This window comes from Inquilinus limosus (assembly GCF_051487185.1).
In the GTDB taxonomy this organism is placed as follows: Bacteria; Pseudomonadota; Alphaproteobacteria; order DSM-16000; family Inquilinaceae; genus Inquilinus; species Inquilinus limosus_F.
In genome coordinates this window covers 107,853-162,710 of sequence record NZ_JAHVDK010000015.1, presented here as the reverse complement: position 1 = coordinate 162,710, position 54,858 = coordinate 107,853, and the positions used below count along the sequence as shown (strand labels likewise).

Genomic DNA, 54,858 nt, shown 5'->3' with positions numbered 1-54,858 from the left:
CCGCCGCGGCCCCGGCCGGTCCCGGCACCCGGCCGCAATCGGCGGGCAGCCAGACCATCGCCGTCGCCGACCCGGCGCAGGACCCGGGCGCCGCGATCTACGCCGCCACCTGCGCCAGCTGTCATGAGAGCGGTCGGGCCTCCCCCTTCGGCGGCCTCGATCTCAGGCTCAGCTCCGCCATCACCGCCGACAGCCCGGCCAACCTGATCCGCATCATCCGCAATGGCGTGCCGGCAAGGAACGGCACGCAGGCCCCGATCATGCCGGGCTTCGCCGCCGCCCTGTCGGACCGGCAGTTGGCGACGCTGGTCGGTTATCTGCGCGGCCGCTTCAGCGGCAAGCCGGCCTGGACCGGTGCGGAGGCCACCATCCGGGCCGCGAAGGACAGCGAGGTCGCCGCTGGGGCGGCCGCCAACCGGTAGGGAGAGGTCATGATCGAGCTCAAGGTCAACGGCCGCACGCACGCCGTCTCCGCCGATCCCGACACGCCGCTGCTCTACGTGCTGCGCGGCGAGCTGCAGCTCAACGCCGCGAAATACGGCTGCGGCCTGGGCCAGTGCGGATCCTGCACCGTGCTGGTCAACGGCGAGGCCGTGTTCTCCTGCGTCGTCCCGATCCTGCTGGTGGAGAACAAGGAGATCACGACGCTGGAGGGGCTGGGCACCGAGGACGCCCCCGGCCCGCTGCAGCGCGCCTTCATCGAGGAGCAGGCGGCGCAGTGCGGCTACTGCATCCCGGGCATGATGATGCAGGCGCATGCCCTGCTGCGGAAGACCCTGACCCCCTCGGACGCCGAGATCCGCCGCCATCTGGAGGGGCATCTCTGCCGCTGCGGCACCCATATGCGCGTGCTGCGGGCCATCCGCCGCGCCGCCGCGACGATGCGCAGCGCGGCGGCCGAGCCCCAGGGCCCGGCCGACCGGGAGACGGTGCTGTGAGCGCCGGCCCATCCCTCGCCCTGTCGCGGCGCGGCCTGCTGCAGGGCGCCGGCGGCGTGATCGTCAGCTTCGCCCTGGGCCCCGCCGCCCGCGCCCAGCAGGCGGCCGAGACGCCGCAGCTTGCCGGCGAACTGCCCGGCAGCCTGGCGGACGCGCCCTTCCTCGATTCCTGGATCCAGGTCGACCCCAGAGGCGCGGTCAGCGTCTTCACTGGCAAGGCCGAGCTGGGCCAGGGCATCGCCACCGCGCTGCAGCAGATCGCGGCCGAGGAGCTGGGCCTGCCCTTCAACGCGCTGACTGTGGTCGCCGCCGATACCGGCCGGACCGCCAATGAGGGCTACACCGCCGGCAGCCATTCGATGCAGGACAGCGGCACCGCCATCCGCAACGCCGCCGCCCAGGTTCGCGAGATCCTGCTGGGCGAGGCGGCGCGGCAGATGGGCGTGCCGGCCGACCAGCTGCGGATCGAGGGCGGCCAGGTGCTGGCGCCCGGCGGCAACCGCCGCTCTTTCGGCGGCCTCGTCGCGTCCGGCCTGTCGCTGCATGTCGAGGCCCGGCCCGAGTCGAAGCTGACCGATCCCGCCGCCTTCCGGGTGATGGGCCAACCGGTGCCGCGGATCGACATCCCGGCCAAGGTGACCGGCGGCGGCGCCTACGTCCAGGATCTGCGCCTGCCCGGCATGCTGCACGCCCGGGTGGTGCGGCCGCCCGGCTATGGCGCCCGCCTGGCCGCGGTGGACAGCGGCGCGGTCGAGGCCCTGCCCGGGGTGGTGAAGGTGGTGCGGGACGGCGATTTCCTGGCGGTGGTGGCGGAGCAGGAGTTCCAGGCGATCAAGGCGATGCGGATGCTGGCCGCGGCCGCGCAGTGGCAGGAGCAGGCGGCGCTGCCCGACCAGGCCCGGCTGCCGGAGGCGCTGCTGGCGCTGCCGGCCCGGGATTTCCCGATCCTCGACCGGCACGACGCCGTGGCCCCGACCTCCGACAAGGTGCTCGAGGCCAGCTATTCCCGGCCCTATCTGCTGCACGGCTCGATCGGCCCGTCCTGCGCCGTGGCGCAGCAGGAGGCGGACGGCCTGCTGACGGTCTGGACCCACACCCAGGGCGTCTATCCCGACCGCAGGGCGATCGCCGAGATGCTGGGCCGGCCGCCGGAGACGGTGCGCTGCATCCATGTCGAGGGGTCCGGCTGCTACGGCCACAACGGCGCCGATGACGCCGCGGCCGATGCCGCCCTGCTGGCCGTCGCCCTGCCCGGTCGCCCGGTGCGGGTGCAGTGGATGCGCGAGCAGGAGCACGCCTGGGAGCCTTTCGGCCCGGCGATGGTGGCCAAGACCCGCGCCACGCTGGACACTGCCGGCCGCATCGCCGACTGGAGCTACGAGGTCTGGAGCAACACCCATTCCACCCGCCCCGGGCCGGCCGGCAGCCTGCTGGCCGCCCGGCAGCTGGCCAAGCCCTTCCCGGCGCCGGCGCCGAGGCCGCTGCCGCAGCCGGAGGGCGGCGGCGACCGCAACGCCATCCCGCTCTACGCCCTCGCCAATGCGCGGGTGGTGCATCATTTCCTGCCGGACATGCCGCTCCGGATCTCCGCCCTGCGCTCGCTGGGCGCGCAGATGAACGTGTTCGCGATCGAGAGCTTCATGGACGAGCTGGCGCTGGCCGCCGGCGCCGACCCGGTCGCCTTCCGGCTGCAGCACCTGGAGGACCCGCGCGCCCGCGACGTGATTGCCGCTGCCGCCGAGGCCTTCGGCTGGGACCGCGGCCGTCCTGTCGGCGCCGGCCATGGCCGCGGCTTCGGCTTCGCCCGCTACAAGAACCTGGCCGCCTATTGCGCGGTGGCCGCCGAGGTCGCGGTCGAGCGCGAGACCGGGGCGGTGCGCGTGCCGCGCGTCGTCGCCGCGGTCGACACCGGCCAGGTGGTCAACCCGGACGGCGTGCGCAACCAGATCGAGGGCGCCGTGCTGCAGTCGATGAGCTGGACGCTGTATGAGAGCGTCGGCTTCGACCGCAGACGGATCACCTCGGTCGACTGGTCGACCTACCCGATCCTGCGCTTCAGCGCCGTGCCGGACAGCGTCGAGGTCCGCATCATCGATCGGCCGGGCGAGCCCTTCCTGGGCTGCGGCGAGACCGGCCAGGGCCCGGCCAGCGCCGCGCTGGCCAATGCGATCGCCGACGCCACGGGCCGACGGCTGCGCGACCTGCCGCTGACCGCCGCCAAGGTGAAAGCCGCGATCGGGGTGTGAGGAAGCCCGCCGACCATCAACCCCGGCCGGAAAATTATTCCCGCGTTTTGCGTAACCCCGCCCCCTGCCCGCTGCCGCCGTGAATGGGAACGGCCTAGCGATCCGCACCGTTTCCGACTCTGAGGTGCGATACAGGTACGGAGATGGCCATGTTGAAACCAGCTATGCTCATCCTGGCAGCGGCGCTGTCCTTGGCGGCGTGCGGCCGAGACCCTGGCACCCGGGCGCTCTCGGGCGGGGCGATCGGCGCCGGCGCCGGCGCCGGCACGGCCGCGATCACCGGCGGTAATGTCGGGACCGGCGCGATCATCGGCGGGCTCGGCGGGGCTGCCGTCGGCGGTCTGACGGATTGCCGGCAACTCGGGCGCTGCTGATCCACAAGGTCCGCCGTAGGTTTCCGGGGAGCGGCCCTCAACGGTCCGCTCCCCGACCGACGCTCTAGAGAAATATCCTGTCAGCGAGTGCCGAGCAGCTTGCGCGCGGCCTCGACCTGCGCCATGCATCCGCTCTCATCTCCGCTCTGCGCCAGCTGGCGCGCATTCTGGAGATGGATCGCGAATTGCTCCTGCGGGGATTCCTGGGCGGCGCCTTTGAGCGCCTCTCGCTGATGCTCGCTCGAGGCGGCGCTAGGTGCGCTCCCGGTACTCGGCATGGTGCCTGAGGTCCCCTCCTGGGGCTGCGTGCCCTGGAGCGTCTGGGTCTGATGGGGGCTCGCCTGTGGCTGTCCGCTCTGGGCCTCCATCTGCTTGAACTGCGCCTCGAGCTGATTGACGTCCTGGGCGCAGTCGGCCAAGGCGGGCGGGCTAAACGCCAAACACGCCGCAGCCGAGACGATAAAGGTCCACCTCATGGTGTGTCCTCCGGCTAAACCATTGTTTCCAGATGAATAGACACGACTGATCGCCCGGAAGCTGCCGGGCCCGCTTCCCGCCAGCTTCGCTGACAGCGAGGTTATTGCCGTACCTTCGCCTTCAATGAAGCGAGCCGATCGGCTGGAACGGCCGCGTCGAAGGCGGCCATTCGAAGAGCTTCGCGCTCATACTCCTCATCCGGCGCGTCGCTCGAACCGACCAGGGAGACGGTGTAGCTCGTCACAAAGACACCGTTCTCGTCGAACACATCGACGACCCGTTCGGGCATGGCGGCCTCCGGAATCAGCCGCGTCGTCAGCGCGGCAGCGAACCCGTCCAGTAGGGGCTGATGCCGTAGTAGTCGTGGATGTCCCGCTCGTACTCGCGGTTCCAGCGAGGCGGGGCCTCTTCACCATAGGTCGGCGCCCCTTCGAGCTGTTCGCGCGACAGGTTCACGACGTAGCCGCCCTTGTCGGTGTCGTAGTCCAGCGCCGACCAGGGCAGCGGGTGATATTTCTCGCCGATGCCGAGAAAGCCGCCGAACGACATCACGGCATAGGCGACCTGCCCGGACACCTTGTCGATCATCACGTCGTGGATCTCGCCGAGGCGCTCGCCCGCGGCGTTGTAGACATCCGTCCCGGCGACCTTGTCGCCGGAGATGAGCGTGGTCGTCTCCTCACGATGTTCCATAGCCCGTCTCCTTGCCTCCCGATTGCACGTGCAACGGGAAGAGAGGGCTGCACGGTTCCTTCCCAAATTGTGCGATTTTGGGGGTCGCGGGACCGCTTTCGAAAGTAGCTCGGCCCTCGCGCTCGCGGTTTATTCCGGCTGGAAGTCCAGCGCCACGCCGTTGATGCAGTAGCGCAGCCCGCTGGGCGGCGGGCCGTCCTCGAAGACATGGCCGAGATGGCTGCCGCAGGTGGCGCAATGCACCTCGATGCGGACCATGCCCCAGCTGCGGTCGACCGTGGTCTCGACCGCGCCCGGCACCGGGTCGTTGAAGCTGGGCCAGCCGGTGCCGCTCTCGAACTTCAACTTCGACTCGAACAGTTTGCTGCCGCAGCCGGCGCAGCAGAAGGCGCCGGGCCGGTGCTCGGTCAGCAGGCTGCAGCTCCCCGGCGGCTCGGTGCCGTGCTGCCGCATGATCCGGTACTGCTCCGGCGTGAGGATGCGGCGCCATTCCTCGTCGTTGCGGGTCACGGGATAGGGTTCGGGCATTATCGATCTCCTCGGCCGGCGTCACGGGGAGGCGCCGGCGTCCCGACCCTGATATAGGGTGGCGACACCATTCGAGGATAGGGAGGACGGCATGGACGGGCGGGATTTCGCCGGGCGGCGGGTGCTGGTGACCGGCGCCGGTAAGGGCATCGGCCGCGCGACGGCAGTGATGCTGCACCGGCGCGGCGCTGAGGTGATCGCCGCCACCCGCAGCCCCGAGGACCTGGCCAGCCTGGAGCGGGAGATCGGCTGCCGCACCATCGCGGTCGACCTGGGCGACGCCGAGGCCACGCGGCGGGCGGCGGCCGAGGCGCTGCCGGTGGACGCCCTGGTGAACTGCGCCGGCACGACCACGCTGGAATCCTTCCTCGACACCACGGTCGAGACTTTCGATCAGATCATGGCGGTGAACGCCCGGGCGCCGATGATCGTGGCCCAGGTGGTGGCGCGCGACCTGATCCGCCGCGGCGCGAAGGGCGCCATCGTCAACGTGTCGAGCGTGTCCTCCATGATCGGCCTGACGGACCACACCGCCTATTGCGCCTCCAAGGGCGCGCTCGACGAGATCACCCGGGTGATGGCGGTGGAGCTGGGGCCGCACGGCATCCGCACCAACAGCGTCAACCCGGTGGTGACGCTGACGCCGATGGCGGTGAAGGCCTGGAGCGACCCAGCCAAGTCCGGCCCGATGCTGGGCCGCATCCCGCTCGGCCGCTTCGCCCAGCCGGACGACGTCGCCGAGGTGATCCTGTACCTGCTGAGCGACGCCTCGGCGATGATGAACGGCGCCATCGTGCCGGTCGACGGCGGCTTCCTGGCGACCTGAGCCAGCCCGTCAGGGCGCCTCGCGGCAGACCGCCTCGACGTTGTGGCCGTCGGGGTCGAGGATGAAGGCGCCGTAGTAGTCCGGATGATAGTGCGGCCGCAGCCCCGGCACACCGTTGTCGCGGCCGCCGGCGGCCAGCCCGGCCGCGTGGAAGCGGTCCACCGTCGCCCGGTCCGGCGCCGCGAAGGCGACATGGGTGCCGGTGACGGCGCCGTGATGCAGGCCGATCCAGAAGAAGGCCCTGCGGCCGACGCCGTAGCCGGCGAAGGTCTCGCCATCGGCATAGAGGCGGGCGATGCCGAGCGCCGCCAGCAGCTGGTCGTAGAAGGCCTTCGACCGGTCGAGATCGCCGACCCTGATCGTCACATGGTCCAGCATCCGAGCCTCCTTCCCTTCGATCCGATCACAATCCCCACAGACCCGGCTCGAACCGCCAGGCCGCGATGCCGACGCCGGCGGCCGGGACGGCCAGCGCCGCCGCCGCCCCGTCGAGCGGCGGCAGGTCGTGCAGATGCCAGTCCGCCGCGTCTGCCAGGTCCGGCGGCAGCGCCGGGCGGCTGATCCGCTCCGCCGGGTCGGCGCTGACGCTGAAGCCGGTGAAATCGAAGGAGAAGCCGCGGCCGAGCCCCTTGGACAATGCCTCCTTGCGGGTCCAGACCGCGTAGAAGGCGGCGGTCAGGGCCTGGTCGGAGAGCGCGGCGAGGGCCGCCCGCTCCGCCGCCGAATAGGCTATGCCGGCGACCTCCAGCGGCGGCGGGTGCCGCACCGCCTCGACATCGACGCCGACCTCGATGTCAGGGGCCAGCGCCACCAGCGCCCAGGGGCCGCTGTGCGAGAGGTTGAAGCGGAGCCCGCCTTCCGCCAGCTCGGGCTTGCCCCAGGCGTTCTGGCCGAAGCGCAGCGTCCGCGCCGGCCTGCCGAGGGCGCGGCCGAGCAGCAGCCGCAGCGCCGCATGGGTGGCGACATAGCGGGCCCGCAGCAGATCGGTCCGGAACCGGTCGGCGCGCGCCCGCTCCTCCGCCGACAGCACGGCGAGTCCGGCCCGCGGGTCGCGCTCGGTCGGGAGCCGCCAGACATGGACCTCACCCGGCAGGAGGTCGGGAAAGCCCGATGGCATGGCCCAGATGTCGGACATCGCCCCTCCTCGCCCTTAGTGCCGGCAGGACGTCAGCCACCCCTCACTGTCATGCCCGGGCTTGCCCTGGGCATCCAGAGGGTCTCGACATCTTCTGGATTGCCGGGTCAAGCCCGGCAATGACAGAAAAAGGGGTAGCGCGTCCCGATATCGGCGTCAGCCCTACTCCCCGTAAGGCAACCAGATGTTCTTCACCTGGGTGGCGCGGCGCAGGTATTCGCGGCCCTGCCCTTCGGTGTCGGACAGCCAGTCGCGGCGACGGCCCTGGTTGGTCCAGGTGGCCTTGAGGTTGCCGGCGCTGGCCTTCTCCACCGCCGCCCCACCTTCGGCCGGGCCGACATACCAGAGGGCGGCGACGTCGTCATGCTCGGCCAGGGTCTTCGCCAGCGCATCGCGCTCGCCGGTGACGATGTTGACCACCCCGTCCGGCACGTCGGAGGTGTCGAGCACCTGGTAAAGGTCGGTCGCGGCCAGCGGGTGGCGCGGCGAGGGCACGGCGACCACGCGGTTGCCCATGGCGATCGCCGGCACCACCAGCGAGACGAAGCCGAGCAGCGGCGCCTCGTCCGGGCACAGGATGCCCATCACGCCCCAGGGCTCGTTCATCGCCAGAGTCACCTGGCGGGCCCGGGCGTCGTGCACCTGGCCGTCATATTTGTCGGCGAAGCCGGCATAGAAGAAGATCCGCCGCACCGCGGCCTCGACCTCCGCCGCAGCGGCCTTGGCCGAGGCGCCGGTCATGGCGGCGATCCGGCGGGTGAACTCCTCGGACCGCGCGGCCAGGTTCTCGGCCAGGTAGTACAGCACCTGGGCGCGGTTGTGCCCGGCCAGGCCGCCCCAGCCGGTAGCCTTGTGCGCCGCCTCGACCGCGTTGCGGATGTCCTTGCGGTTGCCGAGGCCGGCCTGGCCCAGCACCCGGCCCTTCGGATCCAGGATGCTGTAGCTGTAGCCGCCATCCGGCCGCGCCTGCTTGCCGCCGACATAGAGCTTGGCGGTGCGGTCGATCGAGGGCAGGTCGTGATCGCCGCCCAGCGGCACCGCCGCCAGAGGCGCCGCGGCCGAGGGCTTCAGCGCCGGCGCATCCTTCTCCCAGCCCGGCACCAGGTATTCGTACATCCCTTCCCGGCCGCCCTCGCGGCCGAAGCCGCTCTCACGATAGCCGCCGAAGCCGACCGCGGCGTCGAAGGAATTGGCGCAGTTGATCCAGACCACGCCGGCCTTCAGCCGGGCCGCGACGTGCAGCGCCTGGTTCACTGTCTCCGACCAAACCGAGGACGCCAGGCCGTAGCGCGAGTTGTTGGCCAGCGCCACCGCCTCGTCCGGGGTGCGGAAGGTCGAGGCCGACAGCACCGGGCCGAAGATCTCCTCCTGCGCCATGGTCGCCGCGGGCTCAACCTCGGTAAAGAGAGTCGGCGGGAAGTAGAGCCCGCCCTTCGGCAGGGTCGCCGCATCCTGCCAGCAGGCACCGCCCTCCTTCTTGCCCAGCTCGACGTAGTGCTTGACGCGCTCGAGCTGCACCTGGGCCACGAGCGGCCCCATGTCGGTCGACTTGTCGAGCGGGTCGCCCACCCGCAGCGTCGCCATCCGGCGCTTCAGCTTGTCGTACAGGCGGTCGGCCACGCTCTCTTGCACCAAGAGGCGCGAGCCGGCGCAACAGACCTGGCCCTGGTTGAACCAGATCGAATCCACCACACCCTCGACCGCGGCGTCGAGATCGGCGTCGTCGAACACGATGAAGGGCGACTTGCCGCCCAGCTCCAGCGACAGCTTCTTGCCCGAGCCGGCGGTCGCCTCGCGGATCTTGCGGCCGACCTCGGTCGAGCCGGTGAAGGCGATCTTGTCGACGTCCGGATGCTCGACAAGCAGGGCGCCGGTGTCGCCGTCGCCGGTGACGATGTTCAGCACGCCCGGCGGCAGCCCCGCCTCCTGCGCGATCTCGGCGAAGAGCAGCGCGGTCAGCGGGGTGAACTCGGCCGGCTTCAGCACCACCGTGTTCCCGGCGGCGAGCGCCGGCGCCACTTTCCAGGCCAGCATCAGGAGGGGGAAGTTCCAGGGGATGATCTGGCCGCAGACGCCGACCGGGCGATAGCCGGGGAACTCGGTCTCGATCAGCGAGGCCCAGCCGGCATGGTGGTAGAAGTGCCTCGCCACCAGCGGGATGTCGATGTCCCGGCTCTCGCGGATCGGCTTGCCGTTGTCCATGGTCTCGATCACGGAGAGCAGCCGCTCTCGGCGCTGGACGTGGCGGGCCAGGGCGTAGAGGTGGCGGGCGCGCTCATGGCCCGGCAGCGCCGCCCAGCCCTTCTGCGCCCGGCGCGCGGCCTTGACCGCGGCGTCGACATCCTTGGCCGTGCCCTGCGCCACCTGCGCCAGCGGCTTGCCTGTGGCCGGGTTCAGCACCTCGAACCGGCCGCCCTCGGCCGGGGCGACGAACCTGCCGTCGATGAAATGGCCGAAGCCCGCCTCGTGCCGCGCCAGCCAATCGCGGGCGATGCCGCTGTCCTCCGGCGCCGGGCCGTAATCCATGGTGTCGAGAATCTCCGCGATCCGGGGCATGGCAGCGCTCCTCAAGCGGCGGCGTGGCGGTGGCCGGCCGAGTAGCGGCCGGTGACGAAATGCTCGATCTGGCGCTCGACATCGGCGAGCAGCGAGGAGGCGCCGATCCGGAACAGATCCGGCTCCAGCCAGGGCCGGCCCAGCTCCTCCTTCATCAGGATCAGCCAGGCGATCGCGTCCTTGGCGGTGCGCAGGCCACCGGCCGGCTTGAAGCCGACGCGCATGCCGGTGCGGGCCTCGTAGTCGCGGATGGCGCGGACCATCACCAGGCTGACCGGCAGGGTGGCGTTGAGGTCCTCCTTGCCGGTCGAGGTCTTGATGAAGTCCGCCCCCGCCATCATGCAGACCAGGCTGGCGGCCTCGACATTGCGCAGGGTCTTCAGGTCGCCGGTCGCCAGGATGGTCTTCAGATGCGCATCGCCGCAGGCCTCGCGCATCGCCCGCACCTCGTCGTAGAGGGCGGACCACTCCCGGTTCAGCACCTGGGCGCGGTGGATGACGATGTCGATCTCGGCCGCCCCCTCCTCCACCGCATAGCGGATCTCGGCCAGACGCTGCGGCAGCGGCGTCAGCCCGGCCGGGAAGCCGGTGGCGACGGAGGCGACCGGGATGCCGCTGCCGGCCAGCGCCTTCACCGCGGTGCCGACCATGGTCGGGTAGACGCAGACGGCGCCGACGGTGGGCGGCCGGTCGGCCAGGCCCAGCGCCTCGGCCAGGTCGTCGCGCAGCGGGTGCCGGGCCTTGGCGCAGAGGCGCTGCACCCGGCCCGGCGTGTCGTCGCCGGCCAGTGTGGTCAGGTCCATGCAGGTGATCGCCTTCACCAGCCAGGCGGCCTGGTATTCCTTCTTCACCGTGCGGCGAGTGGTCAGGGTGGCGGCCCGGCGCTCGGCGGCGCTGAGATTGACCCGCGCCGCCTCGACCCAGTCCAGCTCCAGCGCCGTGCCCGGGTTGCGGTGGATGTTCCTGGCGGCCGTGTCGGCAACGGCTCGAAGGTCAGGCATGGGCGTCTCCCTTGGGCTCTGCGCGGGAACAGAGCGCCGCCGACACCGGGCTGTCAAGGCGGTGCGCGGAGCGATACGCTGGCCGAACCAATACCGTCGGAGGGAAGGCTCATGACCGAGAGTGCGCGCGTGCTTACCGGCAAATGCTATTGCGGCGCCGTCCACTACGCCGTGGCCGATGCCTTCCTCTATGCCCAGAACTGCCATTGCTCGAACTGCCGGCGGACGACGGGATCGGCCTTCAAGCCCTTCGCCGGGATCGAGCGCGGCAAGCTGGCCGTCACGGAGGGCGCGGACAAGCTGATGATCTACGGCGACGAGACCGCCAACAACACGCATTGCCGGGTCTGCGGCTCGCTGCTCTATTCGGTCGTGCGCGACGGCGCCTATGTCCATGTCGCCATGGGCACCTTGGTCGACGATCCGTCCATCCGCCCGACCGCGCATATCTTCGTTGGCTCCAAGGCGCCGTGGTTCACCATCGCCGACGACCTGCCGCAATATCAGGAGTTCGCGAAATAGGCCGGTCTTGAAAGCCCGGCTCATGTGACCGTTTCGCCACACCCTCCGCCTCTCCCGCGCGACAGATCCGGCAGCTCACATCGAGGCGCTTGAGCGGGCGAGTCCTTGTCGCTATATCGGCGCCACCAGGCCGGGCCCCTCTGGCAGCTCCTTCGGATCTGCGATGTCGGACTGGAGACTCCCACGGAGTGGCCCGACTGCCGATCCCCTGACCCGCTCCTCCGGGATGGCATGCAGGCCGCTCTTCGCGACGAAGAGGACGGTTTTCGCATGGAAGAATTGCTGACGGGCGAGGCGCTGGCGGCCTTCCTCCAGGTCATCATGATCGATCTGGTGCTGGCCGGCGACAACGCCATTGTCATCGGCCTGGCCGCGGCCGGGCTGCCCAAGGAACAGCGCGGCAAGGCCATTCTGATCGGCATCGGCGCCGCCACCCTGCTGCGCATCATGTTCGCCCTGGTGACGACGCAGCTGCTGGCCATCGTCGGCCTGCTGCTGGCCGGCGGCGTGCTGCTGCTCTGGGTGTGCTGGAAGATGTGGCGCGAGCTGCGCCATTCGGCCAAGGAAGAGCATCAGGCCGAGGAGGCGCTGGCCGGCCACGACGAGAACGGCAACGGCGCGCCGCGCAAGACCTTCGCCCAGGCCGCTTGGCAGATCGTGATCGCCGACGTCTCGATGTCGCTGGACAACGTGCTGGCGGTGGCCGGTGCGGCGCGCGAGCACCCGGCCATCCTGGTGTTCGGCCTGGCGCTGTCGATCGCGCTGATGGGCTTCGCCGCCTCCTTCATCGCCCGGCTGCTGAACCGGCACCGGTGGATCGCCTATGTCGGCCTGGCGATCATCCTCTATGTCGCGCTCGACATGATCTGGCGCGGCGCGCTGGAGGTCTGGCCGCATCTGCCGGCGATGTAAGGCACTGTTTTCCCACTGTCATTGCCGGGCCTGACCCGGCAGTCCAGAAGATGTCGACGCCCTCTGGATGCCCGGGTCAAGCCCGGGCATGACAGTTTGAGGGGGGCGGGGTTCGCCCCTTATGCCAGCGGCCTTTGAGATCGACGCTTCTGCCTTTTCCCGTCATGGCGAGGCGCGCAGCGCCGTGGCCATCCAGGGCCGGTGCGAGCCGCCCTGGATGGCCACGCCCCTTCGGGGCTCGCCATGACGGTGTAGGGGCCAGGAGTCGATCTCAAAGACCACCGATGCAAGGCACAAGGGCCGGGCGATCGCCCGGCCCTTTTTGACTCAGCCCTCCACCAGCAGATCCCGCACCGCCAGGGCGACGATCTCGGTCGCCTTGTACAGGTCGTCCAGCTTCAGCCGTTCGTTGGCGCGGTGGGCGTTGGCGTCCTCGATGGTGCGAGGGCCGGCGCCGTAGAGGGCGATCGGCACGCCGGCCGCGGCGTAGTGTCGGGCGTCGGTGTAGAGCGGCACGCCCTTGACCGGGACCTCCTCCCCCAACACCGCGGCGGCACGGCGGCGGATCGCCCCGGCCAGCCGGTCGGTGCCCGGCGGCGGCGACAGCGGCTCGGCCAGGAGGATGCGGCGGACGGTGACGGTGGCCTTCGGGAAGGCCTTGGCCGCATCCTCGATCACGCCGCGCAGCTCCGCCTCCACCGCGGCGCCGTTCTCCTCCGGGATCAGCCGGCGGTCGAGGCGGAACGCCACCCGGTCGGGCACGACATTGGTGTTGATGCCGCCCTCGATCAGCCCGATCGTCAGCTGCGGCGAGCCGATGCCGGTCACCTTCGACACCGTCGTGGGATAGATCCTGCGGTGCTCGTAGAGCCTCGCCAGGATCGGCGTCGCCGCCTCCAGCGCGTCGATGCCGGTGGATGGCAGCGCGGCATGGGCCGACTTGCCGCGGACCTCGACCTCGAGGTGCAGGCAGCCATTGTGCGCCGTCACCACCGCATAGCTGAAGGCAGCGGCGATGGCGTAGTCCGGCTTCGACAGCCCCTGCTCCAGGATCAGCTTCGGCCCGATCTCGCCGCCCGACTCCTCGTCATAGGTCACGTGCAGCTCGACCGTGCCGCGGGTCAGCTGCCCCGCCTGCTCCAGCGCCTTCAGGGCGAAGGCGTAGCTGGCGATATCGGATTTGGAGACGGCGACGCCGCGGCCATACATCCAGCCGTCGACCACCTCCGCGCCGTAGGGGTCGTGGGTCCAGCCCTCGCCGGGCGCGACCACGTCGCCATGGGCGTTCAGGGCAATCACCGGCCCGTCGCCGAAGCGGCGGCGGACGATCAGGTTGCTGGCGCTGATCATGCCATGCGCCCGCGCCAGCTCCGCCGCCACCGGATGCACCTCGACCTCGAAGCCCAGCTCGCGCAGCAGCTCCGCCGTCCGCTTCGCATGCGGCTCGCAGTCGCCTGGCGGGTTGTCGGACGGGACCTTGACCAGCTCCGCCAGGAACCGGGCCTGCTGCTCGCGGGCACCATGGAGGTAGCTGCGGATGGCGGTATCGATGCTGTCGGTCATCCCAAAGGCTTTCGTGTCAGGCAGGATCGTACTGGTGGAGAAAATCGAGCAGGACGCGGACGGCGAGGTCCGCATCCTCGACGGTGATGGATTCGGCCGGGTTGTGGCTGATGCCGCCGCGGCAGCGCAGGAACAGCATGCCGACCGGGGTCAGCGACGCCATGGCCATGGCGTCGTGGCCGGCACCGCTGGGCAGGCGCCGGGCCGGCAGGCCGTGCCGGCGGATCGCCGTCTCCAGCCGCTCCATCAGCGCCGGGTCGCAGCGCACGGCATCGGCGTCGTAGTAGCGGTCCAGCGTCAGCTCGACGCCGCGGCCGCGGGCGATGCCCTCCAGCGCCGCCGTCATCTCGGCCATCGCGGCCAGGCGGTCGGCGTCGTCCGGCGCCCGGATGTCGATGGTGAAGCGCACCGCGCCCGGGATGACGTTGACCGCGTCGGGCTGCACCTCCAGCCGGCCGACCGTCGCCACCACCTCACGCCGGCCCTGGGCGCAGCGCTCGATCGCCAGGACCATGGAGGCGGCGGCGGCCAGCGCGTCGCGGCGCAGGTCCATCGGCACCGTGCCGGCATGGCCGGCCATGCCGCGGACCGTGGCGTTGTAGCGGGCGGCGCCGTTGATCGCGGTGACGACACCGAGCGGCAACCCTTCGGCCTCCAGCACCGGCCCCTGCTCGATATGCAGTTCGACATAACCGAGCACGTCCTCGGGCCGCCGGGCCTCGGCCTTGAGCCTGTCCGGGTCGCCGCCGAACTCGCGCAGCAGGTCACCCAGACGCAGGCCGTCATCGTCCAGCGCGTCGGCCACCGCAGGGTCGACCGTGCCGGCGACGGTGTTGCTGCCGGTCAGGGTGACTGGGAAGCGCACGCCTTCCTCGTCGCCGAAGCCCAGCACCTCGATGGCGAAGGGCAGCCGCTCGCCGCGCCGGTGCAGTTCGTCAACCACGGCCACAGCCGCGAGCACGCCGAGATTGCCGTCGTATTTCCCGGCGTCGCGCACCGTGTCGATGTGCGAGCCGAGCAGCAGCGCCGGCAGGCCCGGCCGGTCGCCCTCATAGCGGCCGACGACATTGCCGGCGGCGTCGGTCCGCGCGGCCATGCCGGCTTCGCGCATCCAGGCCAGGACCTGGTCCGCCGCCTGCCGGTGCGCCGGCGACAGGAAGGTGCGGGTCAGCCGGTCCGGCTCCTCGCTGAAGCGGGCCAGCGCGTCCAGCCGTTCCATCAGCGCGGGGCCGTAGGCGAGGGTGTTCTTGGTCGGAGCTGTCCCGAGGCTCACGGCAGCAAATCCTTCAGTCGCAGGAGGGCGATCTTCTCCACCTCGGCCATGGCCGTGGCGAATTCGATGTCGCGCGGGTTGTCGATCCGGCGCTCGAAGGCGGCCAGGATCTCGGCCCGGCTGCGGCCCTTCACCGCCATGATGAAGGGGAAGCCGAAGCGCTCGACATAGCGGGCGTTGAGCTCCTGGAACCGGGCGAACTCCTCCGGCGTGCAGCGATCGAGCCCGGCGCTGGCCTGCTCGGCGCTGGAGCTGGCGGTGAGCTCGCCGGCCACGGCCAGCCGGCCGGCCAGGTCGGGATGGGCGCACAGCACCTGAAGCTGCCGGTCGTGGTCGGCGGCGCGGAACACCGCGCAGAGCGCGGCATGCAGCCCTTCGGCGGTGTCCTGCTCATGGCTCAGCCCGGCCTCCCAGGCTGCCTCGGCGATCCAGGGCGAATGCTCGAACACGCCGCCGAAGCGGACGGTGAACAGGTCGCGGTCCATGGTGCTGGGGCGCGGGGAGGTCATGATCCGCCCCCGCCATACGGATGCTTCTCCCTCCAGTGGCGGGCGATCTCGATACGGCGGCAGAACCACACGCCGTCATGCTGCTTCGCGTAATCGAGGAACCGCTCCAGCGCCATGATCCGGCCCGGCCGGCCGACCAGGCGGCAATGCAGGCCGACCGACATCATCCGCGGCGTCTCCGCCCCCTCCTGGTACAGCGCGTCGAAGCTGTCCTTGAGATAGGCGTAGAACTGGTCGCCGGAGTTGAAGCCCTGCACCGCGGCGAAGCGCATGTCGTTGGCATCCAGCGTATAAGGCACGATCAGCTGCGGCCTGCCCTCGACCAGCTCCCAGTACGGCAGGTCGTCGTCATAGGCGTCGGCATCGTAGAGGAAGCCGCCATGCTCGGCCACCAGCCGCCGGGTGTTCGGGCTGGTGCGGCCGGTGTACCAGCCCAGCGGCCTCTGGCCCGACACCTGCTCCAGGATCTCGACCGCCTTGCGGATATGCTCGCGCTCGGTGTCCTCGCCGACATACTGATAGTTGATCCAGCGATAGCCGTGGCTGGCGATCTCGTGCCCGGCCTCGACCATGGCGCGGATCACCTGCGGGTTCCGCTCCGCCGCCATGGCGACGGCGTAGATGGTCAGCGGGATCTGCTTGCGGTCGAACAGCCTGAGAATCCGCCAGACGCCGACCCGGGCGCCGTAGTCGTAGAGGGATTCCATCGAGATGTGGCGCACGCCCGGCAGCGGCTGGGCGTTGACGATCTCGGACAGGAAGCTCTCGGAAGCCGCGTCGCCATGCAGGATGCAGTTCTCGCCGCCCTCCTCGTAGTTGAGGACGAACTGCAGCGCCAGCCGCGCCCCGCCCGGCCAGTCGGCCTTCGGCGGGTTCGGGCCGTAGCCGACGAGATTTCTCGGATAGACGGACACCGGCTCTCGCCTCCCCTCGCACGCGTGATCCCGGACATAGGATACCGGCCCGGCCGGCATCCACTTTTGCGATTGCGTTGAAAGTCTTTCCGCCGAACACCCGTTGAGCCCGGCGGGTCCCGGCGTGAAACATTATGCAAACAACAAGCGCGCCACGACCGAAACAGGGCGATAATGCCCGGTGGCGCGCCGGACCGCCAGGGACCGCCAAGGCGCCGGCAACACGGAGAGGCAGGATGGCCGAGAACACGGCATCCCATCATGGGGCATCCCACCGGGGGCGACTGACCACGCATGTGCTCGACACCGCGCATGGCCGGCCGGGCATGGGCATCGGCGTGGCGCTCTACCGCCTCGACGGCGACCGCCGGACGCTGCTGACCGAGACCCGCACCAATGCCGACGGCCGCTGCGAGGCGCCGCTTCTGGCCGGCGACGAGTTCCGGCCCGGCACCTATGAGCTGGTCTTCGCCGTCGGCGCCTATTTCCGCGTCCTGTCCGGGGGTGGCGGCGCCACCCCGGCCGACCCGCCCTTCCTGGACCAGGTGCCGATCCGCTTCGGCATCGCCCATGCCGACCAGCACTACCACGTGCCGCTGTTGATCTCGCCCTGGTCCTACTCCACCTATCGCGGCAGCTGAGGCCATCATGCGGGACACCGTCCGTTTCCTCTTCGGCGACGAGCTGCGCGAGATCCGCACGGTCGACCCGACCCTGACCGTGCTGGACTGGCTGCGGGTCGAGGAGCGCAAGACCGGCACCAAGGAGGGCTGCGCCGAGGGCGATTGCGGCGCCTGCACCATGGTGGTCGGCCGCCGCGACGGCGACCGCATGCGTTACGAGCCGGTCAATGCCTGCATCCGCTTCCTGGCGACGCTGGACGGCTGCCAGCTGCTGACCGTGGAGCATCTGAAGGGCGCCGACGGGGCGCTGCACCCGGTGCAGCAGGCGATGGTCGACTGCCACGGCTCGCAATGCGGCTTCTGCACCCCCGGCTTCGTCATGGCGCTGTTCGCCCTGTACCGCAACGATCCGGCGCCGACCGAGGACCGGATCGACGACGCCCTGGCCGGCAATCTGTGCCGCTGCACCGGCTATGCCCCGATCGTCGCCGCCGGCCGGCGGATGTACGAGCTGGGCGCCCCCGAGGCCGACCGCTTCGCCGCGGCCGAGGCGGAGATCGCGAAGCGCCTCGCAGCGCTGGAGGATGACGAAACGGTCGGGGTCGGCGACGGCACGCGCCGCTTCTACGCCCCGGCCTCGAAAGCCGCGCTCGCCTCGCTCCTGCTGGAGCATCCGGACGCCTGCATCGTCTCGGGCGCGACGGATGTCGGACTCTGGGTCACCAAGCAGCTGCGGGTGCTGCCCGCCGTCATCTACACCGGCCGGGTGCGCGACCTGCGTGGCATCCGCGAGACCGCGGACGGCTTCGAGATCGGCGCCGCCACCACCTATGCCGAGGCGATCGGGCCGCTCGGCGCCGCCTACCCCGATTTCGGCGAGCTGATCCGCCGCCTCGGGGCGGAGCAGGTGCGCGCCGTCGGCACGATCGGCGGCAACATCGCCAACGGCTCTCCGATCGGCGACACGCCGCCCGCCCTGATCGCCGCCGGTGCCACCCTGGTGCTGCGCCGTGGCGAGGAGCGCCGGTTGCTGCCGCTGGAGGAGTTCTTCATCGCCTATGGCAAGCAGGACCGACGGCCGGGCGAATTCGTCGAGAGCATCCTGCTGCCGAAGCTGCGGCCCGGCGACCGGTTCCGCGCCTACAAGATCAGCAAGCGCTTCGACCAGGACATATCCGCCGTCTGCGGCGCCTTCCGGCTGCGGGTGGAGGACGGTAAAGTCGCCGAGATCCGCATCGCCTATGGCGGCATGGCCGGCATCCCGAAGCGAGCGGCGGAGACCGAGGCGGCGCTGACCGGCAAACCGTGGACCGAGGCGACGGTGCGCGCCGCCATGTCGGCGCTCGCTCGCGACTTCACGCCCCTGACCGACTGGCGCGCCAGCGCCGGCTACCGCGCGCGGGTCGCCGCCAACCTGCTCTTGAAGCTGCACGCCGAAACCGCCGATCCCACAGCGGAAACCCGCCTGGTCGGCGAGCGGAGCCTGGCCCATGCCTGACACCACCCTCTCCCAGGCCCAAGCTCAGACCGCGGCCGACCGCATCGAGGGCTCGGTGCACGACCCGCGCCGGCACGACAGCGCCCACAAGCATGTCAGCGGCGAAGCCGTCTATATCGACGATATCCCGGAGCCGGCGGGCCTTCTTCATGTCTGCCTGGGGCTGAGCGAGAAGGCCCATGCCCGGATCCGGTCGATCGACCTGGGTCCGGTCCGCGCCGTGCCCGGCGTGGTGCGCGTCTTCACCGCCGCGGATGTTCCCGGCGAGAACGACATCGGCTGCAGCCATCTGGGCGACGAGCCCCTGTTCGCGACCGACCTAGTGCAGCATGTCGGCCAGCCGATCTTCGCCGTGGCCGCCGAGACCCGCGACCAGGCCCGCCGCGCCGCCCGCCTGGCCGTGATCGATTATGAGGAGCTGGCGCCGGTCCTGGATTACGAGGTCGCCCGCGGCGCCGGTACGCTGGTGACCACGCCGATGACGCTGAAGCGCGGCGACGCGAAGGCCGCGATCGCGGCGGCGCCGCGGCGCATCGACGGCCGGATGCGGATCGGCGGGCAGGAGCATTTCTATCTGGAGAGCCAGGCGGCGCTGGCCCTGCCGGGCGAGGACGGCGACGTCACCGTCCATTCCTCGACCCAGCATCCGAGCGAGGTGCAGCACATCGTCGCCAGCGTCCTTGGCGTGCCCGACGGCGCGGTGACGGTCGAGGTGCGGCGCATGGGCGGCGGCTTCGGCGGCAAGGAGACCCAGGCCAACCTGTTCGCCGCCGCGGCCGCCCTGGTGGCCAAGGCCACCGGCCGCGCCGCCAAGCTGCGGCCGGACCGCGACGACGACATGGTCATCACCGGCAAGCGCCACGATTTCGAGGTCGACTATTCGGTCGGCTTCGACGCGGAGGGCCGGATCGAGGGGGTCGAGATGCTGCTGGCGGCGCGCTGCGGCTGGTCGGCCGACCTGTCCGGGCCGGTCACCGACCGCGCCCTGTTTCACGCCGACAACGCCTATTACTACCCGGCGGTGCAGCTGTCCTCGCTGCCGCTGAAGACCAACACCCAGTCGAACACCGCCTTCCGCGGCTTCGGCGGGCCGCAGGGGCTGGTTGCGGGTGAGCGCCTGATCGAGGAGATCGCCTTCGCCGTCGGCAAGGATCCGCTCGAGATCCGCAAGCTGAACTTCTACGGCACCGAGGACCGCAACGTCACGCCGTACCACCAGACGGTCGAGGACAACATCGTCCACGAGCTGGTGGCGGAGCTGGAGCGCGACAGCGACTACTGGGCCCGGCGGCAGGAGATCCGCGCCTGGAACAAGACCAGCCGCTTCCTCAAGCGCGGCCTGGCGCTGACGCCGGTGAAGTTCGGCATCTCCTTCACCTTGACGGCCTACAACCAGGCCGGCGCGCTGGTGCATGTCTACAAGGACGGGTCGATCCATCTGAACCACGGCGGCACCGAGATGGGCCAGGGCCTGTATGTCAAAGTTGCTCAGGTCGTGGCCGAGGAATTCCAGGTCGATATCGGCCGCATCCACATCACCGCCACCACCACTGGCAAGGTGCCGAACACCTCGGCCACCGCCGCCTCCTCTGGCGCCGACCTGAACGGCATGGCGGCGCAGGCCGCAGTACGCACGATCAAGGAGCGGCTGATCGCCTTCGCCGCCGAGCGCTGGCAGGTGAAGCCGGATCAGGTCATGTTCCGCCGCAACGCGGTGCGGATCGGCGACCAGGAGGTGCCGTTCGCGGAGCTGGTGCGCGCCGCCTATTTCGGCCGGGTGCAGCTTTCGGCCGCCGGCTTCTACAAGACCCCGAAGATCCACTGGGACCGCGCCGCCGGCCGCGGCCGGCCCTTCTACTACTTCGCCTATGGCGCCGCGGTCAGCGAGGTCACGGTCGACACGCTGACCGGCGAATACCGCCTCGACCGCGTCGACATCCTGCACGACGCCGGCCGGTCCCTGAACCCGGCGATCGACCGCGGCCAGGTCGAGGGCGGCTTCGTCCAGGGCGCCGGCTGGCTGACGATGGAGGAGCTGTGGTGGGACGACAAGGGCCGCCTCAGGACCCATGCGCCCTCCACCTACAAGATCCCGGTGGCCAGCGACCGGCCGAAGATCTTCAACGTCCGGCTGGCCGACACGCGGAACCATGAGGAGACGATCTACCGCTCCAAGGCGGTGGGCGAGCCGCCGTTGATGCTCGGCGTCTCAGTGCTGCACGCCATCTCCGACGCCGTCGCCAGCGTCGCCGACCACAGGATCTGCCCGCGCCTCGACCCGCCGGCGACGCCGGAGAAGGTGCTGGACGCGGTGGAGCGCCTACGGGCTGTGGTGACGGGAGACGCCCCATGACCCCCCTCGCCCCCACCCTGCGGCTGTGGCTCGGCGACGGCGAGCCGACGGTGCTGGTGACGCTGACGGAGGCCCGCGGCTCCACCCCGCGCGAGGCCGGGGTGCACATGCTGGTCACCGCCTCCCGCAGCCGCGGCACCATCGGTGGCGGACGGATGGAGTGGGACGCGATTGCCGCCGCCCGGGCATTGATTATTGCCAAGGAGCGGTCGAAACGGGTCGAGATCCCGCTCGGCCCCGCCATCGGCCAGTGCTGCGGCGGCTTCGTGGTGATCGAACTGGAGCTGGCCGACGGCGCCACCCTGGCCCGGATCGAGGCCGAGGAGGCGAATGAGGCAGCGACACGCCCCAGCGTCCTGATCTTCGGCGCCGGCCATGTCGGCAAGGCCCTGGCCCGCGCCCTGGCGCCCCTGCCTCTGAAGATCCAATGGATCGACGGCCGGGCCGACGAATTCCCGGCCGAGATCCCGGAGACCATCACCCGGCGGCTGACCCCGACACCGCTGGACGCGATCGCCGAGGCACCGCCCGGCGCCGCCTACCTCGTCATGACCCACAGCCACGCCCTGGATTTCGAGGTCACCGAAGCGGCTCTGCGCCGCGACGACGCCGCCTATGTCGGGCTGATCGGGTCGGCCACCAAGCGCGAGCGCTTCGAGCGCTGGTTCCGGGCCCGCGGCAACGACCCGCGGCGCGCCGGATTCCTGACCTGCCCGATCGGGGCGGGCCTCGGGCGGGACAAGCGCCCGTCCGTCATCGCCGCCATGGTCGCGGCGGAATTGCTCGTCGCCTTCGCCAAGGCTAAGGACAGGCCTGCCCTCGCCGACAAACCGGCGGCGGGGGCGGCTCCAGAACAGGAGGCTGCATGGACCGCAACCCGGGGGCCGGCCCCGCGCGGATCGAACTCCGCGGCATCACCAAGAGCTTCGCGAGCCTCGTCGCGAACGACGGCGTAAGCTTTTCCGTCCAGCCCGGCGAGATCCACGCGCTGCTCGGCGAGAACGGCGCCGGCAAGTCGACGCTGGTCAAATCCATCTACGGGCTGCTGCAGCCCGATGCCGGCGAGATCCTGTGGAACGGGCAGCCGGTCCGTCCCGCCAGCCCGCACGACGCCCGCCGCCTCGGCATCGGCATGGTGTTCCAGCATTTCTCGCTGTTCGAGGCGCTGACCGTGGCCGAGAACATCGCCCTCGGCCTCGAGGCCCCGCCCGATCGGCGCGTCCTGGCCAAGCGGATCCGCGAGGTCTCCGCGGCCTACGGCCTGCCGCTCGATCCCCATCGCGAGATCCACACCCTGTCGGTCGGCGAACGCCAGCGGGTCGAGATCGTACGCTGCCTGCTGCAGGACCCGAAGCTGCTGATCATGGACGAGCCGACCTCGGTCCTGACGCCGCAGGAGGTGGAGCGGCTGTTCGAGACGCTGCGCCGCCTGGCCTCGGAGGGCTGCTCGATCCTCTACATCAGCCACAAGCTGCACGAGATCAAGGCGCTATGTAGCCGGGCCACGATCATGCGCGCCGGCAAGGTCGTCGGGTCCTGCGACCCGGCGGTCGAGACCGCCCGCAGCATGGCGCAGATGATGATCGGGGCGGAGCTGCGCACCCTGTCCCGCCGCGGCGCACGCGACGCGTCCGAGCCGCGGCTGGTGGTGGAGGGGCTGAGCCTGCCGGCCGACGGCCCCTTTGGCACCGCGCTGAAGGAGATCCGCTTCACTGTCGGCGCCGGCGAGATCCTGGGCATCGCCGGCATCGCCGGCAACGGCCAGAACGAGCTGCTGCAGGCGCTGTCCGGCGAACGCCGGGTCCGGCCGGCCGGCGCCATCCGCATCGGCGGCAGGCCGGTCGGGCAGATGAGCGCGGAGCAGCGCCGCCTGCGCGGCCTGTGCAGCGTGCCGGAGGAGCGCAACGGCCACGCCGCGGTGCCGGAGATGAGCTTGGCCGCCAACACCCTGCTGAGCGCCCGCAACCGCATGAAGCTGGCGCCCGGCGGACTGATCCGCGCCGGCCTGGCGCGCCGATACGCCGAGCGGGTGATCCACGAGTTCGGGGTCAAGACTCGCGGTGCGGAGGCGGCCGCCGGCAGCCTGTCCGGCGGCAACCTGCAGAAATACGTGGTCGGGCGCGAGGTGCTGCAGACGCCCGAGATCTTCATCGTGTCGCAGCCGACCTGGGGCGTCGACGCAGGCGCCGCCACCGCGATCCACCAGGCGCTGATGACCCTGGCCCAGAACGGCGCCGCGGTGGTGGTGATCTCGCAGGATCTCGACGAGCTGCTGCAGATCACCGATCGCCTCGCGGTGATCAATCTCGGCCGCCTGTCCGAGGCCCGGCCGACGCACGACATCTCGGTCGCCGAGATCGGCCTGCTGATGGGCGGACTGCACGGCGCCGAGCCGGCCGCGGCCGAAGAGAAGGAGCACGCCATCCATGTCGCTTAGGATCGAAGCCCGGCGGGAACCGTCCCGCGCCATGGTCTGGCTGACGCCGCTGATCGCCATCGCCCTGACCGTCGCCAGCGGCTATCTGCTGTTCCTGGCCCTCGGCCTCGACCCGGCCGAGACGCTGTTCCAGTTCCTGATCGCCCCGGTCGAGAGCTTCTACGGCTGGACCGAGCTGGGGGTGAAGGCGGCGCCGCTGATCCTGATCGCCACCGGCCTCGCCATCGGCTTCCGCGCCAATGTCTGGAACATCGGGGCGGAGGGCCAGCTGATCATGGGCGCCATCGCCGCCGGGGCCGTCGCGCTCGCCTTCTGGGGCGAGGAGGGCTGGTGGATCCTGCCGGCGATGTGCGTCGCCGGGGCGCTGGGCGGCTTGGCCTATGCCGCGATCCCGGCCTTCCTGAAAACCCGCTTCGACGTCAGCGAGATCCTGACCAGCCTGATGCTGACCTACGTCGCCTCGCTGATGCTGGGGATCCTGGTATTCGGGCCGTGGAAGGACCCGGACGGCTACAATTTCCCGCAGACCCGGATGTTTACCGACGCGGCACTGCTGCCGATCCTGGTCGAAGGCACGCGGCTGCATCTCGGCGTCGCGGCGGCGCTGCTGGCCGCGGTCGCCGCCTGGTTCCTGATGGGCCGCACCGTGTTCGGCTTCCAGATCCAGGTGGTCGGCCAGGCCCCGGCCGCGGCCCGCTTCGCCGGCTTCAGCCGCAAGCGCGTGACCTGGTTCAGCCTGCTGCTGTCCGGCGCGCTGGCCGGCCTGGCCGGCACCTTCGAGGCCGCGGGGCCGATCGGCCAGCTGATCCCGCAGCTGACCCCCGGCTACGGCTTCACCGCCATTATCGTCGCCTTCCTCGGCCGGCTGCACCCGATCGGCATCGTCGCCGCCGGGCTGGTCATGGCCCTGTCCTATATCGGCGGTGAGAACGCCCAGGTTTCCGCCGGGCTGCCGACGGCGGCGACCGGCGTGTTCCAGGGCATGCTGCTGTTCTACCTGCTGGCCGCCGACGTGCTGGTCCGCTACCGCCTGCGCTGGACCGCCGGCCAGGCCAAGCCCGTGCCCAAGCCCATGACGGTGTCGTGATGGATATCCTGGTTCTCATCGCCGCGACGGTGATCACCGCTGCCACCCCCCTCCTCCTCGCCGCCACGGGCGAACTGGTGGTCGAACGCTCCGGCGTGCTCAACCTCGGCGTCGAGGGCATGATGCTGATCGGCGCGGTCACCGGCTTCGCCGTCACCTTGACCACCGGCCAGCCGGCGCTGGGCATCCTCGCCGCCGCCCTGGCCGGCACGGCGATGGCGTTGATCTTCGCCGTCCTGACCCTGACCTTGATGGCCAACCAGGTCGCGACGGGCCTGGCCCTGACCATCTTCGGCGTGGGCTTGAGCGCGCTGATCGGCACCGCCTTCGTCGGCCATCCGATCGCGCCGCTGCCGAAGCTGTCGCTGCCGGTCCTGACCGGGCTGCCGGTCGTCGGCCCCCTGCTGTTCGGCCAGGACGCGCTGGTCTACCTGTCGGTCGCCATGACCATCGGCGTCGCCTGGTTCCTGAAGCGCAGCCGCGCCGGGCTGATCCTGCGCGCGGTCGGCGAATCCGCCGAATCGGCGCATTCGATTGGCCATCCGGTGATCCTGGTGCGCTATCTCGCCTGCCTGTTCGGCGGCGCCATGGCCGGGCTGGCCGGCGCCTTCCTGTCGATGTCCTACACGCCGCTGTGGATCGAGAACATGACCGCGGGCCGCGGCTGGATCGCGCTGGCGCTGGTGGTGTTCGGCTCCTGGCGGCCGTGGCGCGTGTTCCTCGGCGCCTATCTGTTCGGTGGCGTCACCATCCTGCAGCTGCACGCCCAGGGCATCGGCGGCATCGAGGTGCCGGCGCAGGTCTTCACCATGCTGCCCTACCTCGCCACCATCGCGGTGCTGGTGATCATCGCGGCCGGCCCATGGCGCGGCCGGCTGCAGGCGCCGGCGGCGCTGGGCAGGCCGTTCCGCCCTTCCGTCTGAGCCACGGATCGCTATCATCATACGAATCACAACAAGGAGGACTTCATGTCGATGCGCTTTTCCCGCCGGTCGGTTCTGGCGGGTTCCGCGGCCACCCTGGCGACGACGATCCTGCCCGGACGGATCTGGGCGGCGGAGCCGCTGAAGGTCGGCTTCATCTATATCGGGCCGATCGGCGACTACGGCTGGACCCACGGCCACGACCTGGCCCGCCGCGAGATCGACGCGCATTTCGGCGACAAGGTGAAGACCAGCTACGTCGAGAGCGTGCCGGAAGGCCCGGATGCGGAGCGCGTGCTGCGCCAGCTGGCCCAGGCTGGCAACGAGCTGATCTTCACCACCTCCTTCGGCTATATGAACCCGACGATCCGGGTGGCGAAGCAGTTCCCGAAGGTCAAGTTCGAGCACGCCACCGGCTACCAGACGGCGCCGAATGTCAGTACCTATAACGCCCGCTTCCATGAGGGCCGCGCGGTGTGCGGCACCATCGCCGGGCACATGACCAAGGCCGGCATCACCGGCTATATCGGCTCGGTGCCGATCCCCGAGGTGGTGATGGGCATCAACGCCTACACCCTGGCGGCGCGGAAGATCCGCCCGGACATGAAGGTGAAGGTGATCTGGGTCAACAGCTGGTACGACCCGGGCAAGGAGAGCGACGCGGCCAAGGCGCTGGTCGACGGCGGCGCCGACATCCTGTGCCAGCACACCGACAGCCCGGCCGCGATCCAGGTGGCTGAGGCCCGCGGCATCCATGCCTTCGGCCAGGCCTCGGACATGCGCAACTTCGCGCCCAAGGCGCAGCTGACCGCGATCGTCGACAGCTGGGGCAAGTACTATATCGAGCGCGTCCAGGCGGTGCTGGACGGCACCTGGAAGACCTCCAGCGTCTGGCACGGATTCAAGGAGGGCATGGTCACGCTGGCGCCCTACAACGAATCCATCCCGGCCGATGTCGTGACCGCCGCCGAGAAGACCAAGGCCGACATCATTGCCGGCACGCTCAACCCCTTCGCCGGCCCGATCAAGAACCAGAAGGGCGAGCTGGTCGTGCCCGAGGGCAAGGCCCTGAGCGATGCAGAGATCGCCAAGATGAATTGGTATGTCGAGGGCGTGGAGGCCTGAGGCGCCATTATCCGTAGGTTGGGTTCGCGGTCAGCGAACCCAACATGGCTCCCGTTTGATCTGTAGGTCCGCTGTTGGGTTCGCATCCGAGAACCCAACCTACGGGCCGGGCGCTCAATGACCGCCGCCCCCCTCTATCTCGACCACCTCGCCTCCACGCCGCTGGATCCCGAGGTGTTCGAGGCGATGCGGCCCTGGCTCGACCCCGCCGCGGTCGGCAATCCGCATGCCGCCCGGCACCGGCCCGGCTGGCGGGCGGCCGAGGCGATCGAGGCGGCGCGGGCCGAGGTGGCGGCGCTGATCGGCGCCCGGCCGGGCGAGATCCTGTTCACCAGCGGCGCCACCGAGGCCAACAACCTGGCCCTGCTGGGCGGCGTGCCCGCGGGCTGGCCGGTGATCGCCTCGGCGATCGAGCACCCGAGCGTGCTGGCCTGCCTGCCCGAGTTGGCGGCGCGCGGGCATCGCACCGCGACCCTGCCGGTCGGGCATGACGGCACCGCCGATCTCGACGTCCTGAAGACGCTGCTGGCCGGCGGCCCGGCCCTGGTCTCGCTGATGGCCGCCAACAACGAGATCGGCACGATCCAGCCGCTGGCGGAGGCGGCCCGGATCTGCCGCGAGGCCGGTGCGTTGCTGCACAGCGACGCGGTGCAGATCCTGTCGACCGGCACGGTCGACGTCCGCGCCCTCGACCTCGCCTTCCTCAGCCTGTCGGGGCACAAGCTGTACGGCCCAATGGGAATCGGCGCCCTGTTCATGCGCGAGGGCACGGCGCTGCGGCCCCTCCTCCTCGGCGGCGGCCAGCAGGAGGGGCGCCGCGCCGGCACCCTGCCGACCGCGCTCTGCGTCGGGCTGGGTGCCGCCTGCCGTCTCGCCCGCCAGCGTCGGTCGGCCGATGCGCTGCACCTGACCGCCCTGCGCGAGCGGCTGTTCGCGGCACTGCGGCAGGAACTGCCGGACATCCGCCGCAACGGCTCCGCCGAGCACGGCCTACCCGGCTGCCTCAATGTCAGCCTGCCGGGAATGGACGCCGCCGACCTGCTGCTCGACCTGCCGGACTTGGCGCTGTCCACTGGCTCCGCCTGCTCCACCGGCAGCCCGGGACCATCGCATGTGCTGCGCGCCATCGGCCTGTCGCCGGAAGAAGCCCATGGCAGCCTGCGCTTCGGCCTGGGCCGCGACACCACGGAGGCGGATGTCGACCGGGCAGCGGCCCGGCTCGTGGATGCGATCAGAGCGCGAGATCGGCACTGAGCAGTGCCCGTGTGCGCTCCACCAGATAATCCGAGAACACCCGCACCTTGGCCGGCAGGAAGCTGCGATGCGGGTACAGCACCGCCAGCACCACCGGCTCGGGCGGATGGTCGGGCAGCACCACCTGCAGCGCGCCGCTGCGCAGATGCTCCGCGACCTCCCACACCGGTTTCATGACGATGCCGCGGCCGTCCAGCGCCCATTGCGTCAGCACGTCGCCGTCATCGGCGTCGAAGCTGCCGCGCACCGGCACCTTGGACGGCCCGTCCCTGCCCTCCAGCGTCCACTGGTACTGCCGCGACCCGGGGAAGCGCAGCAGCAGGCAGTTGTGGCCCATCAGCTCCTCGGGCGACTTCGGCGTGCCCTGGGCCTCCAGATAGGCCGGCGCCGCGCACAGCACCCGCCGGCAATCGGCGATCTTGCGCAGCACGAAGCTGGAATCCCGCATCTCCGCCATTCGGATCGCCAGGTCCACCGCCTCGCCCAGCAGGTCGAGCAGATGGTCGGACAGGCGCAGCCGGACCTCGACCCGGGGATAGAGCTCATGGAACTGCGGCACCAGCGGCGCCAGGATGCGACGGCCGAAGCCGAGCGGCGCCGTCACCCGCAGGCTGCCGGACGGCACGCCGCTGGTGGTGGCGACGCTGGTCTCCGCCCGCTCCACCGCGTCCAGCACCACCAGGCAGTGGCGGTAGAAGGTCTGGCCGTGCTCGGTCGTCTGCACCTGGCGCGTGGTGCGGTTCAGCAGGCGCACGCCGAGATGCTGCTCCAGCTGCTGGATGCGGTGGCTGACCACGGCCGGCGACATGCGCACCTGCCGGCCGGCCGCCGACAGGCTGCCGAGCTCGACCACGCGCACGAACACCCGCATGTTCTCCAGCAGCGCCAATCCGCGATGAACTCCCTGTTCCTGGAAGCGAGTCTGGCGCATCCGCCGGGCGGGATTATAGCGTTTCTTTTGAAAGTGCTGCGCGGCCGCATCGCTTCCCCAGCCGCGGTCCTGTTCATTAGGCTGGCTCGAACGGACAATCAGCCAGGATGGCGGAGGCGACGGCATGGAGCCGATCATCTGGGAATGGATCAACTTCGTGGCCCGCTGGGTGCACGTGATCACCGCCATCGCCTGGATCGGCTCGTCCTTCTACTTCGTCGCCCTCGACCTCAGCCTGCAGAAGCGCGAGGACCTGCCGCCCGGCGCGGGCGGCGAGGCCTGGCAGATCCATGGCGGCGGCTTCTACAACATGGTCAAGTATCTGGTGGCACCGGACCGGCTGCCGAAGGAGCTGACCTGGTTCAAATGGGAGGCCTACTCCACCTGGATCAGCGGCTTCTTCCTGCTCTGCGTCCTCTACTACCGCGGCGCCGACCTGTTCCTGATCGACCCGCAGGTGTCGCTGTTCTCACCGAAGGAGGCGATCGCGATCAGCGTGGTCAGCCTGGCCCTCGGCTGGCTGGCCTACGACCTCCTGTGCAAGTCGCCGCTGGGCGAGAGCGACGTCAAGCTGGCGGGAGCCGGCTTCGTCGTGCTGGTCGCGGCGGCCTGGGGCTTCAGCCAAGTGTTCAGCGGCCGCGGCGCCATGCTGCAGATGGGCGCGCTGATCGGCACCATGATGGTGGCGAACGTCTTCTTCGTCATCATCCCGAACCAGCGCAAGGTGGTCGATGCGCTGCTCGCGGGCCGGTCGCCCGATCCGAAGCTCGGCAAGCAGGCCAAGCAGCGGTCGCTGCACAACAACTACCTGACCCTGCCGGTCCTGTTCCTGATGCTCAGCAACCATTACCCGCTGGCCTTCGGGTCGCACTATGCCTGGGTGATGACGGCGATCGTCCTGGTGATGGGCGGGGTGATCCGGCACTTCTTCAACTCGCGCCACGCCGGCAAGCCGACGCCGTGGTGGACCTGGGCGGTGGCGGCCGCGGGCATGGCGGCGATCATCTGGCTGTCGACCCTGCCGCCGCCGCGCGAGCACGAAGTGGCGACCGAGACCAAGCCCTGGATCGGCGTCGAGCCTCCCGCCCCGGTGCAGACGGCCGCGGCGGCGGACCCGAAGCCGGTCTCCTTCGCCCAGGTGACCGACATCGTCGTCTCCCGCTGCAGCATGTGCCATTCCACCATGCCGGGCTGGGAGGGCATCCACGAGGCGCCGCGCGGCGTGCTGCTGGATTCGCCGGAGGAGATCCGGCGCCATGCGGAGCTGATCCGCTTGCAGGCGGTGCTGACCCATGCCATGCCGCCGGCCAATGTCAGCCAGATCACCCCCGAGGAGCGCGAGCTCCTGGGGCGCTGGACGGCCGATCCCGACCGGGCCGTCCAGTAACAGGAGCCTTGCGATGACCGCCACCACCGCTTTGCGCGGCCGCCTGCTGAGCTTTCTCGCCGCCCCAAAGGGCGTCGGCGACGCCGCCAGCTACCACTACCTCCCGGACGGGGTCGTGGTCGTCGAGGGCGGCCGGATCATCCGTGTCGGCCCGGCGGCCGAGATCCTGCCGACGCTGCCGGCCGGCACCGTGGTCGACCACTATCCGGACGATTTGATCCTGCCCGGCTTCATCGACGCGCATCTGCACTTCCCGCAGACCCAGGTCATCGCCTCTTACGGCGCGCAGCTGCTGGAATGGCTGCAGAAATACACCTTCGTCGCCGAGCAGCGTTACGCTGACCCGGATTTTGCCGAGCGCCAGGCGCAATGGTTCCTGGCCGAGCTGCTGGCCAACGGCACCACGACGGCCGCGGTCTACGGCTCGGTCCACCCGCAGTCGGCCGAGGCCTTCTTCGCGGAGTCCGAGCGGCTGGGCACCGCCATGATCGCCGGCAAGGTGATGATGGACCGGCACGCGCCGCCCGCCCTGCTGGACACCGCCCAGTCCTCCTACGACGACAGCAAGCGCCTGCTGCAGCGCTGGCATGGGCGTGGCCGCCAGCGCTATGCCATCACCCCGCGCTTCGCCATCACCTCGACCGAGGCGCAGCTGGAGACGGCTGGCGCCCTGGCCCGCGAGTTCCCGGACGCCTATGTCCAGACCCATATCGCCGAGAACCGAAAGGAGATCGAGACGGTCAAGGAGCTGTTCCCGGACAGCCGCGATTATCTCGACGTCTACGACCGCTACGGCCTGTTGGGCCCCAAGACCCTGTTCGGCCACTGCATCCATCTCGAAGAGCGCGAGCGGCAGCGCATGGCCGAGACCGGCTCGGTCGCGGTGTTCTGCCCGACCTCGAACCTGTTCATCGGCAGCGGCCTGTTCCCCCTACGTGAGTTACAGGGGCGCGAGCTGGCGCGGCGCGACCCGCCGATCCGGATCGCGGTGGCGACCGATGTCGGCGGCGGCACCAGCTATTCGATGCTGCGCACGCTCGGCGAGGGCTACAAGGTGCAGCAGCTGCAGGGCACCAACCTCTCGGCGCTGGAGGCCTTCCATCTGGTCACCGCCGGCAATGCCGAGGCGCTGGGCCTGGAGCAGGAGATCGGCGTCATCGCGCCCGGCCGCTTCGCCGACCTGGTGGTGCTGGACGCCCGCGCCACCGCCGCCATGGCGCACCGGATGGAGGCGGTGGACGGCGACGTCGAAGAGGAACTGTTCATCCTCATGACTTTGGGCGATGATCGGTCGGTGAAGGCGACCTATGTCCAGGGCCGCCGCGTGCACGAACGGGAGGGAACGCGAAGCCGGTCACCGGCGTGAGCGTCCAGTCAGGAGCGCCATGGCCGAGATCGACCGCGACGAGTTCTCCATCGACGAGCCGAAGACCGGGCAGGTCCGCTCCCTCCTCCGCGCCCTGCGCCTGCTCGACACCGTGGCCGGCCGGGCCGAGGGCATGAGCCTGACCGAGCTGGCCCGCGCCACCGGCCTGTCCGCCCCCACCGCCCACCGCCTGCTGACCACGCTGGAGGAGGCGCATTACGTGCGCTTCGACCCGGCGACGCGGCGCTGGACGGTGGGGCTGCAGGCCTTCCTCTCCGGCCTCGCCTATGCCGACGGCATGGGGCTGCGCCGCCTGGCCGACCCGCCGATGCGCACCCTGTTCGGCCTGTGCCACGAGACCGTGAATCTGGCGGTGGAGGAGCGCGGCACCGTGCTCTACCTGCACCAGCTCGGCGACCCGGGCGCCAGCCTGCCCGGATCGACGCCGCTCCCGGTACACGGCTCCGGCGTCGGCAAGGCCCTCCTGTCGGCCAAGCCGGACCCGGTGCTGTCGCGCACCCTGCCCGCCTTGGCCCTGACGCGGCTGACCGAGAAGACGGTGGCGGACCTGCCGACCCTGCGCGACCAGATCACCCGCGCCCGCCGCTCCGGCTACGCCGTCGACGATGAGGAGCATCTCGCGGGCGTGCGCTGCGTCGCCGCCCCGATCCTCGACCACAGCGGCCGCCCGGTGGCGGCCCTGTCGATCTCCGCCCCGCGCGAGCGCATGGGCGACGACCGCATCCGCCAGATCGGCATGCTGGTGCGTCAGGCGGCGGAGAAGGTCACGCTGCAGCTCGGCGGCCGGCCGCACTGAGGCGCGTGTCAGCGATCCAGTTCAGCGATGGAACGACGCAGGTGAGCCGCGTTCGCGGGTGAGCTGAGAAGGTAAGCGGTTTCACGCAGGGATTTCAGCTCGGCCAGTGGGACAATGACCATCGGCTCGTGACCCGGCCGGATCACGACCAGTTCCATGTGGTCGGCTTCGACGCGGTCGAGGTGGCCGGTGATGTCGGCCTGCAGGTCAGAGAGGGTGACTTTCGGCATGATCCGGCTCTGCTCCCAAGGTCAGCCCTCTCTAGATTGTCATTGCCGGGCTTGACCCGGCAATTCAGAAGATGTCGACGCTCTCTGGATGCCCGGGTCAAGCCCGGGCATGACAGAAAGGGGATGGGTACGACCCACTCCCGGCCTTCCACCAGGTGAAAAAGACCGATCCTACCGGCCGATTTTCGCGCCCTGGAATGTTTCAGGCCGACGCTGGATCGACCCCGCCCCGCCCGCCACCATCGCCCCAGAACCTTCGAACGGGAGGGCCCGATGCCCAAGATGACGGCGATGGAAGCGGCGGTGCATGTGCTGCGCAGCGAAGGCGTGGAGGTGGCGTTCGGCGTGCCCGGCGCGGCGATCCTGCCCTTCTATGAGGCGCTGAAGGACAGCGGCATCCGCCATGTGCTGGTGCGGCACGAGGAGGGCGGCACCCATGCCGCTGAGGGCTACACCCGGGCCCGCGCCGGGGCGATCGGCGTCTGCATCGGCACCTCCGGCCCCGCCGGCACCAACATGATCACCGGCCTCTACTCCGCCATCGCGGATTCGATCCCGATCCTGTGCATCACCGGCCAGGCGCCGCGCGCCAAGCTGCACAAGGAGGATTTCCAGGCGGTCGACATCGCCGCGATCGCCCGGCCGGTGACCAAATGGTCGGTCACGGTGATGGAAGGCGCCCAGGTGCCCTGGGTGTTCCGCCGTGCCTTCCAGATCATGCGCTCCGACCGCCCCGGCCCGGTGCATATCGACCTGCCGATCGACGTGCAGAAGGAGATCATCGACTATGATCCCGAGGCCGACGCGCCGCTGCCGGTGCACCGCCCGGCGCCGAGCCCCGCCGCCATCGCCCGCGCCGTCGACATGCTGCTGGCAGCGGAGAAGCCGCTGATCGTCGCCGGCGGCGGCATCATCAACGCCGAGGCCTCGGACCTGCTGGTCGAGTTCGCCGAGCTGACGGGCGTGCCGGTGGTGCCGACGCTGATGGGCTGGGGCACGATCCCGGACGACCATCCGCTGAACGCCGGCATGGTCGGGCTGCAGACGCAGCATCGCTACGGCAACGCCACCTTCCTGCAGAGCGACCTGGTGCTGGGCATCGGCAACCGCTGGGCCAACCGGCACACCGGATCGACCGACGTCTACACCAAGGGCCGCAAGTTCATCCATGTCGACATCGAGCCGACCCAGATCGGCCGGGTGTTCTGCCCCGATCTCGGCATCGTCTCGGATGCGAAGCTGGCGCTGCAGGCGCTGATCGCCGAAGCCCGCGGCCGCCGCCTGCCGAAGCGTGAGAGCTGGGTCGCCTCGGTGCAGGAGCGCAAGCGCACCATGCTGCGCCGGACCGACTTCGACAATGTGCCGATCAAGCCGCAGCGGGCGTTCCAGGAGATCAACGAGGTCTTCGGCCGCGACGCCCGCTTCGTCACCGCGATCGGCCTGTACCAGATCGCCTCCGGCCAATTCCAGAAGGTTTATAAGCCGCGCAACTACATCGTCTGCGGCCAGGCCGGGCCGCTGGGCTGGGAGGTCTCGGCCTGCACCGGCGCCAAGCTGGCCGATCCGTCGGCCGAGGTGGTCGGCATCGTCGGCGACTACTCCCTGCAGTTCCTGATCGAGGAGCTGGCGGTGGCCGCGCAGTACCGCATCCCCTTCGTGCTAGTGGTGCTGAACAACGCCTATCTCGGCCTGATCCGCCAGGCGGAGCGCGGCTACAACATGGATTACGAGGTCCAGCTCTCGTTCAAGAACATCAACGCGCCGGAGATCGGCGACTACGGCGTCGACCACATCAAGGCGGCGGAGGCCTTCGGCTGCATCGCCCGCCGGGTGTTCGACCCGGAGGAGATCGCCCCGGCGCTGCAATGGGCGCGCACCCGCGCCACCCAGGCCAGCCTGCCGGTGCTGGTCGAGATCATCACCGAGCGGGTGACCAACATCGCCATGGGGCCGGAGATCGACCGGATCACCGAGTTCGAGGAGATCATCGACCTCGCCCCCGCCGAGGCCCGCGAGCCGGAAACCGTCTGAGCTGGGAGACAACCATGCCGCGCTTCGCCGCCAATCTGACGATGCTCTTCAACGAGCATCCCTTCCTCGACCGCTTCGGCCGCGCCGCCGAGGCCGGCTTCGCCGGGGTCGAGTATCTGTTCCCCTACCCCTATCCGAAGGAGGAGCTGGCCGAGCGGCTGCAGCGCCACGGCCTGACCCAAGTGCTGCACAACCTGCCGGCCGGCGACTGGGCCAAGGGCGAGCGCGGCATCGCCTGCATGCCCGACCGCAAGGGCGAGTTCCAGGACGGGGTCGGCCAGGCCATCGACTACGCCCGGGCGCTGGGCTGCCGCCAGCTCAACTGCCTGGCCGGCAAGCGGCCGGAGGGCGTGCCCGAGACGGTGCTGGGCGACACGCTGGTCGACAATCTGCGCTTCGCCGCGAGGGCGTTGGGCGAAGCCGGCATCGACCTGCTGGTCGAGCCGATCAACACCCGCGACATCCCGGGCTTCTTCCTCAGCGGCTCGCAGCAGACGCTCGATTTGCTCGACGCGGTCGAGGCGCCCAACACCCGGCTGCAATACGACATCTACCACATGCAGATCATGGAGGGAGACCTGGGGCCGACGCTGCAGGCGCTGATCTCCCGCATCGGCCACATCCAGGTCGCCGACAATCCCGGACGGCACGAGCCGGGCACCGGCGAGATCCACTACCCCTTCCTGTTCCGCCTGCTCGACGCGCTCGGCTATGCCGGCTGGGTCGGCGCCGAATACGTGCCGCAGGCTGGCACCGAAGCCGGCCTCGGCTGGTTCGCTCCGTACCGCGCCAAGGCCACCGTGGCGGCCTGAGCCATTCCCCCTCACCTTCCCGCCGCCTGCGGCGTCGGGCCCCTCCCTCTCCCCGAGGAGAGGGGAAGGAACGGCGCTTCGTCACACCTCTCCCCTGGGGAGAGGTCGAAATCGCACAGCGATTTCGGGTGAGAGGGCGGCTCCGGCCCCACCGCTTCTCCTCCCCCATCACAGGAGTTCGTCATGAACGTCGCCTTCATCGGCCTCGGCATCATGGGCCGGCCCATGGCCGGGCACCTGATCACCGCCGGCCACAGCCTGTTCCTTTACGACATCACCGGCGTGCCGGAGGAGTTGGCCGTCCAGGGCGGCATCGCCGCGTCCTCCGCCGCGGAGGCGGCGCGCCGGGCCGAGATCGTCATCACCATGGTGCCCGACACGCCGCATGTGGAGGCGGCGCTGTTCGGCCCCGGTGGCGTCGCCGAGGGGCTGTCGCCCGGCAAGGTGGTGGTCGACATGAGCTCGATCTCGCCGATCGCGACCAAGGGCTTCGCCGAGAAGGTCAACGCGCTGGGTTGCGACTATCTCGACGCCCCGGTCTCGGGTGGCGAGGTCGGCGCCAAGGCCGCCAGCCTGACCATCATGGTCGGGGGACCGCAGGCCGCCTTCGACCGCGTGAAGCCGCTGTTCGAGGCGATGGGCAAGAACATCACCCTCGTCGGCGACAACGGCGACGGCCAGACCACCAAGGTCGCCAACCAGATCATCGTCGCGCTGACCATCGAGGCGGTGGCCGAGGCTCTGCTGTTCGCCGCCAAAGCCGGGGCCGACCCGGCCCGGGTGCGGCAGGCGCTGATGGGCGGCTTCGCCGCCTCGCGCATCCTCGAGGTGCATGGCGAGCGCATGATCCAGCGCAACTTCGCGCCCGGCTTCCGCATCGCCCTGCACCAGAAGGACCTGGCCCTGGCGCTGGACGGCGCCCGGTCCTTGAGCGTGCCGCTGCCGAACACCGCGGCGACGCAGCAACTGCTGCACGCCGCCATCGCCCAGGGCGGCGCCGCCTGGGACCATTCCGCCATCCTCAAGGTGCTGGAGCGCCAGGCCGATTTCGAGATCGCCGGCCCGGCGGCCGCGCGGCAGGACGCGGCGTGACGCTCCGCGTTTGAAGCACTTTCAAACCACCCCGCCCCTCCCGTGCCCGCCGCCCGGTGCTAGGTTGCCGGCAGACGGGACGGGAGGCGTGCGATGCGGCTGTGGATCAGGGACCCGCTGGCGATCCTGGCGGAGGGCGCCGAACGCGGCGTGGTGGTCGGGGACGGCCGGATCGCCGAGCTGGTGCCGGCGGGGCGGGAGCCCGCGGCGCCGGTCGACAGCGTGTTCGACGCCGGCGCCCACGTCGTCCTGCCGGGGCTGATCAACACCCACCACCACTTCTATCAGACCCTGACCCGCGCCCTGCCGGCGGCGCTGGACCGCGAGCTGTTCCCCTGGCTGCAGGCCCTCTACCCCATCTGGGCCCGGCTGGACCCGGAGGCGCTGCGCAGCGCCGTGACGGTGGCGATGGCGGAGCTGCTGCTGTCCGGCTGCACCACCACCACGGACCACCACTATGTCTTCCCGGCGGGGCTGGAGCACGCGATCGACATCGAGGTCGAGGTGGCGCGCTCGCTCGGGATCCGCGCCGTGCTGACCCGCGGCTCGATGAACCTGTCGGTGCGCGACGGCGGCCTGCCGCCGGACAGTGTCGTGCAGGACGAGGACACCATCCTGGCCGACAGCGAGCGGCTAATCGCGGCGCATCACGAGGCCGGCGATGGGGCGATGATCCAGATCGCACTGGCCCCCTGCTCGCCCTTCTCCGTCACCGGCTCGCTGATGCGGCGCACGGCGGCGCTGGCCGAGCGCCACAACGTGCGGCTGCACACCCATCTGGCCGAAACCGAGGACGAGAACCGCTTCTGCCAGGACAAGTTCGGCTGCCGGCCGCTCGACTATCTGGAGGAATGCGGCTGGCTGGGGCCCCGCACCTGGCTGGCGCACGGCATCCACTTCACCGGGGCCGAGATCGCCCGCCTGGCCCGGGCCGGCACCGCGGTGACGCATTGCCCCTGCTCGAACCAGGTGCTGGGCTCCGGCCACTGCCTGGTGCACGGCATGGAACAGGCCGGGATGGCGGTCGGCCTCGGCGTCGACGGCTCCGCCTCCAATGATGGCTCGAACCTGATCCAGGAGGTGCGCGCCGCCTTCCTGCTGCAGCGGCACCATTACGGCGTCACAAGGATCAGCCACAGCGACGCGCTGCGCTGGGCCACCGCCGGCTCCGCCGCCTGCCTCGGCCGGCCGGATCTCGGCGTCATCGCGCCGGGGAAGCAGGCCGACCTCGCCCTGTTCGCTCTGGACGAGCTGCGCTTCGCCGGCCATGGCGACCCGCTGGCGGCGCTGGTGCTGTGCGGCGCCTACAGGGCCGATTTCGTCATGGTCGGCGGCCGTTGGCGCGTGCAGCAGGGCGTCATCTCCGGCCTGGACCTGCCCGGCCTGATGCGGCGCCACCAGGCCCTAGCGGCGCGCATACAGGCCGGTGACTGACCACTATCAGCCGGAATTCGGCATCCCCGGTTTCCCTGCCGCCGTCGCAAGCAGCTCGGCCTCGAACTGGCAAAGCAGTGTCTGCATGTAGCCGGGAACTGTCCCATTCAGATGCTGCCGGACTGACGGCAGCGCGGCAGCTGCCGCTTCCCGGTCGCCGAGGCCGAGCATCGCCTTGGCAATGAACAAATGTCGGAAGCCGGTGTCATGATCATCGCCACGATCGCTTTCCAGCAACGCCTTGCCTTCCGCGTATCGGCCGAGCCGGATCAGGACGGCGCCCCGGCTGCCCCTCACCGTCGCAATATTTGGGCCCAGATCCAGTGCCCGCCGAGACCACTCGTCCAGACGGGCCAGGTCTGCCTTGCTTTCGGTCGCCAGGCCGTCGCAGATCAGCCGGTCGAGCAGCGCCAGGCGCTCTTCCTGTGTCAGGTCCGACCGTGCCAGCAGCGCCAGGACGGCGGCGACGGATTCCTCGGCCGAGAGGCCATCCTGGAGCTGCTCCTGCCAGAGGACGTGATACAGCACCCGTCCGGCCGCCGCCGATGGCGCAGCAGGACGGGTCGGATCGGCCGCGTAGCGGGATGTCACCTGCCGATAGACATCCATGACGGGCGATCCCGGGGCCTTGCGCCATAAACGGCCGATCAACTTCAGCAGCTGCCTTCCGTCCGTCTCGCCAAGGCGGGTCCGCACAGGCACCAGGTTGAGAAGAGCCAGCAGTTGCACGGCCGCTATCGTTCCCACCGGGTCGCGGAGCGGCGATGGGATCAGACCGGCTTCGTCCAGAGCCGCCGTAAGCGCAAAGACGGCAATGTTCCCTAGGACACCGCCCAAAAGAAACAGGGCTTCGGCCCCGGAGCGCCTGTGAAATGTCGGATACAGACTGACCATGCCGCCGAATGGGACTCGCCGGACGATCAGCCAGATCGCTCCGAGACGCCAACGGTGCCACGGCAAGCCCGAGCCGAAGGTGATGCTCCTCACCGGCAGGCCGGTGACCCAGGCGCCGGCCAAGTGCCCAAGCTCGTGCACGATGCCGAGGAGGACCAGCCCCGTCATCAGCATCGCTATCCCTGTGACCATGGCTCACGCTTTCATTGATCACAGCTTGGTAACCGCGCCGCCATTTGCTGGCAATGAGCGAAGCGAGACGGCATCCCTCGCCACACAGCCATTCGCTTCTGTTCCTGTATCCGCGTTGGTGCCTACGCTCTGCCGACGACCAGCTCCGGCCGACTTGACACATTCAGGCTGTCGGCCGTATTGAACCATATGGTTGATCAACCAATCGGTTCAGAACATGCCGATCGATCCCCTCAGCCAGACCCTCGCGGCCCTCGCCGACCCGACCCGCCGGGCCATCCTGGCGCGGCTGGCCCAGGGCGAGGCCTCGGTCACCGAGCTCGGTGCCCCCTTTGCCATGAGCCTTACCGCCGTGTCCAAGCACCTCAAGGTGCTTGAGCGGGCGGGGCTGGTGGAGCGCGGCCGCGCGGCGCAGTGGCGGCCCTGCCGGCTGCGAGCCGGGCCGCTGAAAGACATCGCCGACTGGGTCGAGCGCTATCGCCCCTTCTGGGACGCCGGCTTCGACCGGCTGGACGACTATCTGCGCCAACTGCAAGGCAAGGAGCCCGATGATGACCGGACGCAATGACAGCGCCGGCGCCGACCCGGAGACGGGGCCGACGCTGGTCATCACCCGCCTGTTCGACGCGCCGCGCAGCCTCGTCTTCAAGGCCTGGACAGAGCCCGAGCACCTGGTGCGCTGGCTGGGACCGAAGGATTTCTCCGCCTCCGGGGTGCGGCTCGACGTCCGGCCGGGCGGCGCCTGGCGCGCCGTCATCACCTCGCCCGAGGGCAAGAGCTACGGCATGGCAGGGGTCTATCGGGAGGTGGCGCCGCCGGAGCGGCTGGTCTTCACCTTCGCCTGGGAGGAGGACGAGGCGGAGCAGATGCTGATCGCCGTCACCTTCACCGAGCGCGACGGCAAGACCGAGATGACCTTCCGCCAGACCGGCTTCCGGTCGGCGGAAAGCCGCGACAGCCATCGCGGCGGCTGGGAGGAATGCTTCGACCGGCTGCCACCCTATCTGGCGCAGCTCTGACCAATCCGAGGGAGGAAGCGATGAAGCGCACCTATCACGGCAGCTGCCATTGCGGCACCGTGCGGTTCGAATGCGAGATCGACCTGGCGGCCGGCACCAGCCGCTGCAACTGCTCGATCTGCACCAAGGGGCGGTTCTGGAAAGCGATCGCCCCGGCGCCCGACTTCCGCCTGCTGCAAGGGGAAGAGGCGCTGTCGGACTATCAGTTCAACGGTGCTGCCGGCGGCACCATCCATCACCTGTTCTGCCGCCGCTGCGGCATCAAGCCGTTCGGCCGTGGCCATATGGAAGAGCTGGGCGGCACCTTCTACGCCGTCAACGTCGCCTGCCTCGACGACGCGACGACCGAGGAACTGGCCGAGGCGCCGGTCCGGTACGAGGACGGACGCGCCGACCGCTGGGACTCACCGCCGGCGGAGACGCGCCACCTGTGAGGCGCGCCTCGCCGCCGGCCGCCGTCAGTAGGACGGGGTCACCACGGTGGTGCGCGGCGGCGGGGTCACCACCGTCGCCGACGGCTGCGGCTGAGTCACCACGGTGGTCGGCCTCTCCGGCGGCGGGTTGTTCACCGTGCAGGCGGCCAGGATCGGCAGCCCAAGCAAGGCGACGACAAGGGTCATGGAGCGCATGACCGATCCTCCCATTCCGTGAAGCGGCGTGTGTCCACGCCGCGCTCAGAAGCAACAGGACGATGCGGCGCCCCGTTCCCCGGCGAACGGGGAGAGGGTCGGCACGGCGGCCCAGGAAGCGGGCGTCGGCGCCCTGGCGGCCGCAGCCGCGGGCCGCCGTGCGGACCGGCCTCAGTAGGCCGGCGTCACCACTGTGGTGCTGGGACGCGGCATGACATAGGTCGTGTTCGGCGTGGTGACGACCGTCCCCGGCTGGGTGACGACCGCTGCCGGCGCCGGCTGTGTGACGACGGTCGCCGGCGGCGGCTGGGTGACCACGGTGGTCGCGGCCGTCCGCTCGGCCGGAGGGTTATTCACCGTGCAGCCCACCGCCAGCAACGACAGGCCGGCCAGGGCGAATGCGGCGCAGAAAGAACGCATCTCACGTCCTCCGATCTATCAAGCGACCCGAATCGAGGCCGCAACGGAGACGCAACGGGACCAGGAAGAGCTGCGTTCCTTCGGCCCAATCACATGGCAATCGTGGTGTTCTTTTTGCAACTTGCGCCACTCAAGGCCGGATCGGGCCGTCCCGGTCGAAATGCCGGGGAAAGATCGAGACCAGCATCTCCACGGCGCAGGCGTGGGCCTCCTCGCGGCCGAACTCCTTCGGCCCCATCATCAGATGCAGCCACAGCCCCTCCAGTAGCCCGCTCAGGCCGCGGGCCAGGAGAGCCGGCGACTGCGCCTCCGCCGCCAGTTCCCGGCACAGGTTGAGCAGGGCCAGGTGATAGTCCTGGTCGTTGGCGCTGCACAGGGCGCGGTACTGTGGCCGTGTCCTGGCCTCGCCCCAGAAGGCGCACCAAGCGGCGATCTTGCGCGGGCTGCAGATCGTCCGGTCGAAATCGGCCAGGACCAGCGCCCACAGCTTCTCGGCCGCGGTCGGCCCCGCCGCGTGCAGGGCACGGCGCCAATGGGCGCGATACTCTTCGGCGAGGGACCGCAGCGTCTCGACCAACAGCTTTTCCTTGCTCTCGAAATGGAAGTTGACGATGCCGCGCGACAGGCCGGCGCGGTCCGCGACCACGGCCATCGTCGTCTCCTCGTAGCCGTGCCGGGCGATGGCGTCGATCGTCGCCTCGATCAGCTCCTGCCGCCGCGTCTCCTTCGGCTGGCGCCGACCCCGGTTCGGGTTGCGCGCAGCCCCTTCTTCCGCCATCGGCACCCCCGTCCAACCCGCCGGAAAGCCTAGCATCCGCCCTCGGAAGCGGAAAGATTCCGAAGGGGCCGTCCAGCTGATTTCTTGTTGAACGTTCATTCAACATCCTGGACAGGTCGGTGGTTGCGGCGGCATGCTGGGCACCGATCCCGCGGCAGCGAACCATCGACCGACGAGAGGCCTACGCCATGACCCGCGACCTGTCGCGCAGCCACGCGCATTTCCGCCGGGCGTCCGCCCGGCTGCCCCTCGGCGTCGCCTCGAATTTCCGCTACTGGGGCGACGATCGGACCATCTATGTGAAGCGGGGTCACGGCGGCCGGATCTGGGATCTCGACGACAACTGCTATGTCGATTACCGGCTCGGCTACGGCCCGGCGATCCTGGGCTATGCCGACCCGCGGGTGGACGAGGCGGCGCGGCAGGGCATGGCTGTCGGCGGCGTCTTCGCCCTCTCGACCGAGCGCGAGCTCGCGGTCGCCGAGCGCATCGCGAGGATGATGCCGGCGGCGGAGCTGGTGCGCTTCTCCAACTCCGGCACCGAGGCGGTGATGGCGGCGCTGCGCCTGGCCCGCGCCGCGACCGGCAAGGAGGGCTACGTGCTGGTCGAGGGCAGCTATCACGGGCTGTTCGACGCCGCCATGTGGCGCGTGGCGCTGGACCGGTGGGACCCGGACCGACCCGGCGAGGAGCCGCCGGTCGTGCCCTATTCCGAGGGCGTGCCGCAGGCGGTTCGGCCGCTTCTGCACCTGACGCCGATGAACGACGCCGACCGGCTGGAGGACCTGCTGCGCCGCCGGTCGCACGAGATCGCGGCGATGCTGATCGAGCCGATCATGGGCAATTGCTGCGGCATCACCGCCGATGCCGCCTATGTCCGCGCCGCGCGCGAGCTGTGCGACCGCCACGGCGTGCTGCTGATCGTCGACGAGGTGAAGTCGGGCTTCCGCGTCGCGCGTGGCGGGGCGCAGGAGCTGATGGACGTCCGGGCCGACATCGTCACCCTGGCCAAGGCCATGGCCAACGGCTATCCGATCGCCGCCATCGGCGGCCGCGCGGACATCATGCGCCGGTTCGGCCGCGGCGTTGCCCATGGCGGCACCTACACCGCCCATCCGGTGGCGCTGGCCGCGGCCGAGAAGACGCTGGAGATCCTGGACGAGACCCCGGCGCTGGAGACAATCGCCGCCTATGGCCGCCGGCTGCAGGCCGGAATCACGCGCATCCTCAAGGCCCGCGGCGTGGTCCACTGCTTCGCCGGACACCCGTCGATGGCCGGGCTGTTCTTCGCGCCGGCGCCGCCGCGCGACTTCCGCGACTGGCGACGATCCGACTTCCACTTCTACGACGCGCTGGCCCGAGAGCTGCACGAGGAGGGCGTGCTGTGCGAGCCGGATTCGCGCGAGCCCTGGTTCGTCTGCGAGGCGCATGACGAAGGCTGCCTGGCCGACACCCTGGCCGGCTTCGAGCGCGCCCTGGACCGCACCCTCGGCGCGGTCGCGGCCACAGCGCGCTGAAGGCGGGCACCGCAGCGCGCGGCGGGCGCGCGATCAGCCCGGGGGGTCACCAGTAGCGGTGTCGATAGCGCCAGCGGTCGTGCCGCCAATGCCGGCGGCGGCGCCAGCCGTCGTCATCGTCATCGGCGATGGCGGCGCCGATGACGAGCCCGCCCAGCGCCAGCGCGCCGACGGCCAGAGCCGTATTGGTGTCCTGCTGCTGCCGCTCGATCTGCGCCTGGTAGGACAGCGGGCCGAGAGAGTTGCAGGCATAGGGGTCGCCATAGGCGCAGCGCTGCGACGCGTAGTTGAGCTGCATCTCCGACGGGGTCGGGCCGCAGGCGACCAGGAGCGCCAGGGCGCCGATCCCGCCGACACGCCAGAGGCCGGGCTTCAGAACACCGGCCATGGTACCGGTCATCGTATCGTCTCTCCTGCCGACCCCCGATCGGCCAGAGGCGACGGTGACTCCGAATTGGAGCGAAATTGTGCCACCTCGATATCGCGACCAACATCCCCCTTCCCCTGAACATACAGTGATGTACTGTACAGCCAGGAACGGGAGGCGCCGGGGTGGACCGGCGGAGGCGGGGCGGACGGATGCAGCGTTATTCCTTCCTGGCGCTGGCGCGGAAGGCGCTGGGCGGCCATCGCGGCTGGGAGCCGGCCTGGCGCAAGGCGACGCCGAAGAAGAGCTACGACGTCGTCATCGTCGGCGGCGGCGGGCACGGCCTGTCCACCGCCTATTACCTGGCCCGCAACCACGGCATCACCAATGTGGCGCTGGTCGAGCGCGGCTGGATCGGCGGCGGCAATGTCGGCCGCAACACCACCATCGTCCGCTCCAACTACCTGTTGCCGGACAACCAGCACTTCTACGAATGGTCGCTGAAGCTGTGGCACGGGCTCAGTGAGGAGCTGAACTACAACGTCATGTTCTCGGCCCGCAGCTCGATCTTCCTGGCGACGTCGCTGGCCGGGGCGATGGCGCTGCGCCGCCGCGGCAACGGCATGCGCCTGGCCGGCATCGACGCCGAATGGCTGGAGCCTGACGATCTGCGCCGGATCGCGCCGAATCTCGACTATTCCGACAACGCGCTGTTTCCGATCTATGGCGGCATGCGCCAGGGCCGCGCCGGCACCGCCCGGCACGACGCGGTGGCCTGGGGCTACGCCCGCGCCGCCAGCAATCTCGGCGTCGACATCATCGAGGATTGCGAGGTTCTGGGCTTCCTGCGCGAGGGCGAGCGCGTCACCGGGGTGATGACGGCCAAGGGCCCGATCTCGGCCGACCGGGTCTGCCTCGCCACCGCCGGCTCCTCCTCCACCCTCACGCGCAAGCTCGGCCTCAAGCTGCCGATCGAGAGCCATCTGCTGCAGGCCTTCGTCGGCGAGGGGCTGAAGCCGGTCGTGAACCAGGTCTTCTCCTGGTCCGGCAGCGGCCATTTCTACATCAGCCAGTCCGACAAGGGCGGTCTGGTCTTCGGCGGCGACCTGGATGGCTACAACTCCTACGCCCAGCGCGGCAACCTGCCGGTTGTCGAGGATGTCGCCACCGCCGCCATCGCGCTGATGCCGAACCTGTCGCGCACCCGCATCCTGCGGCACTGGGCGGGGGTGATGGACATGTCGATGGACGGCAGCCCGATCATCGGCCTGGCGCCGATCGACGGGCTCTATCTGAACATGGGCTGGTGCTACGGCGGCTTCAAAGCCATCCCCGGCTCCGGCTGGGTCTGCGCCCACACCATCGCCCATGGCGAGCCGCACGAGCTGAACCGGCCCTTCGCCCTCGACCGGTTCGAGCGCGGCCGGATCATCGACGAGAACGGCGTCGGGCCGATCGCGAACCGGCACTGAGGAGCAGACGATATGCGAATCCCCTGCCCCTGGTGCGGCCCGCGCGACCTGTCCGAGTTCTTCTACGGCGGCGATGCCGACACGCCGCGCCCGCCGCATGAGGAGACCGCGGTCGGGCCCTGGTTCGACCATGTCTACCGTCACGACAACCCGCGCGGCGCGCATCGCGAGCTGTGGCAGCACAATTATGGCTGCCGGTCCTGGATCCTGGTCACGCGCGACACGCTGACCCATGAGATCACGGCGGCGGAGCCGTTTCGCCGTCCTGCGCCGGAGGCCGGACGATGACCTCGCATCGCCTGGCCCGGGGCGGGCTGATCGACCGGTCGCGGCGGCTCGGCTTCACCTTCGACGGGCGGCGCTACGATGGCCATCCGGGCGACACGCTGGCGTCGGCCCTGCTGGCCAATGGCGTCCGGCTCGTCGGCCGCAGCTTCAAGTACCACCGGCCGCGCGGCATCCTTTCCGCCGGGTCGGAGGAGCCGAACGCGCTGGTCGAGCTGCGCACCGGCGCGCGGCACGAGCCGAACACCCGCGCCACCATGGTCGAGCTCTATGACGGCCTGGTGGCGCAGAGCCAGAACCGCTGGCCGTCACTGGCCTTCGACGCGCTGGGCGTGGTCAACGGCCTGCTGGCCCCGATCTTCCCGGCCGGCTTCTACTACAAGACCTTCATGTGGCCGGCTTCGGCCTGGGAGCCGGTCTATGAGCGGATCATCCGCCGCGCCGCAGGGCTGGGCCGTGCGCCGCAGGAGCCCGACCCGGACCGCTACGAGCGGCGTCATGCGTTCTGCGACGTGCTGGTGGTGGGCGCCGGCCCGGCGGGGCTGAGCGCCGCCCTGGCAGCGGCCGAGGCCGGCGCCCGCGTCATCCTGTGCGACGAGAACGACCGCTTCGGCGGCGCCCTGCTGGCCGAGGACCAGCCGGTCGAAGGCCGGCCGGCCGTGGACTGGGTGGCGGAACGGCTGGCGGCGCTGCAGGGCTTCGGCGACCGCGTCACCCTGGTGCCGCGCGGCACCGCCTTCGGGATCTACGACCACGGCACGGTCGGGCTGATCGAGCGCGTCGCCGACCATCTGCCCATGCCGCCGCCGCATCTGCCGCGTCAGCGCTTCTGGATCATCCGCGCCGCCGCCATGGTGGTCGCGGCCGGGGCGATCGAGCAGCCGTTGGTCTTCCCGAACAACGACCGGCCCGGGGTGATGCTGGCGAATGCGACGCGCCGCTACGCCCATCGCTATGGCGTGGCGCCGGGCAGGCGGGTGCTGGTGGCCGGGATCGGCGACGGCGCGGCGCGGACCGCCCTGGCGCTGAAACGGCAGGGCGTCGAGATCGCCGGGCTGGTGGATTCGCGCCGCGATCCCGCCGGACCGCTGACGGAGGAGCTGCGCGCCGCCGGCATCCCGGTCCATGCCGGGGCGACTGTGCGCGGCGCCAGGGGCCGGCTGGGCGTCGAGGGCGCCCGCATCGGCCGGACGGATGGCGAGGGCAAGTCCCTCACCATCGACTGCGACACTGTCGCCATGTCCGGCGGCTGGATGCCGACCACCCATCTGCTGAGCCAGCGCGGCATCCGCCCGCGCCTGGAGGGACGGCTCGGCGGCTTCGTGCTGCCGGAGCTGGACGGCCCTCTGCTGGCCGCCGGCGCCTGCGCCGGCCGCGCCTCGACCGAAGCGGCGATCGCCGAGGGTCTGGCGGTCGGGCGCCGGGCGGCACGCCTAACCGGGGGTCGTCATCGAAGTGTTGGCGCGCTGCCTCTCCCGCTTGCGGGAGAGGTCGGAGCCGCGCCAGCGGCTCCGGGTGAGGGCCTTCCCGCCGCCGGTGCCAGCCCTCACCCGGACATCCTGGCGGATGTCCGACCTCTCCCGCCCCGCGGGAGAGGTCACGCAAGCGAGACCGCGGTCCTTCAGCGCCCCGCCCTTGCCCCGGCCTCCGCTCCCGTCGTCGCGGATCCACAGGTCACGGGCAAGGCCTTCGTCGATTTCCAGAACGACGTCACCGCCGCCGACATCCGGCTGGCCGCGCGCGAAGGCTATTCGTCGCCCGAGCACATGAAGCGCTACACCACGCTCGGCATGGCGACCGACCAGGGCAAGACCGCGAACGGCCCGGCGCTCGGCATCCTGGCCGAGGCGCGGCATCTGCGCGCCGGCGAGCTGGCGGCGCCGACCTTCCGGCCGCCCTACACGCCGGTGGCCTTCGGCGCCATCGTCGGCCGGTCGATCGGCTGGCACATCGTTCCCTCCAGGCGGACGCCCTTCGACGCGATCCACCGCGCCGACGGCGCCATCTTCGTGCGCTCCGGCGGCTGGCTGCGGCCGCACTACTATCCCCGGCCGGGCGAGAGCCTGGGCCAGGCGGCGCTGCGCGAGGCCCGGCACGTCCGCTCCCGGGTCGGCATCTTCGACGTCTCGACCCTGGGCAAGGTCGATGTCCAGGGCCCCGACGCCGCCGCCTTCCTGGAGCGGCTCTACGTCAACCGGATCGAGACGCTGCCGGTCGGCCGCTCGCGTTACGGCATCATGCTGCGCGACGACGGCATCGTGCTGGACGACGGCACCGTGACCCGGCTGGCGGAGGACCGCTTCTACGTCACCACCACCACCGCCAAGGCGCATGACGTGGTGCGGATGATGGAGCGGCTGACCGAGGTGGACTGGCCGAATCTCCGCGTCGCCGTGACCGAGGTGACCGAGGCCTGGGGCGCCGTCGCGCTGACCGGGCCGCAGGCGCGGGCGGTGCTGGAGCGCCTGATTGGCGATGCCGCCGACGTGTCGAACGAGGCCCTGCCCTTCATGGCGGTCAGGGACGTGGTGGCGGACGGGCTGCCGATCCGCATCCTGCGCGTCAGCTTTACCGGCGAGCTGGGCTACGAGCTGCATGTCGAGGCGCAGCACGCGCCGGAGCTGTGGCGCAGGCTGGTCGCGGCCGGCGTGCCGCTGGGGTTGGAGCGCTTCGGCCTCGAGGCGCTGGACCTGCTGCGGATCGAGAAGGGCTTCCTGACCGGCGCCGAGATCAATGGCCAGACCACGCTGGCCGACCTGGCGCATGAGCGCTTCGCCAAGCGCGACGGCGCCTATGTCGGCAAGCCGCTGGCGCAGCGCGAGGGGCTGGCCGATCCGGACCGGCCGCGGCTGGTCGGGCTGGTCTCCGAGGAGGGCGAGCCGCTGATGGCCGGGGCGCATCTGGTCGAGGGCGGCATGTTCCGCGAGAACGAGCCGACCCAGGGGCACATCACCTCCTCCTGCACCAGCCCGGTGACCGGGCAGCCGATCGCCCTCGGCCTCCTGGCTCGCAGCCGGGAGCGGATGGGCGGCACGATCTTCGTCACCGACCCGTTGCGCGGCACCCACGTCAAGGTGCGGGTGACCGAGCCCTGCTTCTACGACCCGAAGGGAGAGCGCGTCCGTGGCTAACGTTTCCGCCCTGCCGAACCCGCTCGCGGCCCTCTCGACCATCGATGCCGACGGCCTGACCCTGCGCCCCTGGCGCCCCACGGCGATCCTGCAGCTCGCGGCCTGGGGCACGGACTCCGCCGCCGCCCTGGCGGGCTGGGAGCGCAGCCTGTTCGGCGCTGCCGTCGTAGAGGCCGGAGCCGCGCTGGTCACAGGCGGGCTGCGGCTGTGGCCGGTCGCCCCCTGGCGCCGGCTGCTGATCGCCGAGGCCGGCGCGGCGCTGCCCGGCCTGCCGGAGGGCGTCGCCGCGGTGCCTTGCACCGGCGGCTATGTCGGGCTGCGCCTCGACGGGACGCGATCGCGCGACCTGCTGGCCAAGCTGGCGGCGATCGACCTGCATCCGGACATGCTGGCCGAGGGCGATTTCGCCACCGCCCGGCTGGAGCATGTGCGGGTGCATCTGCAGCGCGCCGGCGCCGATGGCTTCGACCTGCTGATCCCGGTGTCCTATGCCGAGTTCGCCCTCGGCGCTTTGGCCGACGGCACGCTGGAATTCGGCGCCCGGATCGACCCCGCCCTGCTGCACCGCCCGCCCCCGCCCCAGGAATCGCCGCGGGCGGTGCGGCTGAAGTAGGGAATCAACCCGACCTTGCGCGGCCTGCTCTGTCCACCAGAAGCTCAGAACCGTCAATTCACGGATCTGATCCTCATCAGCGCCAGAAACATATTCAGGGTGCCATTCGATGAAGGGGCTCGGTAACAGCCGACAGCATCGAGATGCATTACGGAAATTGCCGCCAATTCCCACGCCATTTCCTCGGAGACGGCGAAGGCCTCCTCCTCGACAAAAACATCCATTCCGGTCAACGAACTGAGTTTCTTCAGCTCGCTCGACCGCTGCCTTACCGCAGGAAGAACCGAGCTGTTGGCCCACGCCCACTGCCAAGTCCCTGCTCGAACCGAAAAGCTTCCAATATCGACGAACTCTGTCTGCAGACCCAGACGGTCATTCTCGTCGAAGAACTGAAGCGTTGCGGTCTGCTGATCGAACCACCAGCGGGCAAATGACCCCAGCCGGTACTCGGTTTGGAGCCGCTTCTGCTTCTCGTTGAGTTCCTGCACGGCGCGAGCGAGAAACACGCCAAACTGGTGGTCGTCCATCGTGCCCCTCGTAGAAATGAAAGAGGAAGGGGACCAATCGGCCTGGCACCGTAAGCCCAAAATCTGCTGCGCCGACACCGCAATTTTCTCCAAGCGGGACCGCCCGCCCCGTCCTATCCAGGGCTGACCACAGATCGGGAGAGCCCTCGTGACCACCTTCGCTTCCCTGAAAGACGCCTTGTTCGCCGACGGCCCGGCGCCGGACCGGGCCGAGAAGATGGGCCTGTATGGCTGGCTGATCGGCGATTGGGAGATGGACACCAAGCTGTTCGCCGAGGACGGCACCGCGACGCCCGGCCGGGGCGAGATCCATTTCGGCTGGGCCTTGGACGGCCGCGCGATCCAGGATGTCTGGATCCTGCCCGGCGTCTTCTTCGGCACCACGCTGCGTATCTACGATCCCGGCATCGACGCCTGGCACATCCTGTGGAACGACCCGCTGAAGCAGTACTACACGCGGCAGATCGGCCGGGCCGAGGGCCGCGACATCGTCCAGCTGGGCAAGGACGAGAGCGGCGCCACGATCCGCTGGAGCTTCCGCGAGATCACCCCGGACAGCTTTGTCTGGCGGGCCGAACGCTCGCCCGACGGCGAGCGCGACTGGCGCCTCTTGGCCGAGTTCCGGGTCCGGCGGGTCGGATCCTAGGCAGGCTGGTTTGGCGACCGGTTCCGGCTAGATTGCTTCCGTCCCGCAACTGCCCCACGAGGCCTGCGATGACGGATGACGAGCGCGCGATCCGGAACCTGGTCGAGACCTGGATGGAGGCCAGCAAGGCCGGCGACGTGGCGACGGTGCTGAGCCTGATGTCGGACGACGCCGTCTTCATGGTCCCGGGCCGCGAGCCCTTCGGCAAGGAGGCCTTCGCCGCAGCCTCCGCCGGCCAGTCCGAGATGCGGATCGATGGCCGGAGCGAGATCCGCGAGCTGCAGGTGCTGGGCGACTGGGCCTATCTCCGTGCCTATATCGACATCACCGTCACGCCGCCGGTCGGCCAGCTGGTGCGACGCGCCGGCTGGACCCTGACCATCCTGCGCAAGCAGCCGGACGGGCGCTGGCTGCTGACGCGCGACGCCAATCTGCTGACGGTGCAGCCGGACGGCATCCGCTGATACCTGAGGCGTATCAAAGCGAGCAGAAGCGATATTTGATCGATCAGACGGGCTGCCCCAAACAAGCCGGAGCACCGATCCGGAGGAACCGATGCCTGTGCTGCGCGCTTCCAGGGCCGCTCTTTTGGCCGCCGCCCTCGCCGCGGGTCCGGCCGCCGCGACCCCCGATCTCGTCCGCGAGGAGTTCCGCGTGACCACCGCGGACGGGGTCGGCATTCGCGTCCGCGAGGTCAGGCCCGGCGCCGGCGGCGCGGGCGAGCCGATCATCCTGATCCATGGCGCCCGGGTGCCGGGGATCGGGTCCTTCGATCTCGACGTGCCCGGCGGGTCGCTGGCCGGGGACCTGGCCGAACGTCTGGGCCGCAGGATCTTCGTCATGGACGCCCGCGGCTATGGCGGGTCGGACCGGCCGGCGGCGATGGACCGGCCGGCGGCCGAGAGCCGGCCGCTGTCGCGCGGCCATGAGGTGGTGCGCGACATCGACGCCGTGGTGCGCGCCGCCACGGAGCGCACCGGCGCGGACAAGGCGGCCCTGCTCGGCTGGGCCACCGGCGGCATGTGGGCCGCCTGGTACGCCTCGCTCTGGCCCGAGCAGGTCGGCCATCTGGTCGTGCTGAACGCGCTCTATGGTGGCGCCGACCGGCATCCGACCCTGGGTCCCGGTACGCAGTCGGCCGATCCGGAGCATCCGGACCGGCCGAGCCCGAAGCTCGGCGGCTACCGGCCGACCACCGCCGCGGCGCTGTTCCCGGCCTGGGACGAGTCGATCCCGGCCGAGGACAAGGCGGGCTGGCGCGACCCGGCGGTGGCCGAGGCCTATGCCCGGGCGGCGCTGGCCAGCGACCCGGCTTCGGCCGAGCGGAACCCGCCGGCCTTCCGCGCCCCCGCCGGGGCGATGGAGGACAGCTTCCATCAGGCGGGCGGCCGTCGACTGTTCGATGCCGGCTCGATCACCGCGCCGATCCTGCTGATCCGCGCCGAGCGCGATTTCTGGAGCCGGCCGGAGGACATGGCCGCCTTCGCCCATGACGCGATGCGGTCCGCGGGCGTGCGCAGCGTCACCCTGCCCGGCGCCACCCATTTCGTGCATCTCGACCGCCCGGGGCGCGGCCGGGATGCGATGATCGCCGAGATCGCCGCCTTCCTGGAACCGCAGACGGACTAATAGGCCAGCCGGCCGAACATGTCGTCGAAGGGCATCATCACATGCTCGCGATAGGCCGGCCGGTCGGACAGGCGACGGTACCAGGCGCGGACATTCGGCACCGGCGGCGTCTCCAGCCCCATCTCGAAATAGCGGTAGAGGGTGGTGCCGGCCGGGATGTCGGCCAGGCCGAATTCCCCGCCCGCGAGGAAGGGCCGGCCGGCCAAGTGATCGTCGAGAAGCCGGAAATGCGCGGCGCAGGCCTCCTGCTTGCGGGCGATCAGATCCCGGTTGCGCTCGCCCTCCGGCGTGCGCCAATAGCCCCAGAACAAGTCCATGAAGTCGCGCTGCAGCGTCGCCAGCGACCAGTCCATCCAGCGGTCGGACAGCGACCGTTCCGCCGGATCGGCGGGCCAGAACCGGCCGTGCCTGGCCGCGAGATAGCGCAGGATGCTGTGCGATTCCCACACCACCGTGCTGCCGTCGTCGATCACCGGCACCCGGCCGTGCGGATTCCTGGCGCGGAAGGCCGGGTCGTCCAGCCCGCCGAAGCTGCCGCCGGCCGGGATGTGCTCATGCGGCAGGCCGAGCTCGCCCACCAGCCACATCACCTTCTGCACATTGAAGGCGTTGCGCCGGCCCCAGATCGTCAGCATGGCTCCGATTCCCTGAACGGTCGTCCGGTCAACACGTCGTCATAGATCGGCACGTAGCGCAGCCGCTCCGGCCGCGGTTCGCGGAAGGGGATGGCGTAGTAGCCGATCTGGTGGAAATAGCTGATCCGGGCGCGGATCTCGACCTCGTCCGGGGAATAGCCCATCTGCCCGAAGGCGCGGCGCAGCAGGCCCATGCGGAACTGGTCGGCCTCCTGCACCGCCCGGGCCACCTCCTTCGCCGCGCGGCCCCAGTCGCGCACCGCCATGTCGAGCGCCGGGCTGAACGGGTTCTCGTCGACCCAGACGTTGCGGAAGGCGCGGAACAGCGCTGTCCCCGTCAGGTCGTCGCGGCCCTCCAGCGCCTCGAACGGGGCGCAGTTGCGGCGGCGCCACTCCTCCAGCAGCGCCGCCAGCAGGTCCTTGCGGCCGCCGAAGTGGAAATAGAAGCTGCCGCGCGTCACCTTCAGCGACTTCGCCAGCCGGTCGACCTTGATGGCGGCGACGCCGCCCTTCTCCAGCACCTTCAAGGCGGCGCGCACCCAGTCTTCCCGGCTGAGCGTCCGGCGCCCGTTTCCGGCTTCCGCCGTCGCTCTGCTGTTCTTCGTTGTCGCCAATGCGTCGGTCCTCGATCGGTGCCGGCGGTAGCCTTGCGTCACCAGCCAGATGCCGACCCCATCCTGTATGCCCGCAGCGGGCGACGCCCTGCAAGGCAAGAGGGGAGCCGGCCCGGACGCCGCGTCGGAGAACGAGCCATCATGGTTAGCCCGTATTTCTCACACTCCCTGTGCCCTGCGCCGTCGCCCCATGCCGGCAGGGCAGGAGAGCGGCGCAGCGCGATGCGGCACATCGGGCAAGCCGCTCGACGCCCCCTGCCGGCATGGGGCGACGGCCCGGAGGGTCGTCTTGCGGCGGCCGCCTGCGGGCGCGGGCCGCTCGACCGTATGACCCGATACGCTCTTCGCGGCCCGCGCCCTCATTCGACTCACCGCAAGGCGACGCAGGGTACAGGGAGTGTGAGAAATGCGCGCTAGTCCACCGATCGACCCGAAATCGGTCGCCGGGAAGACCCCGGCGGTCGAACGCCATGTCCAGCTTCTCGTCATCGGCGCCGGCCCGGCCGGCATCGCTGCAGCGGCGGAGGCGGCGGCGCGCGGGCTGGAGGTGCTGCTGGTCGACGAGAACCCGGTCGACGGAGCCCTGATCGGCATGGATGTGCCGCTGCATTTCGGCGGCCGCGCCACCGCGGCGGTGAACACGCCGGCCCGCCTGCTGGAGCCGTTCCTGGAAGCGTCGCCGGAACTGGCCGAGCTGTTCGACAAGGGCGTCGAGGTGATGCTGCAGACCACGGTCTGGGGCCTGTTCGCCAACGGGCCGGGGGTGCAGTGGATGCCGGGGGCGGTCGCCGGCCTGGCCGATGCGGAGCGGTCCTGGCTGGTCGGCTTCGACAAAGTGGTGGTGGCCGCCGGGCGGCGCGACCTCGGCATGTCCTTCCCGGGCTGGGACCTGCCTGGGGTGGTGGGCGTGACCGCGGCGCACCGGCTGATCGCCAACTACGACGCCTTCGCCGGACGGCGCCTCTTGATCCTCGGCACCGGCGCCGAGGCGCTGGACTTGGCCCTGACGGCGCTGGGCCGCGGGCTGGAGGTCGCCGGCCTCGTCGAGGTGACGGCCGAACCGGTCGGCCCCGCGGCGCTGGTCGACGCGGTGCAGGCCCATGGGGTGCCGATCCTGACCGGCCATGTGATCAAGGCGGCGACGGGCGGGGTCGAGGGCGTGACCACGGCGACGCTGGTGCGGGTCGACGGCCAGCTGTCGCCTGTCGCGGGCAGCGAGAGGGACATCGCCTGCGACACCATCGCGCTCGGCATCGGCACCGTGCCGAATATCGAGCTGCTGGCGGCCTTGGACGCCAGGCTGGTGCACGACCCGGACCGCGGCGGCCATGTGCCGGTGACCGAGGCGGACGGCCGCACCGCCCTGCCCTTCGCCTATGCGGTCGGTGACTGCGCCGGCATCCATGCCGCCAAGTCGGTCGACGCCGCTGTGGCGCGGCAGGAGGGCCGGGTGGCGGCGATCGCCGCGGCCGCGTCGCTGGGCAAGGCGACCGAGGCCGAGGTGGCGGCGGCCCGCGCCGGGCTGGCGCAGCCGGTCAAAGGCCAGGGCGACCTCCGGATGATCTGGCTGAAGGCGCTGCTCAACACCGGCGGCCTCGACGTGCTGGTCTGCCAGTGCGAGGA

57 protein-coding genes (2 of these 57 running past the window's edge) are annotated in these 54,858 nt (G+C 70.4%); 35 read left to right on the top strand and 22 right to left on the bottom strand.

The genetic code is table 11. The annotated features are described in order from the left end of the window. The 4 genes from KXR53_RS18790 to KXR53_RS18775 form a co-directional block, all read left to right on the top strand. Positions 1-422 carry the end of a c-type cytochrome gene (locus KXR53_RS18790; protein ID WP_437376783.1) on the top strand. It extends 949 nt beyond the left edge of the window, so the window shows 422 of its 1,371 coding nt (coding positions 950-1,371); the start codon falls outside the window, past its left edge; it ends in the stop codon at positions 420-422. Between the two features lie 9 nt (positions 423-431). Next, a complete protein-coding gene (locus KXR53_RS18785; RefSeq protein ID WP_437376782.1) occupies positions 432-938 on the top strand; it encodes a (2Fe-2S)-binding protein in 507 nt (168 codons plus the stop codon). Next, positions 935-3,184 carry a molybdopterin cofactor-binding domain-containing protein gene (locus KXR53_RS18780; protein ID WP_437376781.1) on the top strand — a complete coding sequence of 750 codons (2,250 nt, stop codon included), beginning with the start codon at positions 935-937 and terminating at the stop codon, positions 3,182-3,184. Before KXR53_RS18785 ends, KXR53_RS18780 begins: the two co-directional genes overlap by 4 nt. A 149-nt stretch (positions 3,185-3,333) precedes the next feature. Beyond that, positions 3,334-3,558: a hypothetical protein gene (locus KXR53_RS18775; protein WP_437376780.1), complete on the top strand. Its 225-nt coding sequence runs from the start codon at positions 3,334-3,336 to the stop codon at positions 3,556-3,558. A gap of 80 nt (positions 3,559-3,638) precedes the next feature. On the opposite strand, the gene KXR53_RS18770 is transcribed toward KXR53_RS18775, so the two are convergent. The 4 genes from KXR53_RS18770 to msrB form a co-directional block, all read right to left on the bottom strand. Then, on the bottom strand, positions 3,639-4,034 hold the full coding sequence (locus KXR53_RS18770; protein ID WP_437376779.1) for a hypothetical protein: 396 nt from the start codon (positions 4,032-4,034) through the stop codon (positions 3,639-3,641). Positions 4,035-4,135: 101 nt separating this feature from the next. Then, complete coding sequence (locus KXR53_RS18765; RefSeq protein ID WP_437376778.1) at positions 4,136-4,324, bottom strand: hypothetical protein; 189 nt, start codon at positions 4,322-4,324, stop codon at positions 4,136-4,138. Between the two features lie 26 nt (positions 4,325-4,350). Continuing rightward, positions 4,351-4,728 (bottom strand): PRC-barrel domain-containing protein, encoded by a 378-nt coding sequence (locus KXR53_RS18760; RefSeq protein WP_437376777.1) that lies wholly within the window; start codon positions 4,726-4,728, stop codon positions 4,351-4,353. Positions 4,729-4,857: 129 nt separating this feature from the next. Continuing rightward, positions 4,858-5,256: a peptide-methionine (R)-S-oxide reductase MsrB gene (gene msrB, locus KXR53_RS18755; RefSeq protein WP_437376776.1), complete on the bottom strand. Its 399-nt coding sequence runs from the start codon at positions 5,254-5,256 to the stop codon at positions 4,858-4,860. A 91-nt stretch (positions 5,257-5,347) separates the two neighbouring features. On the opposite strand from msrB, the gene KXR53_RS18750 reads away from it, so the two are divergent. Further along, complete coding sequence (locus KXR53_RS18750) at positions 5,348-6,082, top strand: SDR family oxidoreductase (RefSeq protein WP_437376775.1); 735 nt, start codon at positions 5,348-5,350, stop codon at positions 6,080-6,082. Between the two features lie 9 nt (positions 6,083-6,091). On the opposite strand, the gene KXR53_RS18745 is transcribed toward KXR53_RS18750, so the two are convergent. The 4 genes from KXR53_RS18745 to deoC all read right to left on the bottom strand — a co-directional run bounded on the left by KXR53_RS18745 (position 6,092) and on the right by deoC (position 10,774). After that, a complete protein-coding gene (locus KXR53_RS18745; RefSeq protein ID WP_437376774.1) occupies positions 6,092-6,460 on the bottom strand; it encodes a VOC family protein in 369 nt (122 codons plus the stop codon). 25 nt (positions 6,461-6,485) lie between these two features. Next, positions 6,486-7,217 carry a 4'-phosphopantetheinyl transferase family protein gene (locus KXR53_RS18740; protein ID WP_437376773.1) on the bottom strand — a complete coding sequence of 244 codons (732 nt, stop codon included), beginning with the start codon at positions 7,215-7,217 and terminating at the stop codon, positions 6,486-6,488. A 162-nt stretch (positions 7,218-7,379) separates the two neighbouring features. Beyond that, a complete protein-coding gene (locus KXR53_RS18735) occupies positions 7,380-9,773 on the bottom strand; it encodes an aldehyde dehydrogenase family protein (protein ID WP_437376772.1) in 2,394 nt (797 codons plus the stop codon). Between the two features lie 11 nt (positions 9,774-9,784). Next, complete coding sequence (deoC, locus tag KXR53_RS18730) at positions 9,785-10,774, bottom strand: deoxyribose-phosphate aldolase (RefSeq protein ID WP_437376771.1); 990 nt, start codon at positions 10,772-10,774, stop codon at positions 9,785-9,787. Positions 10,775-10,885: 111 nt separating this feature from the next. Between deoC and KXR53_RS18725 the strand changes: the two genes are divergently transcribed. Then, complete coding sequence (locus tag KXR53_RS18725; RefSeq protein WP_437376770.1) at positions 10,886-11,296, top strand: GFA family protein; 411 nt, start codon at positions 10,886-10,888, stop codon at positions 11,294-11,296. A gap of 270 nt (positions 11,297-11,566) precedes the next feature. Next, positions 11,567-12,208, top strand: a complete 642-nt coding sequence (locus KXR53_RS18720) for a TerC family protein (protein WP_437376769.1) — start codon at positions 11,567-11,569, stop codon at positions 12,206-12,208. A 327-nt stretch (positions 12,209-12,535) separates the two neighbouring features. Here the strand turns inward: KXR53_RS18720 and KXR53_RS18715 are convergent, their stop codons facing one another. The 4 genes from KXR53_RS18715 to puuE are packed head-to-tail and all read right to left on the bottom strand — an operon-like array spanning position 12,536 to position 16,467. After that, positions 12,536-13,771, bottom strand: coding sequence for an ArgE/DapE family deacylase (locus KXR53_RS18715; RefSeq protein ID WP_437376768.1), 1,236 nt, complete (start codon positions 13,769-13,771; stop codon positions 12,536-12,538). A 16-nt stretch (positions 13,772-13,787) separates the two neighbouring features. Continuing rightward, the gene (locus KXR53_RS18710; protein WP_437376767.1) at positions 13,788-15,044 is read right to left on the bottom strand and encodes an allantoate amidohydrolase; all 1,257 of its coding nucleotides are present in this window, start codon (positions 15,042-15,044) and stop codon (positions 13,788-13,790) included. Beyond that, entirely contained in the window at positions 15,041-15,553 is a 513-nt protein-coding gene (gene uraD, locus KXR53_RS18705; RefSeq protein ID WP_437376766.1) for a 2-oxo-4-hydroxy-4-carboxy-5-ureidoimidazoline decarboxylase, read from the bottom strand. Before uraD ends, KXR53_RS18710 begins: the two co-directional genes overlap by 4 nt. Beyond that, entirely contained in the window at positions 15,550-16,467 is a 918-nt protein-coding gene (gene puuE, locus KXR53_RS18700; RefSeq protein WP_437376765.1) for an allantoinase PuuE, read from the bottom strand. Before puuE ends, uraD begins: the two co-directional genes overlap by 4 nt. Positions 16,468-16,703: 236 nt before the next feature. Here puuE and uraH point away from each other — a divergent pair, with 236 nt between their 5' ends. The 9 genes from uraH to KXR53_RS18655 all read left to right on the top strand — a co-directional run bounded on the left by uraH (position 16,704) and on the right by KXR53_RS18655 (position 27,767). Next, complete coding sequence (gene uraH / locus KXR53_RS18695) at positions 16,704-17,108, top strand: hydroxyisourate hydrolase (RefSeq protein WP_437376764.1); 405 nt, start codon at positions 16,704-16,706, stop codon at positions 17,106-17,108. A 7-nt stretch (positions 17,109-17,115) separates the two neighbouring features. Then, on the top strand, positions 17,116-18,588 hold the full coding sequence (gene xdhA / locus KXR53_RS18690; protein ID WP_437376763.1) for a xanthine dehydrogenase small subunit: 1,473 nt from the start codon (positions 17,116-17,118) through the stop codon (positions 18,586-18,588). Further along, positions 18,581-20,941: a xanthine dehydrogenase molybdopterin binding subunit gene (gene xdhB, locus KXR53_RS18685; protein WP_437376762.1), complete on the top strand. Its 2,361-nt coding sequence runs from the start codon at positions 18,581-18,583 to the stop codon at positions 20,939-20,941. Before xdhA ends, xdhB begins: the two co-directional genes overlap by 8 nt. Then, positions 20,938-21,897: a xanthine dehydrogenase accessory protein XdhC gene (gene xdhC / locus KXR53_RS18680; RefSeq protein ID WP_437376761.1), complete on the top strand. Its 960-nt coding sequence runs from the start codon at positions 20,938-20,940 to the stop codon at positions 21,895-21,897. Before xdhB ends, xdhC begins: the two co-directional genes overlap by 4 nt. Then, complete coding sequence (locus KXR53_RS18675; protein ID WP_437376760.1) at positions 21,807-23,378, top strand: ABC transporter ATP-binding protein; 1,572 nt, start codon at positions 21,807-21,809, stop codon at positions 23,376-23,378. The genes xdhC and KXR53_RS18675 overlap by 91 nt, the downstream gene beginning before the upstream one ends. After that, complete coding sequence (locus KXR53_RS18670) at positions 23,368-24,465, top strand: ABC transporter permease (protein ID WP_437376759.1); 1,098 nt, start codon at positions 23,368-23,370, stop codon at positions 24,463-24,465. Before KXR53_RS18675 ends, KXR53_RS18670 begins: the two co-directional genes overlap by 11 nt. Further along, entirely contained in the window at positions 24,465-25,388 is a 924-nt protein-coding gene (locus KXR53_RS18665; RefSeq protein WP_437376758.1) for an ABC transporter permease, read from the top strand. The genes KXR53_RS18670 and KXR53_RS18665 overlap by 1 nt, the downstream gene beginning before the upstream one ends. Positions 25,389-25,439: 51 nt before the next feature. After that, on the top strand, positions 25,440-26,513 hold the full coding sequence (locus tag KXR53_RS18660; protein WP_437376793.1) for a BMP family ABC transporter substrate-binding protein: 1,074 nt from the start codon (positions 25,440-25,442) through the stop codon (positions 26,511-26,513). A 117-nt stretch (positions 26,514-26,630) separates the two neighbouring features. After that, on the top strand, positions 26,631-27,767 hold the full coding sequence (locus KXR53_RS18655) for a cysteine desulfurase family protein (protein WP_437376757.1): 1,137 nt from the start codon (positions 26,631-26,633) through the stop codon (positions 27,765-27,767). Here KXR53_RS18655 and KXR53_RS18650 read toward each other — a convergent pair. After that, positions 27,745-28,656 (bottom strand): LysR family transcriptional regulator, encoded by a 912-nt coding sequence (locus KXR53_RS18650; protein WP_437376756.1) that lies wholly within the window; start codon positions 28,654-28,656, stop codon positions 27,745-27,747. The genes KXR53_RS18655 and KXR53_RS18650 overlap by 23 nt on opposite strands. Positions 28,657-28,822: 166 nt before the next feature. Between KXR53_RS18650 and KXR53_RS18645 the strand changes: the two genes are divergently transcribed. The 3 genes from KXR53_RS18645 to KXR53_RS18635 are packed head-to-tail and all read left to right on the top strand — an operon-like array spanning position 28,823 to position 32,268. Continuing rightward, positions 28,823-30,085, top strand: coding sequence for a urate hydroxylase PuuD (locus KXR53_RS18645; protein WP_437376755.1), 1,263 nt, complete (start codon positions 28,823-28,825; stop codon positions 30,083-30,085). Between the two features lie 13 nt (positions 30,086-30,098). Then, positions 30,099-31,451, top strand: coding sequence for a guanine deaminase (guaD, locus tag KXR53_RS18640; RefSeq protein WP_437376753.1), 1,353 nt, complete (start codon positions 30,099-30,101; stop codon positions 31,449-31,451). A 19-nt stretch (positions 31,452-31,470) separates the two neighbouring features. Next, positions 31,471-32,268: an IclR family transcriptional regulator gene (locus tag KXR53_RS18635; protein ID WP_437376752.1), complete on the top strand. Its 798-nt coding sequence runs from the start codon at positions 31,471-31,473 to the stop codon at positions 32,266-32,268. Between the two features lie 8 nt (positions 32,269-32,276). On the opposite strand, the gene KXR53_RS18630 is transcribed toward KXR53_RS18635, so the two are convergent. Further along, a complete protein-coding gene (locus tag KXR53_RS18630) occupies positions 32,277-32,498 on the bottom strand; it encodes a type II toxin-antitoxin system Phd/YefM family antitoxin (protein WP_437376751.1) in 222 nt (73 codons plus the stop codon). 273 nt (positions 32,499-32,771) lie between these two features. Here KXR53_RS18630 and gcl point away from each other — a divergent pair, with 273 nt between their 5' ends. The 4 genes from gcl (at position 32,772) to KXR53_RS18610 (ending at position 37,867) form a co-directional block, all read left to right on the top strand. Further along, positions 32,772-34,529, top strand: a complete 1,758-nt coding sequence (gcl, locus tag KXR53_RS18625) for a glyoxylate carboligase (protein WP_437376750.1) — start codon at positions 32,772-32,774, stop codon at positions 34,527-34,529. A gap of 14 nt (positions 34,530-34,543) precedes the next feature. After that, the gene (gene hyi / locus KXR53_RS18620; protein ID WP_437376749.1) at positions 34,544-35,341 is read left to right on the top strand and encodes a hydroxypyruvate isomerase; all 798 of its coding nucleotides are present in this window, start codon (positions 34,544-34,546) and stop codon (positions 35,339-35,341) included. A gap of 183 nt (positions 35,342-35,524) precedes the next feature. Beyond that, entirely contained in the window at positions 35,525-36,433 is a 909-nt protein-coding gene (locus KXR53_RS18615) for a 2-hydroxy-3-oxopropionate reductase (RefSeq protein WP_437376748.1), read from the top strand. 93 nt (positions 36,434-36,526) lie between these two features. Next, the gene (locus KXR53_RS18610) at positions 36,527-37,867 is read left to right on the top strand and encodes an 8-oxoguanine deaminase (protein WP_437376747.1); all 1,341 of its coding nucleotides are present in this window, start codon (positions 36,527-36,529) and stop codon (positions 37,865-37,867) included. 6 nt (positions 37,868-37,873) lie between these two features. Here the strand turns inward: KXR53_RS18610 and KXR53_RS18605 are convergent, their stop codons facing one another. Then, the gene (locus KXR53_RS18605; RefSeq protein ID WP_437376746.1) at positions 37,874-38,929 is read right to left on the bottom strand and encodes a hypothetical protein; all 1,056 of its coding nucleotides are present in this window, start codon (positions 38,927-38,929) and stop codon (positions 37,874-37,876) included. 241 nt (positions 38,930-39,170) lie between these two features. On the opposite strand from KXR53_RS18605, the gene KXR53_RS18600 reads away from it, so the two are divergent. The 3 genes from KXR53_RS18600 to KXR53_RS18590 are packed head-to-tail and all read left to right on the top strand — an operon-like array spanning position 39,171 to position 40,406. Beyond that, positions 39,171-39,521 carry an ArsR/SmtB family transcription factor gene (locus tag KXR53_RS18600; protein ID WP_437376745.1) on the top strand — a complete coding sequence of 117 codons (351 nt, stop codon included), beginning with the start codon at positions 39,171-39,173 and terminating at the stop codon, positions 39,519-39,521. Beyond that, positions 39,505-39,972: an SRPBCC domain-containing protein gene (locus KXR53_RS18595; RefSeq protein WP_437376744.1), complete on the top strand. Its 468-nt coding sequence runs from the start codon at positions 39,505-39,507 to the stop codon at positions 39,970-39,972. The genes KXR53_RS18600 and KXR53_RS18595 overlap by 17 nt, the downstream gene beginning before the upstream one ends. Before the next feature lie 20 nt (positions 39,973-39,992). After that, a complete protein-coding gene (locus KXR53_RS18590; protein WP_437376743.1) occupies positions 39,993-40,406 on the top strand; it encodes a GFA family protein in 414 nt (137 codons plus the stop codon). A 24-nt stretch (positions 40,407-40,430) separates the two neighbouring features. Here KXR53_RS18590 and KXR53_RS18585 read toward each other — a convergent pair whose 3' ends face one another. The 3 genes from KXR53_RS18585 to betI form a co-directional block, all read right to left on the bottom strand. Continuing rightward, complete coding sequence (locus KXR53_RS18585; RefSeq protein WP_437376742.1) at positions 40,431-40,601, bottom strand: hypothetical protein; 171 nt, start codon at positions 40,599-40,601, stop codon at positions 40,431-40,433. Positions 40,602-40,772: 171 nt separating this feature from the next. Continuing rightward, complete coding sequence (locus tag KXR53_RS18580; RefSeq protein ID WP_437376740.1) at positions 40,773-41,021, bottom strand: hypothetical protein; 249 nt, start codon at positions 41,019-41,021, stop codon at positions 40,773-40,775. Positions 41,022-41,151: 130 nt separating this feature from the next. Further along, positions 41,152-41,799, bottom strand: a complete 648-nt coding sequence (gene betI, locus KXR53_RS18575; RefSeq protein ID WP_437376739.1) for a transcriptional regulator BetI — start codon at positions 41,797-41,799, stop codon at positions 41,152-41,154. A gap of 188 nt (positions 41,800-41,987) precedes the next feature. On the opposite strand from betI, the gene KXR53_RS18570 reads away from it, so the two are divergent. Further along, on the top strand, positions 41,988-43,316 hold the full coding sequence (locus KXR53_RS18570) for an aspartate aminotransferase family protein (RefSeq protein ID WP_437376738.1): 1,329 nt from the start codon (positions 41,988-41,990) through the stop codon (positions 43,314-43,316). 46 nt (positions 43,317-43,362) lie between these two features. Here the strand turns inward: KXR53_RS18570 and KXR53_RS18565 are convergent, their stop codons facing one another. Further along, on the bottom strand, positions 43,363-43,716 hold the full coding sequence (locus KXR53_RS18565; protein WP_437376737.1) for a hypothetical protein: 354 nt from the start codon (positions 43,714-43,716) through the stop codon (positions 43,363-43,365). Positions 43,717-43,895: 179 nt separating this feature from the next. Here KXR53_RS18565 and KXR53_RS18560 point away from each other — a divergent pair, with 179 nt between their 5' ends. Genes KXR53_RS18560 through KXR53_RS18545 form a run of 4 tightly spaced genes read left to right on the top strand, consistent with a single transcriptional unit; the run spans position 43,896 to position 49,184 of the window. Next, a complete protein-coding gene (locus KXR53_RS18560; RefSeq protein ID WP_437376736.1) occupies positions 43,896-45,155 on the top strand; it encodes a sarcosine oxidase subunit beta family protein in 1,260 nt (419 codons plus the stop codon). A 12-nt stretch (positions 45,156-45,167) separates the two neighbouring features. Next, a complete protein-coding gene (locus KXR53_RS18555) occupies positions 45,168-45,443 on the top strand; it encodes a sarcosine oxidase subunit delta (RefSeq protein WP_437376735.1) in 276 nt (91 codons plus the stop codon). Then, the gene (locus tag KXR53_RS18550; protein ID WP_437376734.1) at positions 45,440-48,571 is read left to right on the top strand and encodes a 2Fe-2S iron-sulfur cluster-binding protein; all 3,132 of its coding nucleotides are present in this window, start codon (positions 45,440-45,442) and stop codon (positions 48,569-48,571) included. Before KXR53_RS18555 ends, KXR53_RS18550 begins: the two co-directional genes overlap by 4 nt. Beyond that, positions 48,564-49,184, top strand: coding sequence for a sarcosine oxidase subunit gamma family protein (locus KXR53_RS18545; RefSeq protein WP_437376733.1), 621 nt, complete (start codon positions 48,564-48,566; stop codon positions 49,182-49,184). Before KXR53_RS18550 ends, KXR53_RS18545 begins: the two co-directional genes overlap by 8 nt. A 53-nt stretch (positions 49,185-49,237) precedes the next feature. Here the strand turns inward: KXR53_RS18545 and KXR53_RS18540 are convergent, their stop codons facing one another. Continuing rightward, on the bottom strand, positions 49,238-49,711 hold the full coding sequence (locus KXR53_RS18540; protein WP_437376732.1) for a DUF6882 domain-containing protein: 474 nt from the start codon (positions 49,709-49,711) through the stop codon (positions 49,238-49,240). 148 nt (positions 49,712-49,859) lie between these two features. Between KXR53_RS18540 and KXR53_RS18535 the strand changes: the two genes are divergently transcribed. From KXR53_RS18535 to KXR53_RS18525, 3 genes are all read left to right on the top strand, one after another. Continuing rightward, positions 49,860-50,357, top strand: coding sequence for a hypothetical protein (locus tag KXR53_RS18535; RefSeq protein ID WP_437376731.1), 498 nt, complete (start codon positions 49,860-49,862; stop codon positions 50,355-50,357). Positions 50,358-50,425: 68 nt separating this feature from the next. Continuing rightward, the gene (locus tag KXR53_RS18530; RefSeq protein ID WP_437376730.1) at positions 50,426-50,821 is read left to right on the top strand and encodes a YybH family protein; all 396 of its coding nucleotides are present in this window, start codon (positions 50,426-50,428) and stop codon (positions 50,819-50,821) included. 91 nt (positions 50,822-50,912) lie between these two features. After that, positions 50,913-51,986: an alpha/beta fold hydrolase gene (locus tag KXR53_RS18525; RefSeq protein ID WP_437376729.1), complete on the top strand. Its 1,074-nt coding sequence runs from the start codon at positions 50,913-50,915 to the stop codon at positions 51,984-51,986. Here the strand turns inward: KXR53_RS18525 and KXR53_RS18520 are convergent. Beyond that, the gene (locus KXR53_RS18520) at positions 51,983-52,621 is read right to left on the bottom strand and encodes a glutathione S-transferase family protein (RefSeq protein WP_437376728.1); all 639 of its coding nucleotides are present in this window, start codon (positions 52,619-52,621) and stop codon (positions 51,983-51,985) included. The genes KXR53_RS18525 and KXR53_RS18520 overlap by 4 nt on opposite strands. Further along, positions 52,615-53,160: a TetR/AcrR family transcriptional regulator gene (locus KXR53_RS18515; protein WP_437376727.1), complete on the bottom strand. Its 546-nt coding sequence runs from the start codon at positions 53,158-53,160 to the stop codon at positions 52,615-52,617. The genes KXR53_RS18520 and KXR53_RS18515 overlap by 7 nt, the downstream gene beginning before the upstream one ends. A 481-nt stretch (positions 53,161-53,641) precedes the next feature. Here KXR53_RS18515 and KXR53_RS18510 point away from each other — a divergent pair, with 481 nt between their 5' ends. Next, positions 53,642-54,858, top strand: the 5' portion of a protein-coding gene (locus KXR53_RS18510; protein ID WP_437376726.1) for an FAD-dependent oxidoreductase. 394 nt of this gene lie beyond the right edge of the window; 1,217 of the gene's 1,611 nt are visible here — the first part of the coding sequence; it begins with the start codon at positions 53,642-53,644; its stop codon lies off the right edge, out of view.

Excerpts from the sequence above, each read along its gene's own strand:
- KXR53_RS18630 (WP_437376751.1), bottom strand. The coding sequence starts at position 32,498 with ATGCCGAAAGTCACCCTCTCTGACCTGCAGGCCGACATCACCGGCCAC.
- gcl (WP_437376750.1), top strand. The coding sequence starts at position 32,772 with ATGCCCAAGATGACGGCGATGGAAGCGGCGGTGCATGTGCTGCGCAGC.
- KXR53_RS18720 (WP_437376769.1), top strand. The coding sequence starts at position 11,567 with ATGGAAGAATTGCTGACGGGCGAGGCGCTGGCGGCCTTCCTCCAGGTC.
- KXR53_RS18565 (WP_437376737.1), bottom strand. The coding sequence starts at position 43,716 with ATGACCGGTACCATGGCCGGTGTTCTGAAGCCCGGCCTCTGGCGTGTC.
- KXR53_RS18605 (WP_437376746.1), bottom strand. The coding sequence starts at position 38,929 with ATGACGGGGCTGGTCCTCCTCGGCATCGTGCACGAGCTTGGGCACTTG.
- KXR53_RS18645 (WP_437376755.1), top strand. The coding sequence starts at position 28,823 with ATGGAGCCGATCATCTGGGAATGGATCAACTTCGTGGCCCGCTGGGTG.
- KXR53_RS18745 (WP_437376774.1), bottom strand. The coding sequence starts at position 6,460 with ATGCTGGACCATGTGACGATCAGGGTCGGCGATCTCGACCGGTCGAAG.
- KXR53_RS18635 (WP_437376752.1), top strand. The coding sequence starts at position 31,471 with ATGGCCGAGATCGACCGCGACGAGTTCTCCATCGACGAGCCGAAGACC.
- KXR53_RS18765 (WP_437376778.1), bottom strand. The coding sequence starts at position 4,324 with ATGCCCGAACGGGTCGTCGATGTGTTCGACGAGAACGGTGTCTTTGTG.
- betI (WP_437376739.1), bottom strand. The coding sequence starts at position 41,799 with ATGGCGGAAGAAGGGGCTGCGCGCAACCCGAACCGGGGTCGGCGCCAG.
- KXR53_RS18670 (WP_437376759.1), top strand. The coding sequence starts at position 23,368 with ATGTCGCTTAGGATCGAAGCCCGGCGGGAACCGTCCCGCGCCATGGTC.
- KXR53_RS18735 (WP_437376772.1), bottom strand. The coding sequence starts at position 9,773 with ATGCCCCGGATCGCGGAGATTCTCGACACCATGGATTACGGCCCGGCG.
- uraH (WP_437376764.1), top strand. The coding sequence starts at position 16,704 with ATGGCCGAGAACACGGCATCCCATCATGGGGCATCCCACCGGGGGCGA.
- KXR53_RS18750 (WP_437376775.1), top strand. The coding sequence starts at position 5,348 with ATGGACGGGCGGGATTTCGCCGGGCGGCGGGTGCTGGTGACCGGCGCC.
- deoC (WP_437376771.1), bottom strand. The coding sequence starts at position 10,774 with ATGCCTGACCTTCGAGCCGTTGCCGACACGGCCGCCAGGAACATCCAC.
- KXR53_RS18655 (WP_437376757.1), top strand. The coding sequence starts at position 26,631 with ATGACCGCCGCCCCCCTCTATCTCGACCACCTCGCCTCCACGCCGCTG.
- KXR53_RS18585 (WP_437376742.1), bottom strand. The coding sequence starts at position 40,601 with ATGCGCTCCATGACCCTTGTCGTCGCCTTGCTTGGGCTGCCGATCCTG.
- KXR53_RS18595 (WP_437376744.1), top strand. The coding sequence starts at position 39,505 with ATGACCGGACGCAATGACAGCGCCGGCGCCGACCCGGAGACGGGGCCG.
- KXR53_RS18615 (WP_437376748.1), top strand. The coding sequence starts at position 35,525 with ATGAACGTCGCCTTCATCGGCCTCGGCATCATGGGCCGGCCCATGGCC.
- KXR53_RS18580 (WP_437376740.1), bottom strand. The coding sequence starts at position 41,021 with ATGCGTTCTTTCTGCGCCGCATTCGCCCTGGCCGGCCTGTCGTTGCTG.
- KXR53_RS18665 (WP_437376758.1), top strand. The coding sequence starts at position 24,465 with ATGGATATCCTGGTTCTCATCGCCGCGACGGTGATCACCGCTGCCACC.
- hyi (WP_437376749.1), top strand. The coding sequence starts at position 34,544 with ATGCCGCGCTTCGCCGCCAATCTGACGATGCTCTTCAACGAGCATCCC.
- guaD (WP_437376753.1), top strand. The coding sequence starts at position 30,099 with ATGACCGCCACCACCGCTTTGCGCGGCCGCCTGCTGAGCTTTCTCGCC.
- KXR53_RS18725 (WP_437376770.1), top strand. The coding sequence starts at position 10,886 with ATGACCGAGAGTGCGCGCGTGCTTACCGGCAAATGCTATTGCGGCGCC.
- KXR53_RS18530 (WP_437376730.1), top strand. The coding sequence starts at position 50,426 with ATGACGGATGACGAGCGCGCGATCCGGAACCTGGTCGAGACCTGGATG.
- KXR53_RS18520 (WP_437376728.1), bottom strand. The coding sequence starts at position 52,621 with ATGCTGACGATCTGGGGCCGGCGCAACGCCTTCAATGTGCAGAAGGTG.
- KXR53_RS18600 (WP_437376745.1), top strand. The coding sequence starts at position 39,171 with ATGCCGATCGATCCCCTCAGCCAGACCCTCGCGGCCCTCGCCGACCCG.
- KXR53_RS18715 (WP_437376768.1), bottom strand. The coding sequence starts at position 13,771 with ATGACCGACAGCATCGATACCGCCATCCGCAGCTACCTCCATGGTGCC.
- uraD (WP_437376766.1), bottom strand. The coding sequence starts at position 15,553 with ATGACCTCCCCGCGCCCCAGCACCATGGACCGCGACCTGTTCACCGTC.
- KXR53_RS18560 (WP_437376736.1), top strand. The coding sequence starts at position 43,896 with ATGCAGCGTTATTCCTTCCTGGCGCTGGCGCGGAAGGCGCTGGGCGGC.
- KXR53_RS18785 (WP_437376782.1), top strand. The coding sequence starts at position 432 with ATGATCGAGCTCAAGGTCAACGGCCGCACGCACGCCGTCTCCGCCGAT.
- KXR53_RS18550 (WP_437376734.1), top strand. The coding sequence starts at position 45,440 with ATGACCTCGCATCGCCTGGCCCGGGGCGGGCTGATCGACCGGTCGCGG.
- KXR53_RS18740 (WP_437376773.1), bottom strand. The coding sequence starts at position 7,217 with ATGTCCGACATCTGGGCCATGCCATCGGGCTTTCCCGACCTCCTGCCG.
- KXR53_RS18660 (WP_437376793.1), top strand. The coding sequence starts at position 25,440 with ATGCGCTTTTCCCGCCGGTCGGTTCTGGCGGGTTCCGCGGCCACCCTG.
- KXR53_RS18775 (WP_437376780.1), top strand. The coding sequence starts at position 3,334 with ATGTTGAAACCAGCTATGCTCATCCTGGCAGCGGCGCTGTCCTTGGCG.
- xdhC (WP_437376761.1), top strand. The coding sequence starts at position 20,938 with ATGACCCCCCTCGCCCCCACCCTGCGGCTGTGGCTCGGCGACGGCGAG.
- xdhB (WP_437376762.1), top strand. The coding sequence starts at position 18,581 with ATGCCTGACACCACCCTCTCCCAGGCCCAAGCTCAGACCGCGGCCGAC.
- KXR53_RS18610 (WP_437376747.1), top strand. The coding sequence starts at position 36,527 with ATGCGGCTGTGGATCAGGGACCCGCTGGCGATCCTGGCGGAGGGCGCC.
- KXR53_RS18555 (WP_437376735.1), top strand. The coding sequence starts at position 45,168 with ATGCGAATCCCCTGCCCCTGGTGCGGCCCGCGCGACCTGTCCGAGTTC.
- KXR53_RS18760 (WP_437376777.1), bottom strand. The coding sequence starts at position 4,728 with ATGGAACATCGTGAGGAGACGACCACGCTCATCTCCGGCGACAAGGTC.
- xdhA (WP_437376763.1), top strand. The coding sequence starts at position 17,116 with ATGCGGGACACCGTCCGTTTCCTCTTCGGCGACGAGCTGCGCGAGATC.
- KXR53_RS18770 (WP_437376779.1), bottom strand. The coding sequence starts at position 4,034 with ATGAGGTGGACCTTTATCGTCTCGGCTGCGGCGTGTTTGGCGTTTAGC.
- KXR53_RS18525 (WP_437376729.1), top strand. The coding sequence starts at position 50,913 with ATGCCTGTGCTGCGCGCTTCCAGGGCCGCTCTTTTGGCCGCCGCCCTC.
- KXR53_RS18590 (WP_437376743.1), top strand. The coding sequence starts at position 39,993 with ATGAAGCGCACCTATCACGGCAGCTGCCATTGCGGCACCGTGCGGTTC.
- KXR53_RS18570 (WP_437376738.1), top strand. The coding sequence starts at position 41,988 with ATGACCCGCGACCTGTCGCGCAGCCACGCGCATTTCCGCCGGGCGTCC.
- msrB (WP_437376776.1), bottom strand. The coding sequence starts at position 5,256 with ATGCCCGAACCCTATCCCGTGACCCGCAACGACGAGGAATGGCGCCGC.
- KXR53_RS18675 (WP_437376760.1), top strand. The coding sequence starts at position 21,807 with ATGGACCGCAACCCGGGGGCCGGCCCCGCGCGGATCGAACTCCGCGGC.
- KXR53_RS18540 (WP_437376732.1), bottom strand. The coding sequence starts at position 49,711 with ATGGACGACCACCAGTTTGGCGTGTTTCTCGCTCGCGCCGTGCAGGAA.